The organism is Ramlibacter sp. (assembly GCF_035627355.1).
Lineage (GTDB): Bacteria > Pseudomonadota > Gammaproteobacteria > Burkholderiales > Burkholderiaceae_C > Ramlibacter.
In genome coordinates this window covers 1-55,915 of record NZ_DASPLW010000014.1, presented here as the reverse complement: position 1 = coordinate 55,915, position 55,915 = coordinate 1, and the positions used below count along the sequence as shown (strand labels likewise).

Genomic DNA, 55,915 nt, shown 5'->3' with positions numbered 1-55,915 from the left:
GGCGCCGGCCTGAGCATGGCCGTCACCCCGCGGCTGTCGGCCACCCTCGGGCTGGACAGCCATGAACTGCGCCTGGGCGCCGGCGGGCGCGAGGCCGTGCGGGCGGTGGGACTGGGCTTGCAGTACCGGTACTGATCGCGCCACGTCCGCCTGAGCGGCGGACGGGCGGCGGCGTTCACTCGCCCAGGTAGGCGGCGCGCACCTTGGGGTCGCTGAGCATCTCGCGGGCGTTGCCGCTCATGGTGATGATTCCGGACTCCATCACGTAGGCCCGGTCGGCGGTCTGCAGCGCGCGGCTGGCGTTCTGCTCCACCAGCAGCATGGTGACGCCCTGGGCGTACACCTCGCGCACTACCTCGAAGATCTTGTCCACCATGATGGGCGACAGGCCCATCGAGGGCTCGTCCAGCAGCAGCAGGCTGGGCCGGCTCATGAGCGCGCGGCCCATGGCCAGCATTTGCTGCTCGCCGCCGGACATGGTGCCCGCCAGCTGGTCCTTGCGTTCCTTCAGCCGCGGGAAGATGGTGAAGACCTTGTCGATGTCGCTGGCGATGCCCGCCTTGTCGTTGCGGATGTGGGCACCCATCATCAGGTTCTCGGTGATGGTCATGCGCATGAAGACGCCGCGGCCTTCCGGCACCATCGCCAGCCCCTGCTTGACCAGGTCCCAGGGCCCGCGGCCGCGGACGCTCTGGCCCTGGTACTCGATGTCGCCGTCGCTGATCGGCTGCAGGCCGGTGATGGCCTTCATCGTCGTGGTCTTGCCCGCGCCGTTGGAGCCGATCAGCGTGACCAGCTCGCCCTGGCGCACTTCGAAGTCCACGCCCTTGACGGCCTGGATGCCGCCGTATGCGACCTTCAGGCCGCTGACCTTGAGAACAACATCCGCCATCAGTGGCCTCCCGTGCCGAGGTAGGCCTCGATCACCTTCTCGTTCTTCTGCACGTCGGCGGGCGTGCCCTCAGCGATCTGCTTGCCGTAGTCCAGCACCGTCACCCGGTCGCACAGGCCCATCACCAGCTTCACGTCGTGCTCGATCAGCAGGATGGTGCGGTCGTCGTTGCGGATGCGGTCGATCAGTTCGCGCAACTGCACCTTCTCGGTGGCGTTCATGCCGGCCGCGGGCTCGTCCAGCGCGATCAGCTGCGGATCGGTCGCCAGCGCCCGCGCGATCTCCAGCCGCCGCTGGTCGCCGTAGGACAGGGTGCGGGCCTTGAAGTCGGCATAGCGGGCGATGCCCACGTACTCGAGCAGTTCATGGCCGCGCTGGGCGATCGCCTTCTCCTCCTCCTTGAACCGGTGGGTGCGGAAGATCGCGCCCAGCAGGCCGGAATGGGTGCGCACGTGGCGGCCCACCATCACGTTCTCCAGCGCCGTCATCTCGGGGAACAGGCGGATGTTCTGGAAGGTGCGGGCGATGCCGGCCTTGGCGACCTCGTGCACGGCCGAGGGCTTGTAGGGCTTGCCGGCCAGCTCGAAGGTGCCGCTGTCCGGCGTGTAGAGCCCGGTGATCACGTTGAAGAACGTGGTCTTGCCGGCGCCGTTGGGGCCGATCAGGCCGTAGACCTGGCCGCGCTGGATGGTCAGGCCCACGTCCGACAGGGCCTGCAGCCCGCCGAAGCGCTTGGAGATGCCCGCAACCTTGAGAACCGTATCCGTCGTCATGTTCAACGCCCCGCCTGCTGGAGCGACTTGCCGTGTTCCGGCGCCGGCCACAGCCCGCGCGGCCGCAGCAGCATCACGATGATCATCGCCAGCGCGATCAGCAGCTGGCGCAGGATGGCCGGGTCCAGGCGCCCGCCGGAGACGGACTGCAGGTCGAACACGCCCGAGACCCAGCGCAGCACCTCGGGCAGCGCCGACAGCAGCACGGCCCCCAGGATCACGCCGGGCAGGTAGCCGATGCCGCCCAGCACCACCATGGCGACGATCATCACCGACTCCATGAGGCTGAACGACTCGGGCGAGACGAAGCCCTGGAAGGCCGCGAACATCACGCCGGACACGCCACCGAAGGTGGCGCCCATGCCGAAGGCGGCCAGCTTCATGTTGCGGGTGTTGATGCCCATCGCCTTGGCGGCGATCTCGTCCTCGCGCACCGCCATCCAGGCGCGGCCGATGCGCGACAGCTCGAGCCGGTGGCAGATGATCACGCTGACCACGCACAGCACCAGGAACAGGTAGTAGTACAGCGTCACGCTGCTGACGCGGAACTCGCCGATGTCCAGGAAGCGGCCGAGGTTCAGCCCCGGGATGCCGAGCGCCTCGAAGTGGAACAGGGTGATGGAGTCGATCTGCCCCAGCCCCTTGGGCCCGTTGGTCAGGTTGACCGGGTGGTCCAGGTTGTTCAGGAAGACGCGGATGATCTCCCCGAAGCCGAGCGTCACGATGGCGAGGTAGTCGCCGCGCAATTTCAGTGTCGGCGCCCCGAGCAGGATGCCCATGATGCCGGCCAGGAACGCCCCCAGCGGGATGACCAGCCACACCGAGGTGTGCAGGCCCTCCGGGAACATCTGCGCGAACCACTCGAAGGTGTTGGACAGGTGGGGCGACGCCATCAGGCCGTACATGTAGGCGCCGATGGCGAAGAAGGCGACGAAGCCGAGGTCCAGCAGGCCGGCATAGCCGACCACGATGTTCAGGCCCAGCGCCAGCAGCACGTACAGCAGCGCGAAGTCGGCGATGCGCACCCAGAAGTTGCCCATCATCTGCAGCAGCAGGGGCAGCACCAGCAACGCGATGCCGCCGGCGATCCAGAGCAGTTTCTTCTTGTGTTGTTCCATGGCGGCTCCTTAGGCGCGGTCCGCCACGCGCTCGCCCAGCAGGCCCGACGGCCTCAGGGTCAGCACCGCGATCAGCACGATGAACGCGAAGATGTCGGCGTAGTGGCTGCCCAGCACGCCGCCGGTGAGCATGCCGATGTAGCCGGAGCCGATCGCCTCGATCAGCCCGAGCAGGATGCCCCCGACGACCGCACCGGCCAGGTTGCCGATGCCGCCGAACACCGCGGCGGTGAAGGCCTTGAGGCCCGGCAGGAAGCCCATGGTGTGCTGCACCGTGCCGTAGTTGGATGCGTACATCACGCCGGCGATGGTGGCCAGGATGGCGCCGATGATGAAGGTGGCGGAGATCACCATGTCGGGCTTGACGCCCATCAGGGCCGCGACCCGCGGGTTCTCCGACGTGGCCCGCATCGCGCGGCCCAGGCGCGTGTAGTTCACCAGGTAGGTGAGCACCGCCAGCGAGACCGCCGTCAGACCGAGGATCATGATCTGCGTGGTGGTGATCACCGCGCCGCCGACCTCGAACGGCTTGACCGGCAGCAGCGTGGGGAACGGCTTGTAGTTCGGCTTGAAGATGATCATCGCCAGCGTCTGCAGCAGCAGCGACATGCCGATGGCGGTGATCAGCGGCGCCAGCTTGGGGCTGTTGCGCAGGGGCCGGTAGGCGATCTTCTCGATCGCGAAGTTCAGGGCGGAGGCGACCACGCAGGCGATCAGCGTGGCGACCAGCAGCATCGCCCAGCCGGGCAGCCCGGGCATGGACTCCTGCATGGCGACGATGATGGTCCAGCTGGTGAGCGCGCCCACCATGAGCACCTCGCCGTGCGCGAAGTTGATCAGGTTGATGATGCCGTACACCATGGTGTAACCCAGGGCGATCAGGGCATACATGCTGCCGAGGACCAGACCGTTGATGATCTGCTGCAGCAGGATTTCCATACGAGGTATCTCCGTTTCTAGGCCGGGCGTGTTGCGCCGGTTGGGCCCTTTTGGCACGGGCTTTCACGTCAGGCGGTGCGGCCTTGTGGGCACGCTCGCCATGTAGCAAAAAACCCGCACGCGCGCGGGTTCAGAGCTCGACAATTTTAGCGATTCGCTCCCTGCCTTCCTGGGCGGATGCGCCCCGGGTTTTCCCGCGTTGATGGGTTGGCGCTGCAGCGATTCATGCCCGATCAGCGGCGCTGATCATTGAGCTCGCGCAACTCGCGCAACTTGTCACCGATGCGGATCTCCAGCCCGCGCGCCACCGGTCGGTAGAAGCGCGGTGGCGGCAGGCCTTCGGGGAAGTAGTTCTCGCCGGCGGCGAAGCCGCCTTCCTCGTCGTGGGCATAGCGATACCCCTTCCCGTAGTCGAGGTCCTTCATCAGTTGCGTCGGCGCGTTGCGCAGGTGCATGGGCACCGGCCGCGTCCCGTCCTTGCGCACCAGGGCCACGGCCTCCTTGTACGCCGTGTACGCCGCGTTCGACTTGGGCGCCGCTGCCAGGTACAGCACGCATTCGGCGAGCGCCAGTTCACCTTCGGGCGAGCCGAGGCGCTCGTAGGTCTCGGTGGCGTCCAGCGCCAGCCGCAGCGCCCGCGGGTCGGCCAGGCCGATGTCCTCCACCGCCATGCGGATCATCCGGCGCGCGACGTAGCGCGGGTCCGCGCCACCATCGAGCATGCGCACCAGCCAGTACAGCGCGGCATCCGGATCGGACCCGCGCACCGACTTGTGCAGCGCGCTGATGGTGTCGTAGAACTGTTCACCGCCCTTGTCGTAGCGGCGCATGCGCTCGCCCAGCACCTTGAGCAGCCAGGCGTCGGTGACCTGCGCCAGTGCTTCCCGGGCCGCCGCCACCGCCAGCGTCTCGAGCGTGTTCAGCAGCCGGCGGGCATCGCCGTCGGCATAAGCGACCAGGCGGTCGCGCGCCGCGTCCTCGAGGGCCGGCACGGCGCCGATCGCCTGCGCCTTGCCGACGATCCGTTGCAGTTCGGCCTCGCCCAGCGGCTGCAGCACGTACACGGCGGCGCGCGACAGCAGCGCGGAGTTGACCTCGAACGACGGGTTCTCGGTGGTGGCGCCGATGAAGGTGAACAGCCCCGACTCCACGTGCGGCAGGAAGGCGTCCTGCTGGCTCTTGTTGAAGCGGTGGACCTCGTCGACGAACACGATGGTGCGCTGCTGCTGCAGGCCGTCGCGTGCCCTCTGCGCGGCCTCCACCGCGTCGCGGATGTCCTTCACGCCGCCCAGTACCGCGCTGATGCTGATGAACTGCGCGTCGAACGCGTCGGCCATCAGCCGCGCGATGGTGGTCTTGCCGGTGCCGGGGGGGCCCCACAGGATGCAGCTGTGCGGCTGTCCCGATTCGAAGGCGATGCGCAGCGGCATGCCTTCCCCCAGCAGGTGCTCCTGGCCGACGACCTCGCCCAGCGACTTCGGTCGCAGGCGCTCGGCGAGGGGAACGTGGTCGGTGGCGCGGGGCTGGGGCACGATGGGAGTGTAGAGGCGAGTTCTTGCTCCCTCCCCCTCTGGGCGAGGGCTGGGGTGGGGGCGCGCACGGCGACAGCCTGCGATCAGCGTTCCCGCGTGCCCCCTCCCAACCTCCCCCCAGAGGGGGGAGGAGCAACATCCCTACTGCCGCAGCACGTCCGCGCCCTTGGGCGGCGTGAACTGGAAGGTGCCGGCGGGAATCGGCACGTTCAACTGCAGCTTGTCGAAGCTCATCACCGACTGCTGTCCGAAGCTGTCCCGGATTTCCAGCACGGCCAGTTTGTCGCCGCGAAAGCCGATGCGCACCGCGGTGAGCTGGCCATCGCGCGAGCGGGGCGCCGCCAGGACCCACTGCAGGCCGTCCTTGTCGGGCGCCGCCTTCAGCTCGAAGTCCTTGCGCAGGGCCGCCAGGTCGGGCGCCGCCGCGATCAGCGCCGCCGGCGTGCTGCCCAGTACCGACTGCTGCTGGCGCGCCGTGACCTGGTTCAGGTCGGCGTCGTAGAGCCACAACGTCTTGCCGTCGGCGACCAGCGCCTGCTGGAACGGCTTGCGGTAGTCGAATCGGAAGCGGCTGGGCCGCGCGAACTCGAAGGTGCCGGTGGAAGTCTTGCTGCGGGCGGCCTGGCCGTCCCTGGGTGGCGAAGTCACCACCTGCGTGAAATCGGCGCGGCCGGTCTGTGCTGTCTTCACGAATCGCTCCAGCGCCTGCAGGCCGTCGGCCTGGGCGGCCGCGGCGGCACATGCGAGGACAAGAGGGGCGAGCAGTTGCTTCATGCGATGGAGTCGAGTGGCGCGAAGGCCGATCCTGCTTGGGTCAGCCCGGCCGCGGGGAAGTTCGCAACCAGCCGTTACTCGGCCCGGGACGGCACCAGGATCTCGCGCTGGCCCTGGCCGTTCATGGCGCTGACCAGGCCGGCCTTCTCCATGTCCTCGACCAGCCGCGCGGCGCGGTTGTACCCGATCTTCAGGTGGCGCTGCACCAGCGAGATGCTGGCCTTGCGGTTCTTCAGCACCACCTCCACGGCCTGGTCGTACATCGGGTCCTTCTCGCCGCCGCCCTCGCCCAGCAGGTCGCCGGCACCGCCCTCGTCGTCGACCGTGCCGCCTTCCAGCACGCCCTCGATGTAGTTGGGCTCGCCACCCTGCTCCTTGAGATAGGCGACGACGCGGTGCACTTCGTCGTCGCTGACGAAGGCGCCGTGCACGCGCACCGGCAGTCCGGTGCCGCTGGCCATGTACAGCATGTCGCCCATGCCCAGCAGCGCCTCGGCGCCCATCTGGTCGAGGATGGTGCGGCTGTCGATCTTGCTGGACACCTGGAAGGCGATCCGGGTCGGGATGTTGGCCTTGATCAGGCCGGTGATCACGTCCACGCTGGGGCGCTGGGTGGCCAGGATCAGGTGGATGCCGGCGGCGCGCGCCTTCTGCGCCAGCCGCGCGATCAGCTCCTCGATCTTCTTGCCGACCACCATCATCAGGTCGGCCAGTTCGTCGATCACCACCACGATGTGCGGCAGCCGCTCGAGCGGCTCGGGGCTGTCGGGGGTCAGGCTGAACGGGTTGTAGATGAACTCGCCCCTGGCCTTGGCGTCCTCGATCTTCTGGTTGTAGCCGCCGAGGTTGCGCACGCCCAGCTTGCTCATCAGCTTGTAGCGGCGCTCCATCTCGGCCACGCACCAGTTCAGGCCGTGGGCGGCCTGCTTCATGTCGGTGACCACCGGCGCCAGCAGGTGCGGGATGCCCTCGTAGACCGACATCTCCAGCATCTTGGGGTCGATCATCAGCAGGCGCACGTCGCGCGCCTCGGCCTTGTACAGCAGCGACAGGATCATCGCGTTGATGCCCACCGACTTGCCCGAGCCGGTGGTGCCGGCCACCAGCACGTGCGGCATCTTGGCGAGGTCGGCCACCACCGGGTTGCCGACGATGTCCTTGCCCAGGCCCAGGGTGAGCATCGACTTGGCCTCGTGGTAGACCTGCGAGCCCAGGATCTCCGAGAGCCGGATCGACTGCCGCTTGGCGTTGGGCAGTTCCAGCGCCATGTAGTTCTTGCCGGGGATGGTCTCGATCACGCGGATGGACACCAGCGACAGCGAGCGCGCCAGGTCCTTGGCCAGGTTCACCACCTGCGAGCCCTTCACGCCGGTGGCCGGCTCGATCTCGTAGCGCGTGATCACCGGGCCGGGCTGGGCCACCACCACCCGCACCTCGACGCCGAAGTCCTTGAGCTTCTTCTCGATCAGGCGCGAGGTCATCTCCAGCGTCTCGGGCGAGACGGTCTCCTGGCGCGCCTGCGCGCCGTCGAGCAGGTCGACCTGCGGCAGCTTGCTGTCGGGCAGCTCGGTGAACAGCGGCTTCTGGCGCTCCTTCACCACGCGTTCGCTGCGCGGCACCTCCACCAGCACGGGCTCGATCAGCACCGGCGTGGGATGGTGCAGCTCGACCTCGGTGCGCTCCTCCTGCACGGTCTCCTGCCGCTCGCGCGCGGCCTGCTGGCCCAGCGCCAGGTCCTGCGCGATCTCGCGCTTCTCGCGGCGCGACTCGATGAAGGTCTCGATGCGCGCGCCTATGCGCTCGGCCACGTGGGCCCAGGAGAAGCGGAACACCAGCGCGGCGCCCAGCACGCCGACGGCCACGAACACCAGGCCGGAGCCCGCGAAGCCCAGCCACTGCACGGCGGCCGGGCCGACCAGGTAGCCCAGCGCGCCACCGGCATGGTCCGGCAGCAGGGTCTCCAGCCGGTACAGGCGCGACCACTCCAGCCCGGTGCTGGCGCACAGCAGGGCCGCTAGCCCCAGCCAGAACGCCAGCCGGCCGCGGACGAATCCCTGCGGCGCGCTGCTGTCGCCCCGCATCCAGCGGGCGAGTGTCGAGAGCCACGCCCGCAGCCCGGCGGCGAGGCACCACCACGCGGAGAAGCCGAGCAGGAAGTAGCTCGCGTCCGCCAGCCAGGCGCCCAGCCGGCCACCCCAGTTGGCGATGGGCGAGCCGGTGCCGGAGGTGGAGAACGCGGGATCCTCGGGGGCGTAGCTGGCCAGGGCGAGCAACCAGAACAGCAGGGCGGCGCCACCGATCACCAGGGCGATCTCGTGGGCGAAGCGGACGGGGGGACGGGCAGTGCCGGCAGCGGCAGAACCGGATTTCGAGAGTGTGTCGAGCGAATACGTCATCCGGCGCGAAGCTTACCGCCGGGCTCAGCGGTACGCCAATTCGCGTGACGGATGTGCAACGCCACCGCGGCGACGCGCCGGCGCGTCAGCCCAGTGTGCTGAGCCGGTCCTTCACCAGCATGGAGCCGTCCTCGCGCGTCTCCACGAAGCCGCGGTCCTCCAGGTCCTTCATCACCCGGCTGACCATCTCGCGCGAGGCGCCGACCATCTTGGCGATGTCCTGGCGCGAGATGCGCTCGCGGATCACGTTGTTGCCCTCGCGGTCGGGCACGGCGAACTCGAGCAGCGCGCGTGCCACCCGGCCATACACGTCCATGAGCGCGAGCGACTCGATCTTGCGGTCGGCCTGGCGCAGGCGTTGCACCAGGCCCTTCATGATGGCGTAGGCCATCGAGCTGTTCTCGGGCAGGCAGCGCGCGAACTCGGAGCGGCCGAGCGCCAGCATGTCGGTCTGCACCTCGGCGCGCACGGTGGCCGAGTGGGCGTCGTTGTCGATCAGGCTCATCTCGCCGATGTAGTCGCCCGGGTTCAGCGTGGCGAGGATCACTTCACGGCCGCGCTTGTCGGAGGTGACCACGCGCACCCGGCCGGTCAGGATGATGAACAGGGTGTTGGACTTCTCGCCCTGCTCGACGATGGTTTCGCCGCGCTTGAAGCGGCGCTTGACGACGGCGTCGGCGACCGACTCGGCCTGGTTGGATGTGAGCAGTGCGAACAGCGGGACGCGGCGGATCAGCTCCAGGTTGGACAGCATCGACATCCGGTTCCCTCCACGAGTGGCAGCGCAATCGGTTCTTACAATCGACGGGATTGAAGCGCCCAGGTGCCCGCTGCGAGAGGGGCGCTTGATAAGGGTGGCTTCGTCCCGAAATGTACACCGGCCTGTGACTTTCCACACAGGCCCAGAAGCACCATGACCACCCGCCACGCCCAAGTCCTGATCCTCGGTTCCGGCCCCGCCGGCTACACCGCCGCCGTCTATGCCGCGCGCGCCAACCTCCAGCCTCTGCTGATCACCGGCATCGCCCAGGGCGGCCAGCTGATGACCACCACCGACGTCGACAACTGGCCGGCCGACGTCAACGGCGTGCAGGGTCCCGAACTGATGCAGCGCTTCCTGGAGCACGCCGAGCGCTTCAAGACGGAAATCGTGTTCGACCACATCAATGCCGTGGACCTGTCCAAGCGGCCGTTCACGCTCAAGGGCGACAGCGGCGAGTACACCTGCGACGCGCTGATCATCGCCACGGGGGCCTCGGCCAAGTACCTGGGCCTGCCCTCCGAGCAGCACTTCATGGGCAAGGGCGTGAGCGCCTGCGCCACCTGCGACGGCTTCTTCTACCGCGAGCAGGTCACCAGCGTGGTCGGCGGCGGCAACACGGCCGTGGAAGAGGCGCTGTACCTGTCCAACATCGCCAGCAAGGTGTACCTGATCCACCGCCGCGACAAGTTCCGGGCCGAGCCCATCCTGGTCGACAAGCTGATGGAGAAGGTCGCCGCCGGCAAGATCGAGCTCAGGCTCTTCAAGACCGTGGACGAGGTGCTGGGCGACGACAGCGGCGTCACCGGCGTGCGCCTGAAGGACACGCAGACCGGCGCGACCGAGGACCTGAAGACCCAGGGCTTCTTCGTGGCGATCGGCCACCAGCCCAACACCGAGATCTTCAAGGGCCAGCTGGAGATGAAGGACGGCTACATCCTCACCCGCTCCGGGCTGAACGGCTTCGCCACCATGACCAGCGTGCCCGGCGTGTTCGCCGCCGGCGACGTGCAGGACCATGTCTACCGGCAGGCCATCACCAGTGCCGGCACGGGCTGCATGGCGGCGCTGGACGCCCAGCGGTTCCTGGAGCAGGAGGCCTGACCCGGGCGCAGGCTATAATCTGCGGCTTTGCCGGATCTGCGGCCTGGGAAGGTCGCACCGGCGGATGGGTTACCGCCACCCGACTGGCGAGGTGAGGCAGGCCGCGAGGCTGGTGCGCGATGCGCAGCAGCCGCCAGTGGCCGCCGTTATGCGAATGGAGTGCTCATGGCACGCGTCTGCGAAGTGACGGGCAAGGGCCCGATGGTGGGGAACAACGTTTCCCACGCCAACAACAAGACCAAGCGCCGGTTCGAAGTGAACCTGCAATACCGCCGTTTCTGGGTCGAGAGCGAGAACCGCTGGGTGCGCCTGCGCATTTCCAATGCCGGCCTGCGCCTCATCGACAAGAAGGGCATCGAAACCGTGCTGGCGGACCTGCGGGCCCGCGGCCAAGCCTGATAGGAGCACGACATGGCCAGCAAAGGCGGACGCGAAAAGATCAAGCTGGAGTCCACGGCGGGCACCGGCCACTTCTACACGACCAGCAAGAACAAGAAGACGATGCCCGAGAAGATGTCGATCATGAAGTTCGACCCGAAGGCTCGCAAGCACGTCGAGTACAAGGAAACCAAGCTGAAGTAAGCCGCTTCGGCTTGTCCCCGCGAAGTCGGGGAACCAGAAAAAAGCCCCGCATTGCGGGGCTTTTTCGTTTCCGGGTGGGGCCCCGCGGGGCGCGGGTCCCCAGGCTCAGGCGTTGACCGCCCGCAGCTTCAGCGAGAACTGGCGCAGCGCCTCGATCCCGCTCTCCTCGGCGCGGCGGCACCAGGCCTGCAGGTCGGCGGCAAGCTGCTCGCGCGACTGCGAGGTGTTGAGCCAGAGCTGGCGCAGTTCCTCGCGCATGGTGACCATCTGGTCCAGCACGGGATGGTTGGCGCGGGCCAGTTCCAGCTTGGCGCGGGCCGACGCGGGCACGCGCTCGGCGTCGCGGTGCAGCCAGCGCTTGGCGGCCTTGAGCGGCGACAGGTCGGCCTTCTTCTGCTTGAGCAGCGCGATCTCGGCCTTGCAGGCGCGGCGCATCTCGCGCCCGTAGCCCGCCATCACCTCGTAGCGGTGGGCGATCACCGCCTCCAGTGTCTTCTCGTCGGCCACCGGCCTGATGGCGCCCAGGCGCAGCTTGGGCGGGACCTTCTTGACCCGGGCCCAGCCCAGCTTCTGCATCAGCTGGATGTAGACCCAGCCGATGTCGAATTCATAGGGCTTGACCGAGAACCGCGCCGAGGTCGGGTAGGTGTGGTGGTTGTTGTGCAGTTCCTCACCGCCGATCAGCACGCCCCAGGGCGAGATGTTGGTGCTGGCGTCGGGCGCCTCGAAGTTGCGGTAGCCCCAGTAGTGGCCGATGCCGTTGATCACGCCGGCGGCGGTGATCGGGATCCAGAGCATCTGGACCGCCCACACCGTCAGGCCGGCCGCGCCGAACAGGGCGACGTCCAGCAGCAGCATCAGGCTCACGCCGAGCACGCTGTGGCGCGTGTAGACGTTGCGCTCCATCCAGTCATCGGGCGTGCCGTGGCCGTACTTCGCCAGCGTCTCCTGGTTCTTCGCCTCTTCGCGATACAGCTCGGAGCCGCGCCACAGCACGGTGTCGATGCCGCGCGTCTGCGGGCTGTGCGGATCGTCCGGCGTCTCGCACTTGGCGTGGTGCTTGCGGTGGATGGCGACCCATTCCTTGGTCACCATGCCGGTGCCCAGCCACAGCCAGAAGCGGAAGAAGTGCGAGGGAATCGGCCCCAGGTCCATGGCGCGGTGCGCCTGGGTCCGGTGCAGGAAGATGGTGACGGCGGCGATCGTCACGTGGGTGGTGGCCAGCGTGTACAGCACGATCTGCCACCACGACAGGTTCCACAGGCCGTGGGCCAGCCAGTCGATGGCCGCGTCCAGGACGGCCCACTCGGGAAGCAACATGTTTCGGGGATCTCTTTCAGGCAAGGGGCGGCGGGGCGCCGCAACCCATCCGATTGATTTTAGGCAAGACAGTTCCTCCCGGAGCGCAATTTCCCTGCTGACGGCGTCATTGCCCGCCCGGCGTCCACTTTTTGCAGGGCGCCCGGTGCCCCGCCGCGGCTCAGTTCCTCTGCCAGGCGGCGGCGAAGAAGCCGTCGGTGCGATGCCGGTGCGGCCACAGTCGCAGGTACCGCTCGCCGCCCTCCCCGCCACTGGTCAGGCCCTGGGCCGCGATGCCCAGGTGCTGGAGGATGCCGCCCACCGGCACGGGGGCGAAGGCAGCGTTCTCGGCGCTGAAGGCTTCGGCGATCGCCTCGTTCTCCGCCGGCAGCACGCTGCAGGTGGCATAGACCAGCCGCCCGCCGGGCTTGAGCAGCCGGGCCGCGCTGCGCAGGATGGCGGCCTGACGGGTTGCCATCTCCTGCACCACCTCCGGGCCCTGGCGCCACTTGAGGTCCGGGTTGCGGCGCAGCGTGCCCAGGCCCGAGCAGGGCGCGTCGACGATCACCCGGTCGATCTTGCCGGCCAGCCGCTTGATGCGTTCGTCGCGCTCGTGCGCGATCGCCGCCGGGTGCACATTGCTGAGCCGGCTGCGCGCCAGCCGCGGCTTGAGGGCGTCCAGCCGGTGCGCCGAGGTGTCGAAGGCATAGAGCCGGCCGGTGTTGCGCATGGCCGCGCCCAGCGCCAGCGTCTTGCCACCGGCGCCGGCGCAGAAATCCACCACCATCTCGCCGCGGCGCGCCTCCAGCAGCAGGGCCAGCAGTTGCGAGCCCTCGTCCTGCACCTCGATGGCACCGCGGGCAAAGGCGTCCAGCCGGCCCAGCGCCGGCTTGCCCGCCAGCCGCAGGCCCCAGGGCGAATACGGCGTGGGCTCGCTCTCGATGCCGGCCAGCCCGAGTTCGTGGCGCACGTCCTCGCGCTTGTCGGTCAGGACGTTGACCCGCAGGTCCAGCGGCGCCGGCTCGAACAGGCTGTCGGCCAGCGGCCAGAACTCGTCGCCGAGCTGCTCGCGCAGCGGCTGGGCCAGCCAGTCGGGCAGGTTGTGCCGGTGGCGGTCGAGCAGCTCATTCGGGTCGACGGCGTCGCACTGGGCCAGCCAGCGCTTCTCCTGCTCGTCGAGCGCGGCGGCCAGGAAGTCGCGCGGACCGGGGAAGCCGAGGATGGCCAGGCGGCGCGCCCGCGGTCCGCTGCCGGACGGCGCCAGGTGCTCGAACAGCAGCTTCCGGCGCAGCACCGCATAGACCGTGTCGGCCAGCGTGGCCCGCTCGCGCGGACCCAGGTTGCGGTGCTCGCGCATCCAGCGCGCCACCACCGCGTCGGTCGGATGCTCGAACTTCAGGACCTGCTCCAGCAGGTCGCTGCACGCCTGCAGCAGCGCCTTGGGATGCATGGCTCAGAGCCCCGCCCGCAGCAACGACTCGACGGCTCGCGGATAGATCAGGTGTTCCTGCGTCAGTACGCGCGCCGCCAGCGATTGCTCGGTATCGCCGGGCAGCACCGGCACCACTGCCTGCTCGAGGATGGGGCCGAAGTCCAGCTCGGCCGTCACCTGGTGCACGCTGGCACCGGCGACGCGGCAGCCGGCCTCCAGCGCCCGCCTATGGGTGTGCAGGCCCGGGAAGGCCGGCAGCAGCGACGGATGGATGTTGATCAGCCGGCCCTGGTAGCGCGCCACGAAGCCCGGCGTCAGGATCCGCATGAAGCCGGCCAGCACCACCAGCGCCGGCTGGTGGCGGTCGATCACTACGGCCAGCTCGGCGTCGAAGGCCTCGCGCGACTCGAAGCGCTTGTGGTCGACCACGTCGGTGGCGATCTGCTGCTCGCGCGCGAACGCCAGGCCGCCGGCGTCGGGCCGGTTGCTGATCACCGCCGCCACCCGCGCACCGTAGCGCTGCTCCCATTGCCGCTGCCGGGCCGCGCGCACGATGGCCGCCATGTTGGAGCCGCCGCCGGAAATCAGGATCACGATGTTCTTCATGCCGGCGGCGATTATCCCCAGCCGTCCGTCGCGGCCGGGCGCGTTCCGCTTGTCACGCCACGGACAGCCGCAATAGCACGGGCGTGCTAGAAACGAACGCTGGACAGACGCTGGAGACGAGCACGATGGATTTGGCTTTCACCCCCGAGGAACAACGCTTCCGGGACGAGATCCGCGCCTGGGTGCGCGAGAACCTGCCCGCCGACATCTCGCAGAAGGTGCACAACAGCCTCCACCTGACGCGCGACGACATGCAGCGCTGGGCGAAGATCCTGGGCAAGAAGGGCTGGCTCGGCTACGGCTGGCCCAAGGAGTTCGGTGGCCCCGGCTGGACCGCCGTGCAGAAGCACCTGTTCGAGGAAGAGTGCGCGCTGGCCGGCGCGCCGCGCATCGTGCCCTTCGGGCCGGTGATGGTGGCGCCGGTGATCATGGCCTTCGGTTCGCCCGAGCAGCACAAGCGCTTCCTGCCCGGCATCGCCAGCGGCGAGGTGTGGTGGAGCCAGGGCTACAGCGAGCCCGGCGCGGGCTCCGACCTGGCCTCGCTCAAGACCCGTGCCGAGCGCCGCGGCGACAAGTACATCGTCAACGGCCAGAAGACCTGGACCACGCTGGGCCAGTACGGCGAGTGGATCTTCTGCCTGGTGCGCACCAGCACCGAAGGCAAGCCGCAGACCGGCATCTCCTTCCTGCTGATCGACATGAAGGCGCCCGGCATCTCGGTGCGGCCCATCATCATGATGGACGGCGGCCACGAGGTGAACGAGGTGTTCTTCGACAACGTCGAGGTGCCGGCGGAGAACCTGGTGGGCGAGGAGAACAAGGGCTGGACCTACGCCAAGCACCTGCTGTCGCACGAGCGCACCAACATCGCCGACGTCAATCGCGCCAAGCGCGAGCTGGAGCGCCTGAAGCGCATCGCGAAGTCCGAGGGCGTGTACGAGGACACGCGCTTCCGCGACGAGATCGCCAGGCTGGAAGTCGACATCGTGGCCCTGGAGATGCTGGTGCTGCGCGTGCTGTCGGCCGAGAAGTCGGGCAAGAACCCGCTGGACATCGCCGGCCTCCTGAAGATCAAGGGCAGCGAGATCCAGCAGCGCTACACCGAGCTGATGATGCTGGCCGGCGGGCCCTACAGCCTGCCCTTCATCCGCGAGGCCATGGAAGCCGGCTGGCAGGGCGACTTCCCCGGCGGCGCCGTCGGGCTGGCGCCGCTGGCGGCGACCTACCTGAACATGCGCAAGACCACGATCTACGGCGGCAGCAACGAGGTGCAGCGCGAGATCGTTTCCAAGAACGTGCTGGGCTGAGGAGGCAGGAATGGATTTCGACTTTTCCGACGACCAGGAACAACTGCGCGACGCCGTGCGGAAGTGGGTGGACCGCAGCTACGGCTTCGAGCGCCGCCGCGCCTCGGTGCGCGCCGGCGGCTTCGACCGCGACACCTGGAACGAGCTGGCCGGCCTCGGCCTGGCCGGCCTCTACATCCCCGAGGCGCAGGGCGGCATGGGCATGGGCCCGGTCGAGGCCATGGTGGCGATGGAGGAACTGGGCCGCGGCATCGTGCTGGAGCCACTCGCGCAGGCGCTGATCGCCGGCGGGGTGCTGGCCGGCTACGCGCCGGACGCGCTGAAGTCGGCCTGGCTGCCCAAGGTCGCGTCGGGCGAAGCGCTGGTGGTGCTCGCGCACCAGGAGCGCAAGGCCCGCTACCGCCTGGACCTCTGCGAGACGCAGGCCGCGCAGCAGGGCAAGGGGTGGACCGTGACCGGCGCCAAGAGCCTGGTGCCGGCCGGGGACCACGCCGACGCCTGGCTGGTGCCGGCGATGGCCGACGGCCGGATCGCGCTGTTCCTGGTCGAGCGCGCCGGCGGCGGCGTGGACGCCAGCGGCTACGTCACCGTCGACGGCAGCCGCGCCGCCGAAGTGCGCTTCGCGCAGGCGCCCGCCACGCTGGTCACCGCCGACGGCCTCACGGCCCTGGAGCACGCCGCCGACATCGGCATCGCCGCCACCTGCGCCGAAGGCGTGGGCGCGATCGACCGCACCATGGAGCTGACCGCCGAGTACATGAACACGCGCAAGCAGTTCGGCGTGCCGATCGCCAGCTTCCAGGCGCTGCGCCACCGCATGGCCGACATGAAGATGCAGCAGGAGCTGGCCCGCTCGATGAGCTACTACGCCTCGCTCAAGCTCAACGCGCCTACGGCCGAACGCCGGCGCGCCCTGGCGCGGGCCAAGTACCAGCTGAACGTCAGCATGCGCTTCGTCGGCCAGAACTCGGTGCAGCTGCACGGTGGCATCGGCGTGACCGACGAATACGTGGGCAGCCACTACTTCAAGAAGCTCACCCAGCTGGAGATGACCTGGGGCGACACCCTGCACCAGCTGGGCGAGGTGTCGGCCCGCATGCAGGACACCGCCGGAGTCTTCGCGTGACGCGCCCGGCGCGGCCCGCCGCCGGCGCCGGCGCCACGATCCGGCGCCGCGCGCTGCTGGCGGCCGCGGCCTCGGCCGCCCTGCTGTCGGCCTGTGCCGGCCGGCCTGGCGTGCAGGCGGAGCTGCCGCCCATCGTGTTCGTCCACGGCAACGGCGACAGCGCCTCCATCTGGCAGACCGTGCTGTGGCGCTTCGAATCGAACGGCTGGCCGCGCGAGCGCCTGCATGCGATCGACCTGCCCTACCCGCTGGCACGCGACGACGACACCCGGGCACAGCCGGGCCGCACGTCCACGGCGGAGCACATGGCCTTCCTGAAGGCCGAGGTCGACAAGGTGCTAAAGGCCACGGGGGCCCGCCAGGTCGTGCTGGTCGGCAACTCGCGCGGCGGCTACGCGATCCGCAACTTCATCCGCAACGGCGGCGGCGACCGGGTGGTGAGCCATGCCGTGCTGGGCGGCACGCCCAACCACGGCGTCTGGGCCGTCAAGGAGTTCCTGCCGAATAGCGAGTTCAACGGCACCGGGCCTTTCCTCACCGCCCTGAACGCGCCGGTCAACGCCGCGGGCGACGAGGTCGCCGGGCCGGTGAAGTGGATGACCATCCGCTCCGACGGCAACGACAAGTTCGCCCAGCCGGACGGCATGTGGATCGGCCGCCGCGGGCAACCCACCCACGTCACTGCGGCCGGGCCCGAGCTCAAGGGCGCGACCAACGTCGTGCTGCCGCGGGTCGACCACCGCGAGACCTCGTTCTCGCCGGCCGCGTTCGCGGCGACCTTCCAGTTCCTCACGGGGCGCGCGCCGGCCACGCAGGCCATCGTGCCGGAGCCGGTGGCGGTGCTCTCCGGCAAGGTGAGCGGCCTGGGCCTGTCCCCGGTGGATCCGGCCTCCGGCAACTTCGCCAACAACCTCCCGCTGCCCGGCGCGCAGCTGGCGGTGTACGCGGTCGACCCGTCCACCGGCGAACGGCGCGGCGCGGCGCTGCTCGAGCAAGTAGTCGGGGCCGACGGACGCTGGGGCCCCTTGCGGGCCGACCCCAAGGCGCACCTCGAATTCGTAGTCGCGGCCCCCGGCTACGCCACCACGCACATCTACCGCAGCCCGTTCCCGCGCTCCAGCAGCCTGGTCAACCTGCGTCCCGAGCGGATCGCGCAGGCCGACCGCAGCGCACCGGCGCTGGCGATCCTGACCCGCCCGCGCGGCTACTTCGATCCGGCGCGCGACCGCATGTCCTTCGACGGCCAGTCCCCGCCGCCGGGCGCCCTGCCCGGCGCCGGCGTGTCCTCCTCGCGCATCCGCCCGGCCGGCCCGCCGCGCACGCTGGTGGCCGAGTTCAACGGCGAGCGGGTGGTCGGCCGCAGCTGGCCGCTGGCGGACGACCACGTCAGCGTGCTCGAGCTCACCTACTAGGCAGGATGGCGGCCCGCGGTGCGCGGGCGGGCTCGCTACGAGTGGAGCCGGGAGTTCTTGGGCAGGTGCGCCATCAGGAACTCCATCTGGTCCGCCAGGATGCGGCGGTTGCGCAGGATGAAGTCCTCCCACAGGCTAGGCACGTAGGGCGCGTACAGCAAGGGCATGCGGGCCTGTTCGGGCGTGCGGTTGCTCTTGCGGTGGTTACAGGCGCGGCAGGCGGTGACCACGTTCATCCAGTGGTCCTTGCCGTTCTGGGCGAACGGGATGATGTGCTCGCGCGTCAGCTCGTCCTCGCGGTGGCGGGTGCCGCAATAGGCGCAGATGTTGCGGTCGCGCGCGAACAGCTTGGCATTGGTCAGCCCCGGCTTGAGCTCGAAGGGGTTGATGTTGGGCACGCCCTTGGTGCCGATGATGCTGTTGACGGTGATGATCGACTGCTCGCCGGTCAGCGCGTTGTGCCCGCCGCGGAACACGGCCACCTGGGCGCCGACTTCCCAGCGCACCTCATCGGCCGCGTAATGCAGCACGGCCTGCTCCAGCGAGATCCAGGACTGGGGCAGTCCTTGGGCGGACAGCTTCAAGACCTTCAACAGCCACTCCTTTCGACACACGGCCAACAGGGAACCGGACAGCACGCACAATATACCCCCATCACAGCGGCAACAGCGTTACGGGCTTTCGGATCGCGCGCGGGCTGCTATCAAAACGATACCGAACGCAGGATGCAGATCTTCCGAGGCCTCCACCACCCGGGCATTGCGCCGGCCTCTGCCGTGACCATCGGCAACTTCGATGGCGTGCACCGCGGCCACCAGGCCATGCTGGCGCTGCTGAACAACGAGGCGCGCCACCGCGGCGTGCCCAGCTGCGTGCTGACCTTCGAGCCGCACCCGCGCGACTACTTCGCGCGCGTGGCGCGCAAGCCCGAGCTGGCGCCGGCGCGCATCGCCACCCTGCGCGACAAGCTGTCGGAGCTGGCTGCCTGCGGGGTGGACCAGTGCGTGGTGCTGCGCTTCGACGCCCGCCTGTCCAGCCAGGCGTCCGAGGCCTTCATCCAGCAGGTGCTGGTGGACGGGCTGGGCGCGCGCTACGTGCTGGTGGGCGACGACTTCCGATTCGGCGCCAAACGCGCCGGCGACTACGCCATGCTCGACGAGGCCGGCCGCCGCGAGGGCTTCGACGTCGCCCGCATGAACAGCTACGAGGTCCACAACCTGCGCGTGTCCAGCTCGGCCGTGCGGGAAGCGCTGGCCCGCGGCGACATGGACGGGGTGGCCGCCCTGCTCGGCCGGCCCTACAGCATCAGCGGCCACGTGGTGCACGGTCGCAAGCTCGGCCGCGAGCTGGGCTTCCCCACCGTGAACCTGCGCTTCTCGCACTGGAAGCCGGCGGCCAGCGGCATCTTCGCGGTGCTGGTGGACGGGCTGGCGGACCGGCCGCTGGCCGGCGTGGCCAACCTGGGCATCCGGCCGTCCCTCGATCCGAAGGACGTCAACGGCGGGCGCGTGCTGCTGGAGACGCACTGCCTGGAGTGGCCGCAGCAGCTCGGCCTGGAGGGGGGCTACGGTAAAATCATCCGCGTGGAACTGCTGCACAAGCTGCACGACGAACTGCGATACGACAGTCTCGACGACCTCAAGGAAGGCATCGCGCGCGACTGCGAGGAGGCGCGCGCGTTCTTCGCTTCCACGCACGCCGAAACGCGGCGGCAGACCACGCGCGACCGAATTTGAAGCGGTGCCATTGCGGGCCCGGCCCGCAACATGCCACGTCCGGCCGGACGTGGGTGCCGGGGCGGCCCGGCATGACCTCTCTCCCGATGCACCGCCGAGGCTTCCCATGACCGACAAGACCGACTACCGCGCCACCCTCAACCTGCCCGACACGCCGTTCCCGATGCGGGGCGACCTGCCCCGTCGCGAGCCGGGCTGGGTGCAGCAGTGGGAGGAGCAGGGCCTGTACAAGCGCCTGCGCGACGCGCGCAAGGGCCGCCAGAAATTCATCCTGCACGACGGTCCCCCCTATGCGAACGGGCAGATCCACATGGGGCACGCGGTCAACAAGGTCCTGAAGGACATGATCGTCAAGTCGCGCCAGCTCAAGGGGCTGGACGCCGCCTACATTCCCGGCTGGGACTGCCACGGGCTGCCGATCGAGAACGCGATCGAGAAGAAATACGGCCGCAACCTGCCGCGCGACGAGATGCAGGCCAAGAGCCGCGCGTTCGCGACCGAGCAGATCGCCATCCAGATGGCCGACTTCAAGCGGCTGGGCGTGCTGGGCGATTGGGACCATCCCTACCGCACCATGGACTTCCGCAACGAGGCCGACGAGATCCGCGCCTTCAAGCGGGTGATCGAGCGCGGCTTCGTCTACCGCGGCCTGAAGCCGGTCTACTGGTGCTTCGACTGCGGCTCCTCGCTGGCCGAGTTCGAGATCGAGTACGCCGACAAGCAGAGCCAGACGCTGGACGTGGGCTTCCTGGCGAACGAGCCTGCCAAGGTCTTTGCGGCCTTCGGCCTGCCGGCGGCGGCGGACAAGCCCGTCTTCGCCGTCATCTGGACCACCACCGCCTGGACCATCCCGGCCAACCAGGCGCTGAACCTGAACCCCGAGCTGGACTACTCGCTGGTGGACACCGCCCGCGGCTGCCTGGTGCTGGCCAGCTCGCTGGTCGAGCAATGCCTGGAGCGCTTCCACCTGCAGGGTGGCACCGTGCTCGCCACCGTCAAGGGCGAGCGGCTCGCCGACCTGGCCTTCCGGCATCCGCTGTACGAGGTCGATCCGGCCTACCGCCGCCTGTCGCCGGTCTACCTGGCCGACTACGCGACCGCGGACGACGGCACCGGCATCGTCCACTCCTCGCCGGCCTACGGCGTGGACGACTTCAACAGCTGCGTGGCGCACGGGCTGGCCTACGACGACATCCTCAACCCGGTGCAGGGCAACGGCAGCTACGCGGCCGACCTCGCCCTGTTCGGCGGCCAGAACATCTGGAAGGCGGTGCCGGCGATCATCGACGCGCTGGACAAGGCCGGCCGGCTGTTCGCCACCGCGCCGCTGTCGCACAGCTACCCGCACTGCTGGCGCCACAAGTCGCCGGTGATCTACCGCGCCGCTGCCCAGTGGTTCGTGCGCATGGACGAGGGCGAAGGCGTCTTCACCAAGGACAAGGCGCCGGCCACGCTGCGCCAGATGGCGCTGGCCGCGATCGAGGAGACCAGCTTCTACCCCGAGAACGGCAAGGCCCGGCTGCGCGACATGATCGCCGGCCGGCCCGACTGGTGCATCAGCCGCCAGCGCAGCTGGGGCGTGCCCCTGCCCTTCTTCCTGCACAAGGACACGGGCGAGCTGCATCCCAGGACGATGGAGATCCTGGACATCGCCGCCGACATGGTGCAGGCCGGCGGCATCGAGGCCTGGAGCAAGGCCTCGCCCGAGGACGTGCTGGCCCGGGTGGGCGCCGCGGCCGACGCGACCGCCTACACCCGCAGCAGCGACATCCTGGAGGTCTGGTTCGACTCCGGCACCACCCACACCACGGTGCTCAAGGGCTCGCACGCCGGCGCCGCCCACGAGCACGGCCCCGAGGCCGACCTGTACCTGGAAGGCCACGACCAGCACCGCGGCTGGTTCCACTCCGCCCTCCTGACGGCCTGCGCCATGTACGGCCGCGCGCCCTACCGCGGCCTGCTCACGCACGGCTTCACGGTGGACGCCCAGGGCCGCAAGATGAGCAAGTCGCTGGGCAACGGGGTGGATCCGCAGGCGACCTGGAAGAAGCTGGGCGCCGAGATCATCCGGCTGTGGGTGGCCGCCTCCGACTACTCGGGCGACATCGCCGGCGACGACAAGATCCTGGCACGGGTGGTGGACGCCTACCGGCGCATCCGCAACACCCTGCGCTTCCTGCTGGCCAACGTCAGCGACTTCGACCCGGCCAAGGACGCGGTGCCCTTCTCCGAGATGTTGGAGATCGACCGCTACGCCATGAGCCGCGCCTCGCAGTTCCAGGCCGAGGTGCTGGCCCACTACGAGGTGTACGAGTTCCACCCGGTGGTGGCCAAGCTGCAGGTCTACTGCTCGGAGGACCTGGGCGCGTTCTACCTGGATGTGCTCAAGGACCGGCTCTACACCACCGCGCCCAAGTCGCACGCCCGCCGCAGCGCCCAGACCGCGCTGTGGAACATCACCCACGCCATGCTGCGCTGGATGGCACCCTTCCTCAGCTTCACGGCGGAAGAGGCCTGGCAGGTGTTCGGCCATTCCGATTCGATCTTCATCGAGGAGTACGCCGAGATCGGCTCGCCCGACCCCGGGCTGCTGGCGCGCTGGGACCGCATCCGGGCCATCCGCGACCTGGCCAACAAGGAGATCGAGGCGGTGCGCGCCACCGGCCAGCTCGGCTCCTCGCTGCAGGCCAACCTGGTGGTCACCGCGCCGCCGGCCGACCTGCAGCTGCTGCAAAGCCTGGGCGAGGACCTGAAGTTCGTCTTCATCGCCTCGGCCGTGGCGCTGCAACCGGGCGACGAGCTGTCGGTCCGGGCCACGCCCTCGCCCGACACCAAGTGCGAGCGCTGCTGGCACTGGCGCGCCGACGTCGGCAGCGACCCGGCGCACCCGCAGATCTGCGGCCGCTGCACGAGCAACCTGTTCGGCGCCGGCGAAGACCGGCAGCACGCCTGATGGCGTCCCGCGGCTTCGCCCGCAGCACCGCGGGCGGCGGGATGCTGCCCTGGCTGGGGCTGGCGCTGATCCTGTTCATCGCCGACCAGTTCACCAAGGTGCTGATCCTGGGCTGGTACCAGCCGGGCGACTCCACCTACGTGGCGCCCTTCTTCAACATCGTGCGGGTGCACAACACCGGTGCCGCCTTCTCCTTCCTGGCGGCCGCGTCCGGCTGGCAGCGCTGGCTGTTCACCGGCATCGGGGTGGCGGCCACGCTGTTCATCCTCTGGATGCTGCGCACCCACCCGGGGCAGCGGCTGTTCTCCTTCGCGCTGGCCTGCATCCTGGGCGGGGCGGTCGGCAACGTGGTCGACCGGCTGCTGCACGGCTACGTGGTGGACTTCCTGCAGCTGCACTGGCGCGGCTGGTACTTCCCGGCCTTCAACGTGGCCGACGCCGCCATCACCGTGGGGGCCGCCAGCCTGATCCTGGACGAACTGTTGCGCGTGCGCCGAAGCCGCTGAGCCCGCGCCGCAAACAGGAACCTGCGTCGTATCATCCGATGCTTCAGGCATGAAGCATCTGTTGAATCTGCTGGCGGCGGTCGCGCTGCTGGTCTGGGGCACCCATCTCGTCCGGACCGGCATCCTGCGCGTCTTCGGCGCCAACCTCCGCCAAATCCTCGCGCGCAGCATCAGCAACCGCTACACGGCGGCCGTGGCCGGCGTCGGGGTCACGGCGCTGCTGCAATCGAGCACCGCCACCGCGCTGATCGTGTCCGCGTTCGTCGGCCAGGGCCTGATCACGCTGCCGCTGGCGCTGGCCGTGATGCTGGGGGCCGACGTCGGCACCAGCCTGGTCACGGTGGTGTTCTCATTCGACCTGTCCTGGCTGTCGCCGCTGCTGATCTTCGTCGGCGTGGTGCTGTTCATCTCGCGCACCGACACCAACGTGGGCCGCTTCGGCCGGGTGCTGATCGGCCTGGGGCTGATGCTGCTGGCGCTGCGGCTGGTGTCCGAGTCCACCCAGATCATGGTGCAGTCGCCGGTGGTCAAGGCGCTGCTGGAGTCGGTCAGCAGCGACCTGCTGCTGGAGATCACCGTGGGCGCCGTGCTGGCGGTGCTGTCCTATTCCAGCCTGGCCACCGTGCTGCTGGTGGCAGCGCTGGCGTCCACCGGCTTCGTGCCGATCGACATGGCGCTGGGCCTGGTGCTGGGCGCCAACCTGGGCAGCGGCCTGCTGGGGGTGCTGACCACGGCTCGCTCGCCGGTGCAGGTGCGGCACGTGCCGCTGGGCAACCTGATCTTCAAGTGCATCGGCGTGCTGCTGGCCGCGCCCGTGATCGGCCTGTGGCTGCGCTACCTGCGCCCCTTCCTGGGCGACCTCGCCACCACGGTGGTGCTGTTCCACCTGAGCTTCAACATCGTGATGGGGGTACTGCTGATCGCCTTCATCCACCCGGTGGCGCGCCTGGTGGTGCGCTGGCTGCCGCAGCCCCAGCGGCCGCCCAGCGGCCGCCCGCACCACCTGGACCCCTCCGCGCTGGGCACGCCGTCGCTGGCCATCTCCTGCGCGGCGCGCGAGGCGCTGCACCAGGCCGACGTGGTCGAGACCATGCTGCAGGGCATGCTGACCGTGGTGAAGACCGACGACATGCGGCTGTCGCAGGACCTGCGCAAGCTCGACGACACGGTGGACGAGCTGTATTCGGCCATCAAGTACTACCTGACCAAGATCTCGCGCGAGGAACTGGGCGAGGAGGAAAGCCGGCGCTGGACCGACATCGTCAGCTTCACCATCAACATGGAGCAGATCGGCGACACGGTCGAGCGGGTGCTGATAGACATCGAGGACAAGAAGATCCGCAAGGGCCGGAGCTTCTCCGACGCCGGCATGGCCGAGATCTGCGAGTTGCACGCGCGCCTGATCGACAACCTGCGCCTGGGCATGAGCGTGTTCCTCAACGGCTCGGTGCGCGACGCCCAGAAACTGCTGGAGGAGAAGGCGCGCTTCCGCGACCTGGAGCACGCCTTCGCCTCCACCCACCTGTCGCGGCTGGCGGACAACAGCGTGCAGAGCATAGAAACCAGCTCGCTGCACATCGACCTGATCAGCGACCTCAAGCGGATCAACTCGCACATCTGCTCGATCGCCTACCCGATCCTGGAATCGGCCGGCGCGCTGGCGCCCAGCCGCCTGCGCAGCGACGTGCTGGCGACCCAGCGCGAAACGGCGGCCTGAGCGCCGCACTCACCCCAGCCGCAGCGACACCACGCCGGCCAGCACCAGCGCCGTGCCCACGGCGCGGCGCGGGGTGAAGGCTTCCTTCAGCAGCCAGGTCCCCAGCAGCGCCGCGAACAGCACCGAGGTCTCGCGCAGGGCTGCCACGGTGGCCACCGGGGCCCGGGTCATCGCCCACAGCGCGATGCCGTAGGAACCCATGGACGCCGCGGCGCCGCCCGCAGCCAGCACCGCGCGGGCGCGTGCATGCGGCCAGGCCGCCGCCCAGCCCCGGCGGCGCCACACCAGCGCGGTGTAGAGCCAGCCGTCCAGCGCGAACAGCGCCGCGACGTACTGCCAGGCGGTGCCGCCGCCGCGCGTGGCGGCCCGCACGCCCAGCGCATCGACCACCGTGTACAGGGCGATGATCACCGCGTTGGCCAGCGCGAAACCGACTGCCCGGCGGCTGTGCAGCCCGGCCGTTGACAAGCCCAGCACCAGCACGCCGATGCACACCCCCAGCACCCCGGCCCAGCTGGCGAGCGACGGCGTCTCGCCCAGCGCCAGCGCCGAGGCCATCGCCACCAGCACCGGCGCCGAGCCGCGCATCAGGGGATAGGCCAACCCGAGCTCGCCGTGCTCGTAGGCCCCGGCGAGGGCGACGTAGTAGCCGATGTGGATGGCCACCGAGGCCAGCAGCCACGGCCAGGCGGCGGCCGGCGGCCAGCCCGCCAGCGCGACCAGCGGCAGCCCCAGCACCGAGCCGAGCAGCTGCAGCAGCGCCATGTCCAGCGCCTTGTCGCGGCCCGACTTGACCAGCGCGTTCCAGCCGGCGTGCAGCAGCGCGCCGAACAGCACCGCGCCCGCGACGCCCCAGCTCAGGCCCGCGGAGGACATGGGACGGGGCGGGACCGCGGCATGGACCGATTAGAGCAGCCCGGAATCGGCAAGGGCGCAACTCGACCATTGCGCGCCGCCCCGGCCGGGCGCGATCCGTGCCAGCATTGATCCGACACCGTCCACCTGCACCCGATGCCGAATGCCCGCCTCCACCCGGCGCTCGCTGCCCTGAAGAAGGAAGGCGCCACCCAGGTCAAGGTGGCGGTCAGCGACATCGATGGCGTGCTGCGCGGCAAGTACCTGCACATCGACAAGTTCATGGCCGCCTGTGAGGGCGGCTTCGGCTTCTGCGACGTGGTGTTCGGCTGGGACATGCTGGACAACCCGTACGACAACACCACGGCGACCGGCTGGCAGCACGGCTTCCCGGATGCGCAGGTGCGCATCGACCTGGACACCGCACGCCACGTGCCCTGGGACCAGGGCGTGCCTTTCTTCCTGGGCGAGTTCGTCAACGCCGACGGCTCGCCGCACGCCCTGTGCCCGCGCCAGGCGCTCAAGCGGGTGCTGGCCCGCGCCGAAAAGCTCGGCTACACCGTGATGGCGGGCATGGAGTTCGAGTGGTTCAACTTCCGCGAGACGCCGCAATCCTGGGCCGCCAAGCGCGGGCAACCGCCGGAGCCGATCACGCCCGGCATGTTCGGCTACTCCATCCTGCGCATGGCCGACAACCCCGGCTTCTTCCATGCGCTCATGGACGAGATGCAGGCCTTCCGCGTGCCGATCGAGGGCCTGCACACCGAGACCGGGCCCGGCGTCTACGAAGCCGCGCTCGTGTTCTCGGAGGCGCTGGAGCAGGCCGACCGCTCCATCCTGTTCAAGACCGGCGCGCGCGAGATCGGCAAGCGCTTCGGCATCATGCCCAGCTTCATGGCCAAGTGGAGCCAGCAGTACCCAGGCTGCAGCGGCCACATCCACCAGAGCCTGTCGGACGGCAGCACCAACCTGTTCTTCGATGCCAACGCACCGCGCCGCATGAGCCGGCTGTTCGAGCACTGGCTGGCAGGCCAGCTGCAATGCCTGCTGGAGTTCGCGCCCCTGTTCTGGCCCACCATCAACAGCTACAAGCGGCTGGTCGAGGGCTTCTGGGCGCCGGTCAAGCCGACCTGGGGCGTCGACAACCGCACGGCCAGCTTCCGTGTGATCGCCGGCTCGCCCAAGTCCACCCGGCTGGAGACGCGCTGCCCCGGCGCCGACATCAATCCCTACCTGGCGATGGCGGCGGTGATCGCGGCCGGCCTGCACGGCGTCGAACAGGAACTGGAACTCGGCACGCCCCCGATCACCGGCACCAACCAGGGCGCCGAGGACATCCCCGCGGCGCCGCGCTCGTTGATCGAGACCACCCGCATCTTCCGCCAGTCGGCGATCGCCCGCGACTGGCTGGGCGATGCCTTCGTCGACCATTTCGCCGCCACGCGCGAATGGGAATGGCGGCAATGGCAGGATGCGGTGACCGACTGGGAACTGAAACGCTACTTCGAAGTGATCTGAATGCCGGTCGCCCACTTCGCCTTCCCGACCGCGATCCGCTTCGGCCCCGGCGTGCGCCGCGAGGTCGCGGGCCATCTGCGCGAGCGCGGGCTGGGCCGGCCGCTGCTGGTCACCGACAGCGCCCTGGCGGCGCTGCCGCTGCTGGCCGAGTTCCGTTCGCACCTGCAGGGGCTGTCGGTGTCGGTGTACGCCGGCGTGGCGGGCAACCCGACGGCGCGGCAGGTGATGGACGGCGCAGCGGCCTTCCGCGCGCACGGCGCCGACTGCGTGATCGGCTTCGGCGGCGGCGCGGCACTGGACGTGGCCAAGGTGGTCGGGCTGGCCGCCACCCGCGCGGGCCACGTCCTCGAGTACGCCTGGGACCACCCGCGGGTGCGCCCCATCGAGGGCGACCTGCCCTGGTTCGTGGCGCTGCCCACCACCGCCGGCACCGGCTCGGAAGTGGGCCGCTCCGCCGTGATCGCGGAGGACGACACCCACCTGAAGCGCGTGATCTTCGGCCCGGCCCTGCTGGCCCGGCAGGTGTTCGCCGACCCGGAACTGACGCTGGACCTGCCGCCGGCGGTGACCGCCGCCACCGGCATGGACGCCCTGACGCACGCCATCGAGAGCTACCTGTCGCCTGTCTACCACCCCCTGTGCGACGGCATCGCGCTGGAGGGCGCCCGGATCGCGGCCCGGGCCCTGCCGCAGGCCGTGCACGAACCGCACGATCTGCAGGCGCGCGGCGACATGCTGGTGGCGGCCATGATGGGCGCCGTCGCCTTCCAGAAGGACCTGGGCGCCGTCCATGCCTGCGCCCACGCGCTGGGCGCCGTCTGCCACCTGCACCATGGCCTGGCCAATGCCCTCATGATCGACACCGTGCTGGACTGGAATCGCGAGGCCGTGCCCGCGAAATTCGACGAGCTGGCGCACGCCTGCGGCGTGGCCGGCGGCGGCCCGGCCCTGGTGGACTGGCTGCGCGCGCTCAAGGATGACATCGGCATCCGCGGGCGCCTGGCGGCGCACGGCGTGCAGGCGGAGCAGCTGCCGCGGCTGGTGGAGGTCGCCAGCGGCGACATCTGCCACCGCACCAACCCGCGGCCGTGCACGCCGGCCGATTTCAGGCGATTCTTCGAGGAGGCGATGTGAGCAGAGGCAGGACGGGCGACAGGCTCAAGATCGGGATCAGCGCCTGCTTCTTCCACCCGGACCCGCAGCGCACCGCGGCGTCCAGCAAGACGCTGCAGTGGATCGAGCAGTCCACCGCGCACTGGCTGATGTCGCAGGGCGCGCTGCCGGTGATGGTGCCCTCGCCCTTCGGCGAGACGGCCCGGGGCGACGTGGGGCTGGACGACTACGCGGGCTGGCTCGACGGCCTGCTGCTGCACGGCGGCGCCGACATCTGGCCCGGCAGCTACGGCGAGGAGCCGCTGCGCCCCGAGTGGAGCGGCGACCGCCTGCGCGACGAATACGACCTCGCGCTGGTGCGCGCCTTCGTCGCCGCCGGCAAGCCGGTGTTCGGCATCTGCCGGGGGCTGCAGCTGGTCAACGTGGCGCATGGCGGCACGCTCTACCAGGACATCGTGACCCAGAAGCCGGGCGCCCGCGTGCACCGCGACGCCAAGGCCTACGACCTGCATTTCCACGAGGTCGACGTGCTGCCCGGCACCCGGCTGGCGCAGCTGCTGGGCGCGCGGCGGCACCGCACCAACAGCGTCCACCACCAGGGCATCAAGGACCTGGCCCCGGGCTTCGCCGTCGAGGCCCTCTCGCCCGACGATGGCGTGATCGAGGCCATCCGCCACACGGGCGAGGCCTGGATCGCGGCGGTCCAGTGGCATCCGGAGCTGCACCGCCCCGACCTGGACGTGGTGGACGACACCCCGCTGCTGCAGGACTTCCTCGCCGCCGCGCGCAGCCGGCACGGCTGAGCACAGCGCCCGCGCGGGCCGCGGCAATAACCATCCCGTAATAGGCCCGCGCCCGAATTGTCAATGGACGTCATCGCTGGCCCGGCCGACCATAGGCCGTGCCGCGACTGTGGTCGCTGCGCGCACCCCTTGCTGGACCCCCACCTGGAGCCCGCCATGAACGCCCGGACGAAGCCCGAAACCTTGATTCCCTTCACTGGCCAGGAGTACCTCGAGAGTTTGAACGATGGCCGCGAGGTCTGGATCTACGGCCAGCGGGTCAAGAACATCGCCGAGCACCCGGCCTTCCGCAACTCGGCCCGCATGATCGCGCGCATGTATGACGCGCTGCACGACCCGGCGCGGCGCGAGGTGCTGACGGCGCCCACCGAATGGGGCGGCTTCACGCACCGCTTCTTCCAGGCGCCGCGCACGGTGCAGGAGCAGGTCGCCTCGCGCGACGCGATCGCCGAGTTCCAGCGCATCGCCTACGGGTGGATGGGCCGCTCGCCCGACTACAAGGGCAGCTTCCTCGGCACGCTGGGCGCCAACTCGGCCTTCTACAAGGGCTACGAGGCGAACGCGCTGCGCTGGTACCGCAAGGCCCAGGAGCGCACCTGGTACATCAACCACGCGATCATGAACCCGCCGGTGGACCGTGCCCGCGCCAGCGCCGACGGCTCCGACGTGTTCATCCGGGTGGTCAAGGAGAACGACGCCGGCATCTTCGTCAGCGGCGCCAAGGTGGTGGCCACCGGCTCCATGCTGACGCACTACACCTTCGTCGCGCACGCCGGCCAGATCCCGATCAAGGACCCGGCCTACGCGCCGGTGTTCATGGTGCCCACCGGCGCCCCCGGCGTGCGGATGATCTCGCGCGTGTCCAACGAGCAGCGCGCGGCCGTGCTGGGCAGCCCGTTCGATTACCCGCTGTCCTCGCGGCTGGACGAGAACGACGCCATCCTGGTGCTGGACAACGTGTTCATCCCCTGGGAGGACGTCTTCCTGCACGGCAACGTCGAGCAGGCCAACCGGTTCGCGCCGGATTCCGGCTTCAACAGCCGGGCCTCCATGCACGGCTGCACCCGGCTGGCCGTCAAGCTGGACTTCGTCTGCGGCATCCTGGCCAAGGCGCTGGACATCACCGGTGCCGCCGGCTTCCACGGCGTGCAGTCCAAATTCGGCGAGGTGCTGGCCTGGCGCAACACCATGTGGGGCCTGTCGGACGCCATGGCCAAGAGCGACATCCCCTGGCAGGGCATGGTGCAGCCGGATGCGCGCTACGCGGCGGCCTACCGCACCGTCTCGCAGATCGCCTATCCCTCGATCAAGAACATCATCGAGACGGTGATCGCCAGCGGGCTGATCTACCTGAACTCCAGCGCCGACGACTTCCAGGTGCCGGAGCTGCGCAGCTGCCTGGACACCTACCTGCGCGGCAGCAACGGGATCGACGCCGAGACCCGCGTCAAGACCATGAAGCTGCTGTGGGACTGCATAGGCACCGAGTTCGGCGCCCGCCACGAGCTGTACGAGATCAACTACCTCGGCTCCAACGACGTCACCCGCTTCGCCAACCTGTTCGAGGCCCAGGGCAGCGGCGAGCTCGAGCGGATGAAGGCCATGGTCGATGCCTGCATGGCCGAGTACGACACGCGCGGCTGGACCGCGCCCGACATGGTCGGCAACGCCGACGTCAGCGTGCTGCGCCCGCAGTGAAACAGGAGGTCACCGCCATGCCCAAGGCCCTCGACGTCGCCCACGTCCTCTACCAGGTGCCCGACCTGGACCGCATGGAAGCCTTCATGAACGACTTCGGCCTGGCCACCGCGGCCCGGACCGAGGACGTGCTGTACCTGCGCGGCGCCGGCCCGCAGCCCTACATCCACGTCACCCGGCGCGGCCCCGAGCCGCGTTTCCTCGGCGGCGCGCTGCGCATGGCCAGCCGCGCCGACCTGGACGCGCTGGCCGAGATGCCGGGCTCCTCGCCGGTGCAGCAGGTCAGCGACGCGCCGGGCGGCGGCTACCGGGTCCAGATGCATACGCCCGACGGCATCCTCATCGAGGCCGTGTGGGGGCAGCGCGAGGCCGAGCCGCTGCCGCACCGCGGCCCCAACCCCTTCAATGCCGGCGAGCGCAAGGAACGCCTCAACGCCTCGCTGCGGCCCAGGCGCGAGCCCGGGCTGGTGCTGCGGCTGGGCCACTTCGTCATCCGGGTGAGCGACCACGACCAGACCCTGGCCTGGTTCCAGCAGCGCTTCGGCCTGCTGCCCAGCGACGTGATGGGCGTGCCGGGCGACCCCGAGCGGGTGATCGGCACCTTCCTGCGCTGCGACCGCGGCAGCGAGGCGGTGGACCACCACAGCATGCTGCTGGTGCAGGCGGCCGACATCGGCGCCCACCACTGCAGCTTCGAGATGCAGGACGTCGACGCCGTCATGGGCGCGCACGACTACCTGGAGCAGAAGGGCTACCGGCTCGACTGTGGCGTCGGCCGGCACCTGATCGGCAGCCAGATCTTCGACTACTGGCGTGACCCGCACGGCTTCCGCGTGGAACACTACACGGACGGCGACGTGGTGAACCACGAACACCGGCCGCAGCGCTATTCGGTGCGCGCCGAGGAAACCACCCAGTGGGGCATGCAGCCGCCACCGGACTTTTTCGAGTGAGCGTCACGGCCGCCCGGCCCGGGCGGCCTTCGCGAGGAGATCGACCATGAGCCAGTCCGAAGCCGTCCCCTTCACCGGACGGGAGTACCTCGACAGCCTCGACGACGGCCGCGAGGTCTGGATCTACGGCGAGCGCGTAGCCAAGGTGGCCGAGCACCCGGCCTTCCGCAACGCCGCCCGCATGGTCGCGCGCATGTACGACGCGCTGCACGACCCGGCGCGCCAGCCGGTGCTGACCACGGCCAACGACGACGGCGGCTTCACCCACCGCTTCTACCGGGCGCCGCGCGACGGGGCCGAGCAGCTCGCCCAGCGCGACGCCATCGCCGACTGGCAGAAGTGCGCCTGGGGCTGGATGGGCCGCTCGCCCGACTACAAGGGCTCGTTCCTCGGCACGCTGGGCGCCAACGCCGGCTTCTACAAGGGGTACGAGGAGAACGCCCGCCGCTGGTACCGCAAGGCACAGCAGCGCACCTGGTACGTGAACCACGCCATCATGCATCCGCCGGTGGACCGCGACCTGCCCACCGCCGACGGCTCGGACGTCTACGTCAAGGTGGTCAAGGAGACCGACGCCGGCCTGTACGTCAGCGGCGCCAAGGTGGTGGCCACCAACTCCGCGCTGACCCACTTCACCTTCGTGGCCCACATCGCGCAGGTCCCGATCGCCGACCCGAAGTTCGCGCCCGTCTTCATCGTGCCCACCGGCGCGCCGGGCGTGAAGCTGCTGTGCCGCGTGTCCAACGAGTTCCGCGCCGCCGCCACCGGCAGCCCGTTCGACTACCCGCTGTCGTCCCGGCTGGACGAGAACGACGCCATCCTGGTGCTGGACAACGTGTTCGTGCCCTGGGAGGACGTGTTCATGCACGGCGACCTGGAGCAGGCCAACAAGTTCAACGTCGGCTCCGGCTTCCTGGAGCGCGCGTCGCTGCACGGCTGCACCCGCTTCGCCGTCAAGATGGACTTCATCTGCGGCCTGCTCACGCGCGCGCTGGAGATCACCGGCGCCAAGGGCTTCCACGGCGTGCAGGCGCAGCTGGGTGAGGTGATCGCCTGGCGCAACGCCTTCTGGGCCCTGTCGGATGCCATGGCCAAGAGCGCCGTGCCCTGGAACGACATGGTGCGCCCGGACGCCCACTTCGCCGGCGCCTACCGCGTGCTCAACCAGGAGGCGATGCCCAAGGTCAAGAACATCATCGAACAGGTGGTGGCCAGCGGGCTGATCTACCTGAACTCGCACACGGCCGACTTCAAGACGCCCGAGATCCGCGCCTACCTCGACAAGTACCTGCGCGGCTCCGGCGGCACGCCGGCCACCGAGCGGGTGCGCGTGATGAAGATGCTGTGGGACGCGATCGGCACCGAGTTCGGCGCCCGCCACGAGCTGTACGAGATCAACTACATCGGCAGCAACGACATCACCCGGCTGACCAACCTGTGGGCTGCCCAGGGCTCGGGCAACCTGGACCGCTTCAAGGCCTTCGCCCAGTCGGCCATGGACGAGTACGACCTGGACGGCTGGACCGCGCCGGACCTGGTCAACCCGGACGACATCAACCTGATAGCCCGCGGCCGGCGTTGAAGGACGACAGCACCATGCCCCCCGTCGAGCAAGCCAGCATCGCGGCGCAGGACGAAGCCGCGCGCGTGTTCACCCAGCGCCAGTTCCGCGACGCCATGGGCCAGTTCGCCACCGGGGTGGTGGTGATCTCCACCGAGCGCGACGGCGAGGCGCACGCCATGACCGCCAATGCCTTCATGTCCGGCTCGCTGCAGCCGCCGCTGGTGATGGTGTCGGTCGCCTGCAGCGCCCGCGCCTGCGAGCGCATCCGCGCCGCCGGCACCTTCGGCGTCAGCATCCTGGCCTGCACCCAGCAGCTGGTCAGCAACCACTTTGCCGGCAAGCCCAGCCCCGACCACGTGCCGGCCTTCGAGCGCCTGGACGGCCTGCCGGTGGTGGCCGGCGCCTCGGTGCAGATCGCCGCCGACCTGCGGCACGACTACGCCTGCGGCGACCACGCGCTGTTCGTCGGCGAAGTGCGGGCCCTGCGCCAGGCGCCGTCGCCCGCGCGGCCGCTGCTGTTCCATGGCGGCCGCTACGGCCGCATGGCCGCGCCCGACTGGAGCGCCGACGCGCTGCCGGAAGGGTTCTGGGCCAACCACGAATACCGCTGGTGACACGCGCACCGGCTTCGAGCACGGGGCGGCCGCCGGCTGCCCGCCTTTTGGAGTGACGACAATGAACATGCCCCATCCCCAGCAAGCGGTTGCGCAGTCGCTGGAACAGCTGATCCGCAAGGAAGACCTGGACCCGGCGAAGTGGATCGACTATCCCGAGTACGGCTTCCGCCAGTACTTCCTGTGGAAGAACCAGGAGACGGGGGCGAGCATCGCGCTGCTGGAGTACCAGAAGGGCGGCCGCATCCCGGTCAAGCACTCGCACGCCTCCAACCAGTTCATGTACTGCCTGGAAGGCGACTACGAGTACGTGGACGTGGGCCTGCGGCTCAAGCCGGGCTCGTTCTACATCAACCCCAAGGACAACCCGCACGGCCCGACCATCGCGCACGAGCGCAGCCTGCTGATCGAGATCTACGACGGCCCGCACTACTACGAGAAGCCGGTGTTCCACACCGACGAGACCATTGGCGACTTCCTGGCGAAGAAGGACTGAGGTCGCCTTCGAGGCCAGTGTGCGCCCGCTGACGCGGACTGCCTCAATGCCCTGGATCCCCGCCTTCGCGGGGATGACCGCCACTTCGTCATTCCCGCGAAGGCGGGAATCCAGTGCGCCCGCCTTTGGCGTCCTGCCTGAGTACCCTGAGTCGCCGCTCGGGGACCACCGTCTCTTACCGCCGCGCCCTCAGCGCCCGCCCAGCTGCGCCAGCATCCCGGCCCGGTCCTCGCGCAGCCGGCGCGCGATGTGCTCGGCCGGCGCACCCACCAGCAGGTAGTCCTGCCCGGACTCGATGCCGTCGCAGATCGCCCGCGCCACCTCGGCCGGCTGCAGCTTGGGCAGGCCGTCCAGGTGGCGCGTCATCGCGGTGTCCACCGCCGAGGGCAGCGCGGCCATCACCTGCGTGCCCTGGCCCGCCAGCTCGGCCCGCAGGCACTCGGTCATCCGCAGCGCCGCCGCCTTGGAGGCGCAAAGCGAGCCCATGGGCGGCATGCCGGCCTCGGCCGCGATCGACAGCACGTTGACGATGCAGCCCCCGCCGTTGCCCGCCAGCACGGGAGCGAAGGCACGGCACATGGCCAGGGTGCCGAAGTAGTTGGTCTCCATCTCGGCGCGCGCGGCGTCCAGGTCCGGCGCCCGCAGCAGCGAGGCGTTGCGGTTGACGCCGGCGTTGTTGACCAGCAGCTGCACGCCGGTGCAGCGCGCCGCCGCCTCGCGCACCGCGGCGGCGTCGGTGATGTCCAGCACCAGCGGCGACACGCGCGCATCGGCCCACGGGCCAACGTCGCGGCGCGCCGCCGCATGGACGCGGGCGGCGCCGCGCGCCAGCAGTTCGTCGACCAGCGCGCGGCCGATGCCGCCGGCTGCGCCGGTCACCAGGGCCGTCACGCCGGCCAGGGGAAGTCCACGTCCGCTCATCGCATCATCGACGGCAGCCACAGCGACAGCTGCGGCAGCCAGATCACCAGCAGCAGGCAGATCGTCGCCGCCACCACGAACCCGCCGATGCTGGCGAACATGCGCCAGGTGCCCACCTCGGGCAGCAGGCCCTTGACCACGAACACGTTCATGCCCATGGGCGGCGTGATCAGGCCCATCTCGACCACGATCACCACGATCACGCCGAACCAGATCGGGTCCAGCCCCAGCCCGACCACGATGGGGAAGAACACCGGGATGGTCAGGAAGATCATCGCCAGCCCGTCGAACACGCAGCCCAGCGCGATGTAGACGCCGCACATCAGCAGCACCACGCCGACCGGCGACATGTGCAGCGACTGCACCCAGTCGGCCGCCTGCTGGGTCAGGCCGGTCATGGTCAGGAAGTTGGTGAAGATGGCGGCGCCAATGGTCACGGGCAGCAGGATGGCGGTGATGTCGACCGACTCCTGCAGCGCCTCGCGCATGGCCTTCAGCGTGGCGCGGCGGCGCAGCGCCATGATCAGCAGCGCGCCGACCGAGCCCACGCCGGCGCTTTCGGTGGGCGTGAAGACGCCCACGTACAGGCCGCCGAACACGAACAGGAACAGCAGCAGCGTGGGCAGGATGCCGCGCAGCGCGACCAGCCGCTCGCCCCAGCTGGCGCTGGTGCGCGTGCCCATGAGCGCGGGCTGGAAGCGCGCCTTCACCCACACGTTGGCCATGTAGAGGGCGGTCAGCAGCAGGCCCGGGATCACGCCCGCGGCGAAAAGCTTGCCGATGTCGGTCTCGGTCAGGATGCCGTAGATCACCATGGGCACGCTGGGCGGGATCAGGATCCCGATGGTGCCGCCGGCGGCGATGGTGGCGCCGGCGAAGGCCGGGTCGTAGCCGTGGCGGCGCATCTCCGGCACCGCCACCCGCGTCATGGTGGCGGCGGTCGCCAGCGAACTGCCGCAGACCGCGCCGAAGCCGGCGCAGGCGCCCAGCGACGCATGGGCCAGGCCGCCGCGCAGGCCGCCGAACCAGCGCTGCGCGGTGCCGAACAGCTCGTCGGCCACGCCGGCCTTGAAGATGAAGGATCCCATCAGCACGAACAGCGGGATCACGGACAGCCCGTAGTTCATGCCCAGGTCCACCACCTGCTGGGCCGCCATGGCGAGCGCGGGCTCGAAGCCGCGGAACCAGGCGAAGCCCAGCAGGCCGACGGCGGCCATGGCGAAACCCAGCGGCAGGCCGGCCAGCGCCAGCAGGAACAGGACCGCGAACCCGATCGAGGCTATCAGCATGCGATCCGTCCCTCAGGCCGTCTTCGGCGCCGGAGGCGCCCGGAACGCTTCGCGCAGGACCAGCAGCGCCGCCACCAGCGACAGCGCGCACATGAAGTAGCCGGCCGGATGCACCGGGATGTTCAGGTAGCCGATCACGTCCTGGTTCTCGCGCATGGTCTCCGACCGGCGCCACAGCAGCCAGGCCTGCACGCCCAGCACGCTGGCCGAGGCGCCGCACACCAGTACCCACTGCAGCCGCCGCGCGGCGCCGCGCAGGCGCTCGTGCACGATGTCCAGCGAGATGTGCTGGCGCCGCAGCGTCACCGAGGGCAGGGCCGCGAAGACGACCACCACCATGGTGTACTGGACCAGTTCGATGGCGCCGGGCAGGGGCCGCGCCAGCAGGTAGCGACCGGTCACGTCGGCGGCGACGATCACCATCATGCCCAGCAGCGCCAGGCAGGCCAGGACTTCGAGCCAGCCCAGCCCGCGCGGGCTGCGCGGCATCTCCGTCGTCGGGGCGCCGGCCACTTACTTGCGCAACTGGCTGCGGTAGAACTGCAGCGCGGCCTTGCCGTCGATGCCGCGGGTGCCGGCTTCCTTGACCCACTCGTCCTCGAGGAAGGCGTAGGCCTTGCGCAGGTCCGCCAGCAGCGCCGGGTTGGCTTCGGAGATCTTGATGCCGCCGGCCGCCATCTTCTTCAGGGCTTCCTCGTCGGCCTTGTCCATCTCGGCCAGCCGGGCGGTGAACGCGGCACCGCTGAGCTTGGAGATGGCCTCGCGGTCGGCCGCCGACAGCGATTTCCACTTGCCCTCGTTCATCAGCAGCGCGAACGAGCCGGCGGTGCCCAGCTCCTTGAGCTCCAGCATGCCCTTGGTGCTGGGGGCGAGGTTGAAGGAGTAGATGTCCGGCGCGGTGATCGCCCCGTAGCCGTCGACGATGCCCTTGGACACCACTTCGAAGTAGCGCACCGCCGGCCCGGCCACGATGCCCGAGGTCAGGGCGCCGTACTGGCGCGCCGCCGTCCCCGGCGTGGTCGCGATCTTGGCCGAGCGGAACTGGTCGATGGTGGTGAAGCACTCGTTCAGGCAGAAGAAGTGCTGGGTCGGGAACACGAACAGCGACAGCAGCTCGGTGCCTTTGTAGCGGTTGTCCTTGGCGAAGTACTTCTGGTGCGTCTCCCAGAGCGCGCGCGACATGGCGGCGGACGTTCCGGTGGTGCCCGGCAGTTCGGTCAGCAGCTCGGGCTGCAGCCGCTTGGGCACCACGCCGGTGTACTGCAGCGCGACGTCGGCGATGCCCTTCTGCACCATGTCCATCTGGCCGGGCGGCGGCGCCAGGCTGGCACTGGCCATCTCGATCTTCACCCGGCCCTGGGTGGCCGCCTCGACGTCCTTCATCCAGGGCACCATCACCTTCGAGATGATCGGATGCGTCTGCGGGAAGAAGGTGCTGAACAGCAGCTTGGTCTCGGCCATGGCCGAGCCGGCGCCCACCAGTGCTGCCACGGTGAGCGCACCGCGAATCCAATGCTTGATCATGTGAAAGTCTCCTGCGTCGTTCTGGAGTCAACCGGGGCATTCACCTTTTGGGGCGGCCGCCTCACCATACACCGATGAACAGGCCGTTGCCGCGCCAGTCCTCGGTCCTGCGCACCACCGTCGCTTCGTCGACGGTGGTGCGCACCTTGCGGGCCGAATGCCACTCGAGCAGCCGGTCCTTCATCTCCGCGCGCACCGCGTCCAGGCCGCGCCCCGGCGCATCGCCGAGGTCGACCAGTTCGTCCGGGTCGTGCTGCAGGTCGAACAGCTGCGGGCGCAGCCCCTGCCAGTGCACGTACTTCCAGCGCCGGGTGCGCACCATCCAGCCGCGGCACTGGTCCACCGGCCGGCCCAGCACGTGGCGTGCGTCGCGGAACGCATAGTCGAGCTCGCTGAACACGGCATCGCGCCAGCCGGCGACGCCCTCGCCATGCAGCAGCGGCTGCAGCGAGCGGCCTTCCACCACGTGGCGCGCCGCATCGAGCCCGAGCGCGTCCAGCACGGTGGGCACGACGTCGATGCCTTCCACAAATGCGTCGCTGGCGCTGCCGCGGGTGCGGTCGGCCGAAGCGCGCGGATCGACCACGATCATGGGCACGCGCACCGCCTGCTCGTAGAACAGCTCCTTCTCGCCCAGGCCGTGGTCGCCCAGGTGGTCGCCGTGGTCGGCGGTGAACACCACCAGCGTGTCCTTGGCGCGGCCGCTCTCGTCCAGGTAGTCGATCACCCGGCGCAGGTGGTCGTCGACCTGCTTGACCAGGCCCATGTAGGTCGGGCGCACGTGGCGCACCACGTCCTCGCGCGCGTAGCTGCGGCAGTCGTCGTGGGCCTTGCGGTAGGCCTGCAGCACGGGGTGCGCGTTCTCGGTCGCGGGGTCGGCCTTCACGATGCGGCCGGTGTCCGCATCGCGGTACATCGCGTGGTAGGGCGCCGGCGCCATCAGCGGCCAGTGCGGCTTGATGTACGACAGGTGCAGCACCCAGGGACGGTCGCCCTGCTCGCGCATGAACGCGAGCGCGCGGTCGGTCATGTACGCGGTTTCCGAATGGGCCTCGGCCACGCGCGCCGGCAGGTGGGCGTTGCGCAGCAGCCAGCCTTCGGCGCGGCCGCCGGCCGGGTCGACGCCGCCGACCACGAACTCGGTCCAGGGATCGCGGCTGTCGTAGCCGTGCCGGCGCAGGTAGTCGGCATAGCCGGACTCGGTGCCCGGGGGCGAGTGCCCGTCGTAGCGGTCGAGCTCGCCGAAGCCGCCGTCCAGCCGCATGCGGGCCTCGCGCGAGTCGCGCGGCAGGCCCAGCCGCTCCAGGCTGGCCACGTCGGGGATCACGTGCGTCTTGCCGGCCAGGATGGCCTCGCGTCCGGCGCGCGCCAGGTGGTCGCCGAGGGTGAGCTGGCCGACCGGGAACGGCACGTGGTTCCAGGTGGCGCCGTGGCTGCTGACGTAGCGTCCGGAATAGAAGCTCATGCGCGAAGGCACGCACACCGGCGACTGCACGTAGGCGGCGTCGAAGCGCACGCCGCGCCTGGCCAGCTCATCGACCGCCGGGGTCTGCAGAACGGGATGGCCGTAGCAGGACAGGTAGTCCCAGCGCAGCTGGTCGCACATGATGAACAGCACGTTGCGGATCGGACGGTCGTCGGCGCTCATGGACAGTGTGGGGGCTCGTCAGGCGGACCACTGTCGCACGGGTCGGCTGCCTCGATCCAATGAAACGTCCGGCAGGCGCTATAACCGGCTGGTAATCTTGGGACGATCACCATGGCACGACTCGATTGGTACATCCGCGCGAACCTCAAGCCCCGCCACATGCAGCTGCTGGTCGGACTGGACAACCTGCGGCACGTGGGCCGCGTCGCGGAGATGATGAACGTGAGCCAGCCGGCGGTGTCCAAGGCGCTGGCGGAAATCGAACGCGGCGTCGGCGTCAGCCTGTTCGAGCGCGGCAAGAACGGGCTGGTGCCCACCGTGTATGGCGCCTGCATGATCCGGCTGTGCCGCACCATGCTGCACAGCCTGGACGAGGCCGGCGAGGAACTGCGCCACCTGCAAAGCGGTGCCACCGGCCACGTGCGCGTGGGCGTGCTGCCGGTCGCGGCCCCGGTGCTGGTGCCGCGCGCCGTGATCCAGTTGCAGCGCGAGTCGCCGCGCGCCGTGGTGGTGCTGCACGAGGCCACGGCGGACCGGCTGCTGCCGATGCTGCGCGAAGGCGAGATCGACCTGCTGGTGGGCACCCTGCCGCCGGCGTCGCTGTCGGCCGGCCTGCACGTGGAAGTACTGCACCGGGGCGAAGGCGTCGCCGTGGTCAGCGGCTCGCACCATCCCTTGGCCCGGCGGGCGCGCATCAAGCCGGCCGACCTCGCGCGCCACACGCTGATCATCCCGCCACCCGGGACGCTGTTCCGCTACGCGGTGCAGCAGGTGATGGAGTCACTGCAGATCCCCATGGCCGGCGCGCTGGTCGAGTCCGGCTCCATGACCGCCAGCAACACGCTGCTGCGCGAGACCGACGCCATCAGCTTCTATTCGCCGCACCTGGCGCACCACTACCAGCGGATGAACTGGCTCAAGATCCTGCCGCTGCCGGTGCCCAACACCCCGGTGCCGATCGGCTGCGCCTGGATGCGGCACTCGGAGCCGTCGACCACCACGCAGGCGCTGGTGGCCCGGCTGCGGCAGGTCGCGGCGCAGTCGATGGAGCCGGTCGAGCCCGAGGAGGACGTGCGCGTGGCCGCGGCCGGCGGCCAGCGCTGACGCCCTCGCCTACCAGACGCCGGCCGGCCGCTTGCGCACCTTCGCCGATTGCGGCGACGGCAGCACGTCGGGGGCCACGCGCGGCAGCAGTTCCGCGGTGTCGCGCAGCATCTCGCGCACCACGCGCTGCGCCGTGCCCATGCGCCGGTCCACCATCCACACCAGCCCGACCCGGATCGACAGGTTGGGGATCTCGAGCGGCAGCACCTGCAGCGAGCCCTGGGCGGCGAAGTGCCGCGCAAGGTCGCGCGAGAGGAAGCCGATCGAGTCGGTGAGTTGCAGCACGCCGATGTTGGTCAGCGTGGAGATCGACTCCACGTGCCGGCGCGGCACGTTCACGCCCTGCTCGGCGATGAAGATGTCGATCGGTGTCCGGGTCGAGGCCGTCGGCGGCGGCAGCACCAGCGGGAAGTCCGACAGCATCGGCCACTCGAGCTTGGACAGCGAGGTGAGCGGGTGGTCGCGCCGCACCACCACGGCCACCGGGTCCTCGTAGAGCTCCTCGCTGTCGAATTCCGAGGGCAGCCGGCGGTCCGGCAGCGTGCCCACCACCAGGTCCACGTCGCCGGCCCGCAGCGCCGGAAGCAGCGTGTTCATGGTGCCTTCGCGCACGTTGACCGCGACGTCGGTGGCAGCGGCCTCCAGCCGGGCGATGAAGCGCGGCACCAGCACGCAGGCGGTGGCCGGCAGCACGCCCATGGACACGCGGGTGATGCGCCCCTCGCTGATGTCGCGCAGCTCGTCGCGGGCGGTGGCCAGCCGGGTGAGGATCTCGCGCGCATGCCGGATCAGGCAGGTGCCGTGCTCGGTCGGCTCCATCCCGCGCGGGGTGCGCTCGAACAGCCGCGCGTCCAGGCTGTCCTCGATCTGGGACAGCGTCTTGGAGACCGCCGGCTGGGTCACGTTCAGGTAGGCGGCCACGCGATTGACGCTGCCCAGGTCGTCCATCGCCACCAGCAGTTGCAGGTGCCGCAGTTTCAGGTTGGCACGGATATACCAATCGAGTTTGGGCATGAGAAACACCTAGGGTTAATACCGATCAGCCATAACCATATGGCAATCCGATTTGGCCTGAACTTTCAATAGACCTCATAAGTGCTTCCACCTAGCATGAGTCCAAGTCGCGCTGGAGGAAGACGTACAGGGCGTGACGGGAGCGCAGGCGGTGCAGCCGTCCTGCGATGCACCAAAACCCATTGTTTCAAGAGGTCACTCGATGCTGAAATCCCCCCGTCTGGCGCAAGTCGCCGCCATCGCCGCCCTGGCCTGCGCCAGCGCTGCAGCCCACGCCGCCAACTGGTACCCGCTGAAGGTCGAAGCCGGCCAGTCCGGACAGGCCACCGTGGTCGACTACAGCCCGCTGGCCAAGGCCAGCAAGCCCTGGTCGATCTGCGTGTCCGTCCCGCACATGAAGGACCCGTTCTTCCTGGCCACCAACTACGGCATGGTGGAAGAAGCCAAGCGCCTGGGCGTGCGCATGCAGACGATGGACGCCGGCGGCTATGCCGGGCTGAACACCCAGATCTCGCAGATCGAGAACTGCGTGGCCGGCGGCGCCGACGCCGTGGTGATGGTGGGCATCGCCCGCGACGGCATGAACAACCTGCTGGAGCAGCTCAAGGCCAAGAACATCCCGGTGGTCGACGCGATCAACGGCGTCTCTTCCAAGGACACCGGCGCGCGCGTGCTCACCAGCCCACGTGACGAAGGCCTGCGCGCCGGCCAGTACCTGGCCAAGAAGCATCCCAAGGGCAGCAAGCCGGTGAAGGTGGCGTGGCTGCCGGGCCCCGCCGGCGCCGGCTTCGTGACCGCCTTCACCTCCGGCTTCGAGGAAGGCATCAAGGACAGCGCCGTCGTCATCGCCGAGACCAAGCACGGCGACGTCGGCAAGGAAGTCCAGGCCCGCCTGGCCGAGGACATCCTGCAGACCCACAAGGACCTGGACTACATCGTCGGCACCGCCGTGATGGCCGAGGCCGTGGTGCCGCTGCTGAAGGCGCGCAAGCTGCAGGACAAGGTCAAGCTGGTGTCGGTCTACATGACGCCGGGGGTCTATCAGCACGTCAAGGCCGGGAACATCGAGGCCGCCGGCGCCACGCCCATCGCCCTGACCGGCCGCATCATGCTGGACACCGCGGTGCGCCTGCTGGAGAAGAAGGTGCAGTACGCCGACGTGAACACGATCGGCCACACCTACACCCGCGACAGCATCGGCAAGCTCGACATCCAGACCGTGCTGGCCCCGGCCAGCTACCGGCCGGTGTTCAAGCTGGGCGACTGATTCCGGAGCCGCAGGCCGTGAGCGTCGCCGTCCCGCACGTCGAGTCCAGCGCTGCCCGCAGCGGCGTCCCCGCCCTGCGGGTGCGCGGGCTGTCGCGCCGCTATGGCCAGCACCTGGCGCTGCAGGACGTGACGCTGGACCTGCACGCCGGCGAGGTGCACGTGCTGTTCGGCGAGAACGGCGCGGGCAAGTCGACGCTGATCTCCATGCTGGCCGGCGCGCGCGAACCCAGCGCCGGCGAGATCGAGATCGGCAGCCACCGCGGCATCTTCGGCTCCGTGGGACAGGCGCGCGCGCATGGCGTGCGGGCCGTGTTCCAGGAGTTCTCGCTGGTGCCCACGCTCACGGTGGCGGAGAACATCACGCTGGGCGAGGAGCCGGTGCGCCGCGGCCTGCTGTCGCGCGCCGCTGCCCGCGCCGAAGCGGCCGCGCTGGTCGAGCGCCTCGGCTTCGCGCTCGACGTGGACGCCAAGGTGGCCGACCTGCCGCGCGGCAAGCAGCAGATGGTGGAAATCTGCAAGGCCCTGCGCCAGGCGCCGCGCGTGCTGATCCTGGACGAGCCCACGGCCTCGCTGTCCGAGCACGATGCCCAGGCGCTGTTCGGCCTGGTGCGCCGGCTCAAGGCCGACGGCACCGCCATCGTCTACATCACCCACCGCCTGCACGAGATCCCGGCCCTCGGCGACCGGGTGACCGTGCTGCGCGACGGCCAACAGGTCGCCACCGTGCCGGCCGACACGCCCGAGCACCGGCTGATCGAGCTGATGACCGGCCGCACGCTGGCCAACATCTATCCCGCACCGGGCCCGGTGGGCGAACGCGTGCGGCTCTCGCTCGAGGACGTGAGCCTGGCCCTGCGGCCGGGCACCGTCACCGTGCGCGACGCGCGGCTGCAGGTGCGCGCCGGCGAGATCGTCGGCATCGCGGGCCTGGTCGGCTGCGGCAAGAGCGAACTGGCGCAGGCCTGCTTCGGGCTGCGCCCGCTGGCCGCCGGCCGCATCGAGCTGGACGGCCGGGCGGTGCGCTTCGGCCACCCGGCGGATGCGATCGCCGCCGGCCTCTGGTACAGCCCGGCCGACCGCAAGCACGACGGGCTCGCGCTGGGCCTGCCCGCCGGCGACAACATGTCGCTGTCCGGCCTGCGCTTCGGCCCGGTGCGCGGCCGCTGGCTGCGGCCCCGGCGCGAACGCGCTCAGCTGCGCGAGCTGTCGCAGCAGGTGGATTTCGCGGCGCCGCGGCTGCGCGAGCCGGCCGCCAACTTCTCCGGCGGCAACCAGCAGAAGGTGATGCTGGCCAAGGGACTGGCGCAGGACATCGGCGTGTACGTGTTCGACGAACCCACCGTCGGCGTGGACGTCGGCGCGCGCCAGGCGATCTACCGCTGCCTGGCACAGCTGAGCGCCGCCGGCGCCGCCATCCTGCTGGTCTCGTCCGACCTGCCCGAGCTGCTGGGCATGACGCACCGCCTGCTGGTGATGAACGACGGCCGCATCACCGGCGAATTCCGGCGCGACGAGTACGACGAGCACCGCATCCTCGCGAAGTTCTTCTGACCCGACCATGAACACCACCACCGCCACTGGCACCCTCGACGCCCCCCCGACGCCGGCCGTGCCGGACGCGATGCCCGCCGCCATGCCGGCTGCCGCGCAGGACGCCGCCCGCCGCTTCGACCCGATCGGCTGGCTGCGCCGCAACCGCCAGGACCTGGCGCTGCCGCTGATGTTCGTCGGCGCGCTGCTGGTGTTCAGCCTGCAGGCGCCCGGCTTCCTGACGGCCGACAACCTGACCAACATGGCGCGCCAGTCGGTGTACCTGCTGATCGTGGCGCTCGGGCAGCTGATCGTGCTGATCGGCGGCGGGCTGGACCTGTCGATCGGCATGGTGGTCTCGCTCACCTCGGTCACCAGCGCCACCGTGATGGCCGCCGTCTATGCGGCACAGCCGGAAGCCCCCTGGCTGGCCATTGCCGCCGGCACCGCCGTCGGCCTGGCGATCGGCTGCATCGTCGGCCTGGTCAACGGGCTCGGCAGCACGCTGCTGAAGATCCCGCCGTTCATGATGACGCTGGGCATGTCGTCGGTGCTGTTCGGCATCACGCTGCTGGTGTCGGGCGGCGTGCCGATCTACGGCCTGCCGCCGGAACTGGGCGAGGTGTTCGGCTTCGGCGAATTCCTCGGCATTCCGGTGCCGGCCCTCGTCGCGGTGGCGCTGGTCGCAGCGACCTACGTGCTGCTCGAGTGGTCGCGCTTCGGCCGCCACCTGTACGCCACCGGCGGCAACCTGCGCGCGGCCGAGTTGTCCGGCGTGCGCACCGGCCGCGTGCTGGTGGTCTCCTTCATGCTGTCCGGCGTGATGGGCGTGATCACCGGGCTGCTGCTGACGGCGCGCCTGGACACCGGCGAAGCCAACATCGGCACCAACCTGCCGCTCGAATCCATCGCCGCCTGCGTGATCGCCGGCGTCAGCCTGGCCGGTGGCCAGGGCCGCACGCTCAAGGTGCTGCTGGGCACCCTGCTGATCATGCTGGTGGGCAACGGCCTGAACCTGATGCAGGTCGGCGCGTACGCCCAGACCATGTCGATCGGCGCCATCCTCATCTTCGCCATGGCGCTCGCGCGCCACTGACCCTTCCTTTCCCACCGACGGAGACACACCCCCCATGAATGCCCCCATGCAGCACACCGCGCTGATCCCCCTGACCGGTAAGGAATACCTGGAGAGCCTGCAGGACGACCGCGAGGTCTGGATCTACGGCGAGCGCGTGAAGAACATCGTCGAGCACCCGGCGTTCCGCAATTCGGCGCGCATGGTCGCCCGCTTCTACGACGCCCTGCACGACCCGGCCCGCCGCGAGGTGCTGACCGCGCCGACCGAGTGGGGCGGCTACACGCACAAGTTCTTCCAGGCGCCCAGGACGGTGGCCGACCAGGTCGCCTCGCGTGACGCGATCGCCGAGTCGCAGCGCATCTCGTACGGCTGGATGGGCCGCTCGCCCGACTACAAGGGCAGCTTCCTGGCCACGCTGGGCGCCAACGCCTCCTACTACCGCGGCTACGAGGCCAATGCCACCGCCTGGTACCGCAAGGCCCAGGAGCGCACCTGGTACATCAACCACGCGATCATGAACCCGCCGGTGGACCGCAACAAGCCGAGCGCCGACACCTCCGACGTGTTCGTGCGGGTGGTCAAGGAGAACGACGCCGGCATCTTCGTCAGCGGCGCCAAGGTGGTTGCCACCGCGTCCGCCCTGACCCACTACACCTTCGTGGCCCACGCCGGCCAGATCCCGATCAAGGACCCGGCCTACGCGCCCGTGTTCATCGTCCCGACCGGCGCCCCCGGCGTGAAGATGATCTCGCGCTACTCCAACGAGCAGCGCGCCGCCGTGCTGGGCAGCCCGTTCGACTACCCGCTGTCCTCGCGCATGGACGAGAACGACGCCATCCTGGTGCTGGACAACGTGTTCGTGCCCTGGGAGAACGTGTTCATGCACGGCGACGTCGAGCAGGCCAACGACTTCGCCCCCGGCTCCGGCTTCAACGCCCGCGCCGCCATGCACGGCTGCACCCGGCTGGCCGTCAAGCTGGACTTCATCGTCGGCGTGCTGAGCAAGGCGCTGAAGATCACCGGCACCAGCGCCTTCCACGGCGTGCAGTCGCGCTTCGGCGAGGTGGTCGCCTGGCGCAACACCATGTGGGGCCTGTCGGACGCGATGGCCAAGAGCAACATCCCCTGGAACGGCATGGTGCAGCCCGACGCCCGCTTCGGCGCCGCCTACCGCACGATCTCGCAGGTCGCCTTCCCGCAGATCAAGCAGATCATCGAGGCCAGCGTGGCGAGCGGCCTGATCTACCTGCCCTCGCACGCCGACGACTTCAAGGCGCCCGAGATCCGCGGCTACCTGGACCGCTACCTGCGCGGTAGCGGCGGCGTGGACGCGGAAGGCCGGGTCAAGGTGATGAAGCTGCTGTGGGACTGCATCGGCACCGAGTTCGGCGGCCGCAGCGAGCTGTACGAGATCAACTACCTGGGCTCCAACGACGTGACCCGCCTGGCCAACCTGTGGGAATCGCAGGGCAGCGGCGACATGGCGCAGATGGAAGCCATGGTCGACCGCTGCATGGGCGAGTACGACCTGGACGGCTGGACCGCCCCCGACCTGGTCGGCAACGACGACGTCCGCGTCCTGCGGCGCGGCTGACGGAGCGCACGCCATGCCCAAGGCCATCGACACCGCCTACGTCGTCTACCAGGTCCGCGACCTGGACCGCATGGAGTCCTTTATGCACGACTTCGGCCTTGTCACCGCCCAGCGCGGGCCGGACCAGCTCGCGCTGCGCGGCGCCGGCCCGGCGCCGGTGATCCACGTCACCCGCAAGGGGCCGGACGACCGCTTCATCGGCGCGGCGCTGCAGATGGCGTCGCGCGCCGACCTCGACGCCCTGGCGCAACTGCCGGGCTCGTCGCCGGTGGAGCCCATCCTCGACCTGCCCGGCGGCGGCTTCCGGGTGCGCACCACCACGCCCGACGGGATCCCGATCGACGGCGTCTGGGGCCAGGAGCCGGCGCAACCGCTGGGCCTGCGCGACCCCAACCCCTTCAACGCCGGCACGGTCAAGCGCCGCATCAACGCCTCGCTGCGCCCCAAGCGCGAGCCGGGCCTGGTGCTGCGGCTGGGCCACTTCGTGCTGCACGTCAGCGACCACGAGGCAACCAAGGCCTGGTTCGCCGACCGCTTCGGGCTGCTGGACTCGGACTACCTGTGCGTCCCCGAGGACGAGGCCCGCGTGATGGGCACCTTCGTGCGCTTCGACTGCGGCGAGCAGCCGGTGGACCACCACGCGATGCTGATCCTGCAGGCCGACCACCTGGGCGTGCACCACTGCAGCTTCGAGATGCAGGACATCGACGCCGTGTTCGGCGCGCACGACTACCTGATGGAGAAGGGCTACCGGCTGGAGTGCGGCGTCGGCCGCCACCTGGTTGGCAGCCAGATCTTCGACTACTGGCGCGACCCGTTCGACTTCCGGGTCGAGCACTACACCGACGGCGACGTCGCCAACTGCCACTACCAGCCGGTGCGCTACGCGGTCCCCGCCGACGAGACCACGCAGTGGGGCATGCAGCCCCCGCGCACCTTCTTCGAATGAATTTCCCTCAACCGTCACCAACTCAAGGAGAGCTCCGATGACGACCACCCCGCTGAAGCAGCAGCGCTTCATCTCCCCCCACGTGGCCGAGTACCCGCCCGGCCACTGGTCCAACTGCATCCGGGTTGGCGACCAGATCTGGCTGTCGGGCTTCACCGCCCGCTCCAACGACCTCAAGACCATCCACGGCGTGGGCGACGCGTACGAGCAGGCCAAGGTGATCTTCACCAAGGTCAAGCACTGCCTGGAGGCCGCCAACGCCACCATGGCCGACGTGGTCACCATGACGATCTACGTGACCGACATGGCCGACAACAAGGCCATCTGGAAGGCTCGCCAGGAGTTCTTCAGCGGCGACTTCCCCTGCTCCACGCTGGTGCAGGTGGCTTCGCTGGCCAACCCCGAGATCAAGCTCGAGATCACCTGCCAGGCGATGGCAGGCTCCGGCAAGGCCTGAGCTAGGAGTCGCGATGCCCCCGATAGCTTCCGCATCGCTCGCGAGCGCCGTCGAGGGCGTCGCGCCCGGATTCACCGCGCGCGAGTTCCGCGACGCGATGGGCCAGTTCGCCACCGGCGTGGTCGTCATCTCCACCGAGGTGGACGGTGACGCCCACGCGATGACCGCCAATGCCTTCATGTCCGGCTCGCTCGAGCCGCCGCTGGTGCTGGTGTCGGTGGCGTGCACGGCCCGCATGCACGACAAGATCCGCAACGCCGGCCAGTTCGGCGTCAGCGTGCTCGGCCAGCACCAGCTGCCGGTCAGCAGCCACTTCGCCGGCCGGCCGGTGGAGGGCTTCGCGCCCGAGTTCGACCGTCTGCACGACCTGCCGGTGATCCGTGGCGCGGCCGTGCACGTGGCGGCCCGCCTGGAGCATGCTTATCCCTGCGGCGACCACACGCTCTACGTGGGGCGGGTGATGGCGCTGCGCGGCGAGGCCGGGAAGCCGCCGCCGCTGCTGTATCACGGCGGCCGCTATGCCGCCGCCCAACCGATGGCCGCCTGACGGCCACGAAAGAACATGAAGGCTGAACCGATCGAGCGGGCCCTGCACGGCATCGGCGCGCCCCTGCCCCGGCTGGAGGACCCGCGCCTGCTCACCGGGCTGGGCCGCTACGCCGACGACGAGGTGCGGCCGGACCTGCTGCGCGGTTACGTGCTGCGCTCGCCGGTCGCCCATGCCCGCATCCGCTCCATCGACGTGAGCGGCGCCCTGGAAGTGCCCGGCCTGGTGGCCGTGCTGACGGGCGAGGACTACGCGGCCGACGGCCTGGGCCTGATGCCCTGCGTCAGCATCCCGCCCACCATCACCGGCCGCACCTACCACAAGACCCCGTTCCCGCCGCTGGAGAGCGAGCGCGTGCTCGCCGTGGGCAGCGGGGTCGCCTTCGTGGTGGCCGAGACGCTGGCCGCCGCGATGGACGCGGCCGAGCGCATCGTCGTCGACTACGAGCCGCTGCCGGCGGCGCCCACCGTGGAGGCGGCCATCGAACCCGGCGCGCCGCTGGTGTGGCCCGAGGCCGAGGGCAACCGCTGCTTCCAGCACGAGATGGGCGACGCCGCGCAGACCGCGGCCGCCTTCGAGGGCGCGGCCCACGTGGTGCGCGCCCGGGTGCGCAGCCAGCGCGTGGCCGGCAACCCGCTGGAGCCGCGTGCCGCGCTGGGCGTGTTCGACGAAGGCGAAGGCCGCTGGCACCTGACCAGCTCGGCGTCCAACCCGCACCGCATCCGGCTGCTGCTGGCCGAACACATCTTCCGCGTCCCGGCCCACCGCATCCACGTGGTGGCCGGCGACGTCGGCGGCGGCTTCGGCACCAAGGGCGGCCTGTACCCGGAGGAGATCCTGGTGCTGTGGGCCGCCCAGCGCATCGGCCGCCCCGTCAAGTGGGTGAGCGACCGCAGCGAGGCCTTCCTGTCCGACTTCAACGGCCGCGACCAGCTGGCCGATGCCGAGATGGCGCTGGACGCCGACGGCAAGGTGCGCGCGCTGCGCGTGGTCGTCAACCACAACCTCGGCTGCCAGCTCGGCCCGTCGACGGCGCACCCCCCGCTGGTGGGCTGCCGCATGCTGTCGGGGGTGTACGCGATCCCGGCGATGCACGTCGAGATCAACGGCATCTTCACCCACAGCCGCACGCTGACCACCTACCGCGGCGCCGGCCGGCCCGAGGCCACGCTGGTGGTCGAGCGCATGATGGACCTGGCGGCCGCGCAGCTGGGCATGGATCCGGTGGCGATCCGCCGCCGCAACTTCATCCAGCCCGCGCAGATGCCCTACCGCACGGCCATCGGCGAGACCTACGACAGCGGCGAGTTCGAGGCCTGCATGGACGCTGCGCTCGAGCTGGCCGACTGGAACGGCTTCGAGGCGCGCCGCGCCGAGAGCGCCCGCCGCGGCAAGCTGCGCGGGCGCGGCCTGTCCTGCTACATCGAGGTGTGCGCCACCATCAGCGACCGCATGGAGGTGCGCTTCGACGCGACCGGCGGCCTGACCATCCTGGCCGGCACCTTCAGCTACGGCCAGGGCCACCACACCAGCTACGCGCAGATGGTGCACGAGTGGCTGGGCGTGCCGCTGGACCGGATCCGCTTCGTGCAGGGCGACACCGACAAGATCGCCAACGGCCGCGGCAGCTTCGGCTCGCGCAGCATGACCGTGGGCGGCTCGGCGCTCAAGGCGGCCTGCAACCAGGTGATCGAGCGCGGCCGCCAGGTCGCCGCCATCCTGCTGGGCCGGTCGCCGGAAAGCCTGGCCTTCGCCGACGGGCACTACCGCGACACGGCCGATCCGGCCACCAGCATCAGCCTGGACAAGGTGGCCCGCGCCACCTACGCCTGGGGTTCGCCCAAGCCGCTGCCGGCCGAGCTGTGGTCCGGGCTGGAAGGCGTGGGCCACTTCAGCGCCAACCCGCAGAACTACCCCAACGGCTGCTACATCGCGGAGGTGGAGGTGGAGCCCGACACCGGCGAGGTGAAGCTGGTGGACGTGAGCGCGGTGGACGACGTCGGCACCGTGGTCAACCCGCTGCTGCTGGAAGGCCAGATCATGGGCGGCATCGCCCAGGCGGCCGGCCAGGTGCTCAAGGAGGCGGTGGTGCACGCGCCCGACGGCCAGCTGCTCACCGGCGCCTTCACCGACTACGCCATGCCGCATGCGGCCGACTTCCCGCGCTTCCGGCTCGCCCTGCGGCCGGTCCCGACCCAGACCAACCCGCTGGGGGTCAAGGGCGGCGGCGAGGCCGGCACGGTCGGCCTGCCGCCGGCGATCGTCGGCGCCATCGTCGACGCGCTGCGCCCGCTGGGCGTGCGCGACATCCGCTGCCCCGCCACCCCGCTGGCGGTGTGGAACGCCATCCAGGAAGCCCACCCATGAATCTCTACATGGTCTACCGCATCGATCGCGACGACGGCCAGGCCGCGGCGATCCGCGCGGCCACCCGCCCCGCCCACCGGGCCTACATGGACCAGTTCGCCGCGCGCGTGCGCCTGGGCGGCCCCATCCTGGACGCCGACGGCCAGGGCTGCGGCGGCCTGATGCTGATCGAGGCCGAGAGCGAACAGGCCGTGCGCGAGATGGTGGCGAACGATCCGTTCGAGCTCGCCGGCCTGTCTTCGCGCATCGACATCCATCCCTTCCGCTGGCAGACCAACCGGCCGGCGGACCTGCCGCCTCTGTGAGCGGCGACCCGAGAGGAACACCATGGAACTGACAGGCGAGCAGCGGTTGCCGGTGGCGCGCGAACGCGTCTGGGCCGCCCTGCTGGACACCGAAACCCTGCGCGCGGCCATCCCCGGCTGCGAGGCCGTGACCCACGAGGGCGACGGCCGCTACAGCGTCAGCGTCGTGGCCGCGGTCGGCCCGGTCAAGGCCCGCTTCAAGGGCCGGCTGCAGCAGCAGGACCTGCAGCCGCCACGGCGCTACACGCTGAGCTTCGACGGCGACGGCGGCATGGCCGGCTTCGCCAAGGGCAGTGCCGACGTCGAACTGACCGAGGCCGACGGCAACAGCACCGTGCTCGCCTACCGGGCCCAGGCCCAGATCGGCGGCCGGCTGGCGCAGATCGGCTCGCGGCTGGTGGACGCCACGGCAGCGCGCATGTCGCAGCAATTCTTCGAGCGGCTCACCGCCGTGATCACCGCGCCGCCGCAAGAGGCCGCGCCGCAGGAAGCGGCGCCGCAAGCCGCCGTGGCGCAGCCCCGTCCGGTCGCGCCGGCACCGGTGGCCACCGGCGCCGCCGTCCCGGCCGCCGGCTGGAGCGGCAGCGTCACCATCAGCATGCCGGGCTGGGCCTGGGCCTTCACCGTCGCTGCGGCCACCCTGCTGGCCGGCTGGATCGCCGCGCACTGAGGCCCGCCATGACCACCCGCGAGATCACCCTCACCGTCAACGGCATCCGCCGCACGCATGCGGTGGAGCCGCGCACGCTGCTCGTGCAGTTCCTGCGCGAGCACTGCGGGCTGACCGGCACCCACGTGGGCTGCGACACCACCCAGTGCGGCTGCTGCACCGTGCACCTGGACGGGCGCTCGGTGAAGTCCTGCACCTTCCTGGCGGTCCAGGCCGATGGCCGCGAGGTCACCACCATCGAAGGCATCGGCAATCCACGCGAGCTGCACCCGCTGCAGGAGGCCTTCCGCGAGCACCATGCGCTGCAGTGCGGCTTCTGCACGCCGGGCATGGTCATGCAGGGCATCGACATCATCCGCCGCGGGCGCGCTGGCGACGAGGCCGCCGTGCGCCAGGACCTGGAGGGCAACCTCTGTCGCTGCACTGGCTACCAGAACATCGTCGACGCGATCCAGGACTGCGCCAGGCGGTGCGGACCGGAAGGAGTCTGAGGTGGTCGACTTCGACTACGCCCGCCCGCGCAGCCTGCAGGAGGCGCTGGATCTGCTCGCATCCAATCCCGAGGCGCGGCCGCTGGCCGGCGGCCAGACGCTGATTCCCACGCTGAAGCAGCGCCTCGCGCGGCCGGCCCTGCTGGTCGACCTGCAGGACGTGCCCGGCCTGCGCGGCATCACCGTCGGGGACGGCTTCGTGACCGTCGGGGCCATGACGCCGCATGCGCAGACCGCGTCCGATCCGGGCGTGCGCGCGGCCATCCCGGCGCTCGCGCACCTGGCCTCGGGGATCGCCCATCCGCAGGTGCGCCACGTCGGCACCATGGGCGGATCGATCAGCAACAACGACCCGGCCGCCGACTACCCCGGCGCCCTGCTGGGACTGGGCGCGGAAGTGCAGACCAGCCGCCGCCGCATCGCCGCCGACGACTTCTTCACCGGCCTGTTCAGCACCGCGCTGGAGCCGGTCGAGCTGGTGCTGCAGGTGCGCTTCCCGGTGCCGGTGCGCGCCGGCTACTGCAAGATCGCCAACCCCGCCTCGGGCTACGTCACCACCGGCTGCTTCATCGCCGACTTCGGCCAGGGCCGGGTGCGCGTCGCTGTCAACGGCGCCGGCCCCTGTGTGTTCCGCCAGGCGGCGCTGGAGCGTGCGCTGGCGGCCGACTTCTCCCCTGCGGCACTGTCGGGCTTCCGGCAGGACCCGCAGGGCCTCAACGCCGACCTGCATGCCAGCGCGGCCTACCGCGCGCAACTGGTCGGCGTGGCCGCGCGGCGCGCGCTCGAAATGGCGCTGGCCGCCCCTTCCCAACTGGAGACCCATTCCGCATGAAACTGATGTCCTATGTCACGCCCCAGCGCGCCAGCTTCGGAGTGGTGCGCGGCGACGAGGTGGTCGACATGGGCCTGCGCCTCGGCGCCGGCTGCCCGGACCTGAAGGCCGCGATCGCCCAGGGCCTGCTGCCGCGCATCGCGCAACTGGCCGACCGGGCCCCGGCCGACTTCCACTTGGACCAGGTGGTGCCGCTGCCGGTGATCCCCAACCCGGCCCGCATCCTGTGCGTGGGCCTGAACTACTTGGCGCACCGCGCCGAGGGCCAGCACAAGACCGAGGCCGCGGCGCCGACCATCTTCCTGCGCCTGCCCGAGTCGCAGGTGGGCCACGGCCGCCCCCTGGTGTGCCCGCGCGAGTCGGAGCAGTTCGACTACGAGGCCGAGCTCGCGGTGGTGATCGGCAAGGCCGGCCGCCGCATCGCCAAGGCCGACGCGCTCGGCCACGTGGCCGGCATCAGCGCCTACAACGACGGCTCGGTGCGCGACTGGCAGCTGCTGATGGGCCAGTGGTCGCCGGGCAAGAACTTCCCCGCCACCGGCGCCTTCGGCCCCTGGCTGGTGACAAGCGACGAACTGCCGGCCGATCGCGTGCTGTCGCTGGTGTGCCGCCTGAACGGCCAGGAGATGCAGCGCACCACCACCGACCTGATGATGTTCAGCATCCCCGAGCTGATCGCCTTCGTGTCCACCTTCACCACGCTGGAGCCGGGCGACGTGCTGGTCACCGGCACCCCCGGCGGGGTGGGCCTGCGGCGCAACCCGCAGGTGTGGATGAAGCACGGCGACGTGGTCGAGATCGAGCTGGAAGGCGTGGGCGTCCTGCGCAACCCGGTGGTCAAGGAAGGAGCGCCCGCGTGAGCGCCGCCCTGTCCGAGAAGGTCCGCGCGCAGCTGGCGCGCAGCGGCGCGGCCAACATCGCCAACTGCCTGCTCAAGCGCGGGCTGCGCAACACCTTCCTGCTCGGCCTGCAGCCGATGTCGCCCGAGCAGCCGGTGCTGGTCGGCCCCGCCTGGACCGTGCGCTTCATCCCGGCGCGCGAGGACCTGGACACGATGGCGCTGTATGCCACGGACGCCAGCCTGCACCGCCGCGCGATCGAGGAATGCCCGCCCGGCTCGGTGCTGGTGCTGGCCCCCGGCGGCGATGCCCGGGCCTCCGTGATGGGCGACATGATGGCGCTGCGCCTCAAGGTGCGCGGCGTGCGCGGCGTGGTCACCGACGGCGGCTACCGCGACGCGCCCGGCATCCGCGCCACCGGCCTGCCCTGCTTCCAGGTCCGCGACTCCGGCCCGGCCACGCCGATCGCGCTCAGCCCGGTCGAATTCGACGTGCCGGTGGGCGTTGCCGGCGTGGCGATCTATCCCGGCGACGTCATCGTCGGCGACGGCGAGGGCGTGGTGTGCATCCCGCGCCACCTGGTGGAGGAAGTGGCCGCCGAGGCAGCCAGCAATGCCGACTACGAGGTGTTCGTGGCCGCCCACCTGCGCCTGGGCCGCTCGATCTTCGGCCTGTTCCCGGCCACGCCGCAGAGCCGGGCCGAGTTCGACGAGTGGGTGGCGGCCGGGCGTCCGCCGCTGGAACGCAAAGGCTGACTGAGCGCTGGCGGCCTTGTATCTTCAGGCCTCGGACCAGCTCGGGTAGCCCGAGCGGCCTCTGGGCCAGTTGTTGAAGCCCGTGCCTGAGCACTGGGCGCCCGAGTTGGACCGTCCTTTCTTGCAGCCCGAACGGTTGTAGGAATCTGCAGTT

The 55,915-nt window shown here is 70.0% G+C and carries 53 protein-coding genes (1 of these 53 cut by a window edge); 34 read left to right on the top strand and 19 right to left on the bottom strand.

What is annotated here, in order from left to right; genetic code table 11:
* Positions 1 to 135, top strand: the final stretch of a protein-coding gene (locus tag VEC03_RS05300; RefSeq protein ID WP_324913260.1) for a hypothetical protein. It extends 471 nt beyond the left edge of the window; the window shows 135 of its 606 coding nt (coding positions 472-606); its start codon lies off the left edge, out of view; it ends in the stop codon at positions 133 to 135.
* 40 nt (positions 136 to 175) lie between these two features.
* On the opposite strand, the gene VEC03_RS05295 is transcribed toward VEC03_RS05300, so the two are convergent.
* From VEC03_RS05295 to VEC03_RS05260, 8 genes are all read right to left on the bottom strand, one after another.
* Positions 176 to 892, bottom strand: a complete 717-nt coding sequence (locus VEC03_RS05295; protein WP_324913258.1) for an ABC transporter ATP-binding protein — start codon at positions 890 to 892, stop codon at positions 176 to 178.
* Positions 892 to 1,665 carry an ABC transporter ATP-binding protein gene (locus VEC03_RS05290; RefSeq protein ID WP_324913256.1) on the bottom strand — a complete coding sequence of 258 codons (774 nt, stop codon included), beginning with the start codon at positions 1,663 to 1,665 and terminating at the stop codon, positions 892 to 894. Before VEC03_RS05290 ends, VEC03_RS05295 begins: the two co-directional genes overlap by 1 nt.
* Positions 1,666 to 1,667: 2 nt before the next feature.
* Positions 1,668 to 2,783 (bottom strand): branched-chain amino acid ABC transporter permease, encoded by a 1,116-nt coding sequence (locus tag VEC03_RS05285; RefSeq protein WP_324913255.1) that lies wholly within the window; start codon positions 2,781 to 2,783, stop codon positions 1,668 to 1,670.
* A gap of 9 nt (positions 2,784 to 2,792) precedes the next feature.
* The gene (locus VEC03_RS05280) at positions 2,793 to 3,722 is read right to left on the bottom strand and encodes a branched-chain amino acid ABC transporter permease (protein ID WP_324913254.1); all 930 of its coding nucleotides are present in this window, start codon (positions 3,720 to 3,722) and stop codon (positions 2,793 to 2,795) included.
* 233 nt (positions 3,723 to 3,955) lie between these two features.
* Entirely contained in the window at positions 3,956 to 5,257 is a 1,302-nt protein-coding gene (locus VEC03_RS05275; RefSeq protein WP_414708458.1) for a replication-associated recombination protein A, read from the bottom strand.
* A 138-nt stretch (positions 5,258 to 5,395) separates the two neighbouring features.
* Positions 5,396 to 6,028, bottom strand: a complete 633-nt coding sequence (gene lolA / locus VEC03_RS05270) for an outer membrane lipoprotein chaperone LolA (RefSeq protein ID WP_324913251.1) — start codon at positions 6,026 to 6,028, stop codon at positions 5,396 to 5,398.
* A 74-nt stretch (positions 6,029 to 6,102) separates the two neighbouring features.
* Complete coding sequence (locus VEC03_RS05265) at positions 6,103 to 8,424, bottom strand: DNA translocase FtsK (RefSeq protein ID WP_324913249.1); 2,322 nt, start codon at positions 8,422 to 8,424, stop codon at positions 6,103 to 6,105.
* Between the two features lie 85 nt (positions 8,425 to 8,509).
* Positions 8,510 to 9,184 carry a Crp/Fnr family transcriptional regulator gene (locus VEC03_RS05260; RefSeq protein WP_324913247.1) on the bottom strand — a complete coding sequence of 225 codons (675 nt, stop codon included), beginning with the start codon at positions 9,182 to 9,184 and terminating at the stop codon, positions 8,510 to 8,512.
* Positions 9,185 to 9,337: 153 nt separating this feature from the next.
* On the opposite strand from VEC03_RS05260, the gene trxB reads away from it, so the two are divergent.
* From trxB to rpmG, 3 genes are all read left to right on the top strand, one after another.
* Complete coding sequence (gene trxB / locus VEC03_RS05255; protein ID WP_324913245.1) at positions 9,338 to 10,288, top strand: thioredoxin-disulfide reductase; 951 nt, start codon at positions 9,338 to 9,340, stop codon at positions 10,286 to 10,288.
* A gap of 165 nt (positions 10,289 to 10,453) precedes the next feature.
* Positions 10,454 to 10,687, top strand: coding sequence for a 50S ribosomal protein L28 (rpmB, locus tag VEC03_RS05250; protein ID WP_135250611.1), 234 nt, complete (start codon positions 10,454 to 10,456; stop codon positions 10,685 to 10,687).
* A 12-nt stretch (positions 10,688 to 10,699) separates the two neighbouring features.
* Positions 10,700 to 10,870 carry a 50S ribosomal protein L33 gene (gene rpmG / locus VEC03_RS05245; RefSeq protein WP_055899695.1) on the top strand — a complete coding sequence of 57 codons (171 nt, stop codon included), beginning with the start codon at positions 10,700 to 10,702 and terminating at the stop codon, positions 10,868 to 10,870.
* 105 nt (positions 10,871 to 10,975) lie between these two features.
* Here rpmG and VEC03_RS05240 read toward each other — a convergent pair whose 3' ends face one another.
* The 3 genes from VEC03_RS05240 to purN all read right to left on the bottom strand — a co-directional run bounded on the left by VEC03_RS05240 (position 10,976) and on the right by purN (position 14,207).
* Complete coding sequence (locus tag VEC03_RS05240; RefSeq protein ID WP_324913240.1) at positions 10,976 to 12,190, bottom strand: DesA family fatty acid desaturase; 1,215 nt, start codon at positions 12,188 to 12,190, stop codon at positions 10,976 to 10,978.
* A gap of 160 nt (positions 12,191 to 12,350) precedes the next feature.
* Positions 12,351 to 13,619 (bottom strand): RsmB/NOP family class I SAM-dependent RNA methyltransferase, encoded by a 1,269-nt coding sequence (locus tag VEC03_RS05235; protein ID WP_324913238.1) that lies wholly within the window; start codon positions 13,617 to 13,619, stop codon positions 12,351 to 12,353.
* 3 nt (positions 13,620 to 13,622) lie between these two features.
* Complete coding sequence (purN, locus tag VEC03_RS05230; protein ID WP_324913236.1) at positions 13,623 to 14,207, bottom strand: phosphoribosylglycinamide formyltransferase; 585 nt, start codon at positions 14,205 to 14,207, stop codon at positions 13,623 to 13,625.
* A gap of 125 nt (positions 14,208 to 14,332) precedes the next feature.
* On the opposite strand from purN, the gene VEC03_RS05225 reads away from it, so the two are divergent.
* The 3 genes from VEC03_RS05225 to VEC03_RS05215 are packed head-to-tail and all read left to right on the top strand — an operon-like array spanning position 14,333 to position 18,052.
* Entirely contained in the window at positions 14,333 to 15,514 is a 1,182-nt protein-coding gene (locus VEC03_RS05225; protein ID WP_324913234.1) for an acyl-CoA dehydrogenase family protein, read from the top strand.
* A 10-nt stretch (positions 15,515 to 15,524) separates the two neighbouring features.
* Positions 15,525 to 16,640 (top strand): acyl-CoA dehydrogenase family protein, encoded by a 1,116-nt coding sequence (locus tag VEC03_RS05220; RefSeq protein ID WP_324913232.1) that lies wholly within the window; start codon positions 15,525 to 15,527, stop codon positions 16,638 to 16,640.
* Positions 16,637 to 18,052, top strand: coding sequence for an alpha/beta fold hydrolase (locus VEC03_RS05215; RefSeq protein WP_414708457.1), 1,416 nt, complete (start codon positions 16,637 to 16,639; stop codon positions 18,050 to 18,052). Before VEC03_RS05220 ends, VEC03_RS05215 begins: the two co-directional genes overlap by 4 nt.
* A 35-nt stretch (positions 18,053 to 18,087) precedes the next feature.
* On the opposite strand, the gene VEC03_RS05210 is transcribed toward VEC03_RS05215, so the two are convergent.
* Positions 18,088 to 18,645 carry an HNH endonuclease gene (locus VEC03_RS05210; protein WP_324913229.1) on the bottom strand — a complete coding sequence of 186 codons (558 nt, stop codon included), beginning with the start codon at positions 18,643 to 18,645 and terminating at the stop codon, positions 18,088 to 18,090.
* Positions 18,646 to 18,777: 132 nt separating this feature from the next.
* Between VEC03_RS05210 and VEC03_RS05205 the strand changes: the two genes are divergently transcribed.
* The 4 genes from VEC03_RS05205 to VEC03_RS05190 all read left to right on the top strand — a co-directional run bounded on the left by VEC03_RS05205 (position 18,778) and on the right by VEC03_RS05190 (position 24,964).
* Positions 18,778 to 19,788, top strand: coding sequence for a bifunctional riboflavin kinase/FAD synthetase (locus VEC03_RS05205; protein ID WP_324913227.1), 1,011 nt, complete (start codon positions 18,778 to 18,780; stop codon positions 19,786 to 19,788).
* Positions 19,789 to 19,894: 106 nt separating this feature from the next.
* Entirely contained in the window at positions 19,895 to 22,741 is a 2,847-nt protein-coding gene (ileS, locus tag VEC03_RS05200; protein WP_324913225.1) for an isoleucine--tRNA ligase, read from the top strand.
* On the top strand, positions 22,741 to 23,247 hold the full coding sequence (gene lspA, locus VEC03_RS05195; protein WP_324913223.1) for a signal peptidase II: 507 nt from the start codon (positions 22,741 to 22,743) through the stop codon (positions 23,245 to 23,247). Before ileS ends, lspA begins: the two co-directional genes overlap by 1 nt.
* A gap of 49 nt (positions 23,248 to 23,296) precedes the next feature.
* Entirely contained in the window at positions 23,297 to 24,964 is a 1,668-nt protein-coding gene (locus tag VEC03_RS05190; RefSeq protein WP_324913221.1) for a Na/Pi cotransporter family protein, read from the top strand.
* 9 nt (positions 24,965 to 24,973) lie between these two features.
* Here the strand turns inward: VEC03_RS05190 and VEC03_RS05185 are convergent, their stop codons facing one another.
* Positions 24,974 to 25,840 (bottom strand): EamA family transporter, encoded by an 867-nt coding sequence (locus VEC03_RS05185; protein ID WP_324913220.1) that lies wholly within the window; start codon positions 25,838 to 25,840, stop codon positions 24,974 to 24,976.
* A gap of 135 nt (positions 25,841 to 25,975) precedes the next feature.
* On the opposite strand from VEC03_RS05185, the gene VEC03_RS05180 reads away from it, so the two are divergent.
* The 8 genes from VEC03_RS05180 to VEC03_RS05145 all read left to right on the top strand — a co-directional run bounded on the left by VEC03_RS05180 (position 25,976) and on the right by VEC03_RS05145 (position 34,578).
* Entirely contained in the window at positions 25,976 to 27,337 is a 1,362-nt protein-coding gene (locus VEC03_RS05180; protein WP_324913218.1) for a glutamine synthetase family protein, read from the top strand.
* Positions 27,338 to 28,471, top strand: a complete 1,134-nt coding sequence (locus VEC03_RS05175) for an iron-containing alcohol dehydrogenase (RefSeq protein WP_324913216.1) — start codon at positions 27,338 to 27,340, stop codon at positions 28,469 to 28,471.
* A complete protein-coding gene (locus VEC03_RS05170; RefSeq protein ID WP_324913214.1) occupies positions 28,468 to 29,253 on the top strand; it encodes a type 1 glutamine amidotransferase in 786 nt (261 codons plus the stop codon). Before VEC03_RS05175 ends, VEC03_RS05170 begins: the two co-directional genes overlap by 4 nt.
* Before the next feature lie 156 nt (positions 29,254 to 29,409).
* Positions 29,410 to 30,951 (top strand): 4-hydroxyphenylacetate 3-hydroxylase N-terminal domain-containing protein, encoded by a 1,542-nt coding sequence (locus VEC03_RS05165; protein ID WP_324913212.1) that lies wholly within the window; start codon positions 29,410 to 29,412, stop codon positions 30,949 to 30,951.
* A 17-nt stretch (positions 30,952 to 30,968) separates the two neighbouring features.
* The gene (locus VEC03_RS05160) at positions 30,969 to 31,904 is read left to right on the top strand and encodes a VOC family protein (RefSeq protein WP_324913210.1); all 936 of its coding nucleotides are present in this window, start codon (positions 30,969 to 30,971) and stop codon (positions 31,902 to 31,904) included.
* Positions 31,905 to 31,950: 46 nt separating this feature from the next.
* Positions 31,951 to 33,486 carry a 4-hydroxyphenylacetate 3-hydroxylase N-terminal domain-containing protein gene (locus VEC03_RS05155; RefSeq protein ID WP_324913208.1) on the top strand — a complete coding sequence of 512 codons (1,536 nt, stop codon included), beginning with the start codon at positions 31,951 to 31,953 and terminating at the stop codon, positions 33,484 to 33,486.
* Positions 33,487 to 33,500: 14 nt separating this feature from the next.
* Complete coding sequence (locus VEC03_RS05150) at positions 33,501 to 34,082, top strand: flavin reductase family protein (protein ID WP_324913206.1); 582 nt, start codon at positions 33,501 to 33,503, stop codon at positions 34,080 to 34,082.
* 61 nt (positions 34,083 to 34,143) lie between these two features.
* On the top strand, positions 34,144 to 34,578 hold the full coding sequence (locus VEC03_RS05145) for a cupin domain-containing protein (protein WP_324913204.1): 435 nt from the start codon (positions 34,144 to 34,146) through the stop codon (positions 34,576 to 34,578).
* Positions 34,579 to 34,767: 189 nt separating this feature from the next.
* Here the strand turns inward: VEC03_RS05145 and VEC03_RS05140 are convergent, their stop codons facing one another.
* From VEC03_RS05140 to VEC03_RS05120, 5 genes are all read right to left on the bottom strand, one after another.
* Positions 34,768 to 35,499, bottom strand: coding sequence for an SDR family NAD(P)-dependent oxidoreductase (locus VEC03_RS05140; protein WP_324913202.1), 732 nt, complete (start codon positions 35,497 to 35,499; stop codon positions 34,768 to 34,770).
* On the bottom strand, positions 35,496 to 36,788 hold the full coding sequence (locus VEC03_RS05135) for a TRAP transporter large permease (protein WP_324913200.1): 1,293 nt from the start codon (positions 36,786 to 36,788) through the stop codon (positions 35,496 to 35,498). The genes VEC03_RS05140 and VEC03_RS05135 overlap by 4 nt, the downstream gene beginning before the upstream one ends.
* Positions 36,789 to 36,800: 12 nt before the next feature.
* Positions 36,801 to 37,277: a TRAP transporter small permease gene (locus VEC03_RS05130; protein ID WP_324913198.1), complete on the bottom strand. Its 477-nt coding sequence runs from the start codon at positions 37,275 to 37,277 to the stop codon at positions 36,801 to 36,803.
* 24 nt (positions 37,278 to 37,301) lie between these two features.
* Positions 37,302 to 38,312, bottom strand: a complete 1,011-nt coding sequence (gene dctP, locus VEC03_RS05125; RefSeq protein ID WP_324913196.1) for a TRAP transporter substrate-binding protein DctP — start codon at positions 38,310 to 38,312, stop codon at positions 37,302 to 37,304.
* Positions 38,313 to 38,373: 61 nt separating this feature from the next.
* Complete coding sequence (locus VEC03_RS05120; RefSeq protein ID WP_324913194.1) at positions 38,374 to 39,960, bottom strand: sulfatase-like hydrolase/transferase; 1,587 nt, start codon at positions 39,958 to 39,960, stop codon at positions 38,374 to 38,376.
* Between the two features lie 111 nt (positions 39,961 to 40,071).
* Here VEC03_RS05120 and VEC03_RS05115 point away from each other — a divergent pair, with 111 nt between their 5' ends.
* Positions 40,072 to 41,064, top strand: coding sequence for a LysR family transcriptional regulator (locus VEC03_RS05115; protein WP_324913192.1), 993 nt, complete (start codon positions 40,072 to 40,074; stop codon positions 41,062 to 41,064).
* A 9-nt stretch (positions 41,065 to 41,073) separates the two neighbouring features.
* On the opposite strand, the gene VEC03_RS05110 is transcribed toward VEC03_RS05115, so the two are convergent.
* Positions 41,074 to 42,078 (bottom strand): LysR substrate-binding domain-containing protein, encoded by a 1,005-nt coding sequence (locus tag VEC03_RS05110; protein WP_324913191.1) that lies wholly within the window; start codon positions 42,076 to 42,078, stop codon positions 41,074 to 41,076.
* 202 nt (positions 42,079 to 42,280) lie between these two features.
* On the opposite strand from VEC03_RS05110, the gene torT reads away from it, so the two are divergent.
* Genes torT through VEC03_RS05040 form a run of 14 tightly spaced genes read left to right on the top strand, consistent with a single transcriptional unit; the run spans position 42,281 to position 55,761 of the window.
* A complete protein-coding gene (gene torT, locus VEC03_RS05105) occupies positions 42,281 to 43,345 on the top strand; it encodes a TMAO reductase system periplasmic protein TorT (protein WP_324913189.1) in 1,065 nt (354 codons plus the stop codon).
* Between the two features lie 17 nt (positions 43,346 to 43,362).
* Entirely contained in the window at positions 43,363 to 44,898 is a 1,536-nt protein-coding gene (locus VEC03_RS05100; RefSeq protein ID WP_324913187.1) for a sugar ABC transporter ATP-binding protein, read from the top strand.
* 7 nt (positions 44,899 to 44,905) lie between these two features.
* Positions 44,906 to 45,973 carry an ABC transporter permease gene (locus VEC03_RS05095; RefSeq protein WP_324913185.1) on the top strand — a complete coding sequence of 356 codons (1,068 nt, stop codon included), beginning with the start codon at positions 44,906 to 44,908 and terminating at the stop codon, positions 45,971 to 45,973.
* A 34-nt stretch (positions 45,974 to 46,007) separates the two neighbouring features.
* Positions 46,008 to 47,549 (top strand): 4-hydroxyphenylacetate 3-hydroxylase N-terminal domain-containing protein, encoded by a 1,542-nt coding sequence (locus tag VEC03_RS05090; protein ID WP_324913183.1) that lies wholly within the window; start codon positions 46,008 to 46,010, stop codon positions 47,547 to 47,549.
* A 13-nt stretch (positions 47,550 to 47,562) separates the two neighbouring features.
* On the top strand, positions 47,563 to 48,498 hold the full coding sequence (locus VEC03_RS05085; RefSeq protein ID WP_324913181.1) for a VOC family protein: 936 nt from the start codon (positions 47,563 to 47,565) through the stop codon (positions 48,496 to 48,498).
* Between the two features lie 37 nt (positions 48,499 to 48,535).
* Entirely contained in the window at positions 48,536 to 48,955 is a 420-nt protein-coding gene (locus tag VEC03_RS05080) for a RidA family protein (RefSeq protein ID WP_324913179.1), read from the top strand.
* A gap of 13 nt (positions 48,956 to 48,968) precedes the next feature.
* Positions 48,969 to 49,502: a flavin reductase family protein gene (locus tag VEC03_RS05075; protein WP_324913177.1), complete on the top strand. Its 534-nt coding sequence runs from the start codon at positions 48,969 to 48,971 to the stop codon at positions 49,500 to 49,502.
* Positions 49,503 to 49,517: 15 nt separating this feature from the next.
* Positions 49,518 to 51,869, top strand: coding sequence for a xanthine dehydrogenase family protein molybdopterin-binding subunit (locus VEC03_RS05070; protein WP_324913174.1), 2,352 nt, complete (start codon positions 49,518 to 49,520; stop codon positions 51,867 to 51,869).
* A complete protein-coding gene (locus VEC03_RS05065; RefSeq protein WP_324913173.1) occupies positions 51,866 to 52,174 on the top strand; it encodes a YciI family protein in 309 nt (102 codons plus the stop codon). The genes VEC03_RS05070 and VEC03_RS05065 overlap by 4 nt, the downstream gene beginning before the upstream one ends.
* A gap of 22 nt (positions 52,175 to 52,196) precedes the next feature.
* Positions 52,197 to 52,844, top strand: coding sequence for a carbon monoxide dehydrogenase subunit G (locus VEC03_RS05060; RefSeq protein WP_324913171.1), 648 nt, complete (start codon positions 52,197 to 52,199; stop codon positions 52,842 to 52,844).
* 8 nt (positions 52,845 to 52,852) lie between these two features.
* Positions 52,853 to 53,335: a (2Fe-2S)-binding protein gene (locus VEC03_RS05055; RefSeq protein ID WP_324913169.1), complete on the top strand. Its 483-nt coding sequence runs from the start codon at positions 52,853 to 52,855 to the stop codon at positions 53,333 to 53,335.
* Position 53,336: 1 nt separating this feature from the next.
* Complete coding sequence (locus tag VEC03_RS05050; RefSeq protein WP_324913167.1) at positions 53,337 to 54,167, top strand: xanthine dehydrogenase family protein subunit M; 831 nt, start codon at positions 53,337 to 53,339, stop codon at positions 54,165 to 54,167.
* On the top strand, positions 54,164 to 55,027 hold the full coding sequence (locus VEC03_RS05045; RefSeq protein ID WP_324913165.1) for a fumarylacetoacetate hydrolase family protein: 864 nt from the start codon (positions 54,164 to 54,166) through the stop codon (positions 55,025 to 55,027). Before VEC03_RS05050 ends, VEC03_RS05045 begins: the two co-directional genes overlap by 4 nt.
* Positions 55,024 to 55,761 (top strand): ribonuclease activity regulator RraA, encoded by a 738-nt coding sequence (locus VEC03_RS05040; RefSeq protein WP_324913163.1) that lies wholly within the window; start codon positions 55,024 to 55,026, stop codon positions 55,759 to 55,761. The genes VEC03_RS05045 and VEC03_RS05040 overlap by 4 nt, the downstream gene beginning before the upstream one ends.
* The last annotated feature ends 154 nt before the right edge of the window (positions 55,762 to 55,915 follow it).

Bases quoted from the DNA above. Each gene is read 5' to 3' on its own strand.
- VEC03_RS05225 (WP_324913234.1), top strand. From the start codon at position 14,333: ATGGATTTGGCTTTCACCCCCGAGGAACAACGCTTCCGGGACGAGATC.
- VEC03_RS05205 (WP_324913227.1), top strand. From the start codon at position 18,778: ATGCAGATCTTCCGAGGCCTCCACCACCCGGGCATTGCGCCGGCCTCT.
- VEC03_RS05075 (WP_324913177.1), top strand. From the start codon at position 48,969: ATGCCCCCGATAGCTTCCGCATCGCTCGCGAGCGCCGTCGAGGGCGTC.
- VEC03_RS05260 (WP_324913247.1), bottom strand. From the start codon at position 9,184: ATGTCGATGCTGTCCAACCTGGAGCTGATCCGCCGCGTCCCGCTGTTC.
- VEC03_RS05065 (WP_324913173.1), top strand. From the start codon at position 51,866: ATGAATCTCTACATGGTCTACCGCATCGATCGCGACGACGGCCAGGCC.
- torT (WP_324913189.1), top strand. From the start codon at position 42,281: ATGCTGAAATCCCCCCGTCTGGCGCAAGTCGCCGCCATCGCCGCCCTG.
- rpmG (WP_055899695.1), top strand. From the start codon at position 10,700: ATGGCCAGCAAAGGCGGACGCGAAAAGATCAAGCTGGAGTCCACGGCG.
- VEC03_RS05185 (WP_324913220.1), bottom strand. From the start codon at position 25,840: ATGTCCTCCGCGGGCCTGAGCTGGGGCGTCGCGGGCGCGGTGCTGTTC.
- VEC03_RS05280 (WP_324913254.1), bottom strand. From the start codon at position 3,722: ATGGAAATCCTGCTGCAGCAGATCATCAACGGTCTGGTCCTCGGCAGC.
- VEC03_RS05055 (WP_324913169.1), top strand. From the start codon at position 52,853: ATGACCACCCGCGAGATCACCCTCACCGTCAACGGCATCCGCCGCACG.
- VEC03_RS05235 (WP_324913238.1), bottom strand. From the start codon at position 13,619: ATGCATCCCAAGGCGCTGCTGCAGGCGTGCAGCGACCTGCTGGAGCAG.
- VEC03_RS05145 (WP_324913204.1), top strand. From the start codon at position 34,144: ATGAACATGCCCCATCCCCAGCAAGCGGTTGCGCAGTCGCTGGAACAG.
- VEC03_RS05120 (WP_324913194.1), bottom strand. From the start codon at position 39,960: ATGAGCGCCGACGACCGTCCGATCCGCAACGTGCTGTTCATCATGTGC.
- ileS (WP_324913225.1), top strand. From the start codon at position 19,895: ATGACCGACAAGACCGACTACCGCGCCACCCTCAACCTGCCCGACACG.
- VEC03_RS05155 (WP_324913208.1), top strand. From the start codon at position 31,951: ATGAGCCAGTCCGAAGCCGTCCCCTTCACCGGACGGGAGTACCTCGAC.
- VEC03_RS05150 (WP_324913206.1), top strand. From the start codon at position 33,501: ATGCCCCCCGTCGAGCAAGCCAGCATCGCGGCGCAGGACGAAGCCGCG.
- VEC03_RS05160 (WP_324913210.1), top strand. From the start codon at position 30,969: ATGCCCAAGGCCCTCGACGTCGCCCACGTCCTCTACCAGGTGCCCGAC.
- VEC03_RS05115 (WP_324913192.1), top strand. From the start codon at position 40,072: ATGGCACGACTCGATTGGTACATCCGCGCGAACCTCAAGCCCCGCCAC.
- VEC03_RS05175 (WP_324913216.1), top strand. From the start codon at position 27,338: ATGCCGGTCGCCCACTTCGCCTTCCCGACCGCGATCCGCTTCGGCCCC.
- VEC03_RS05090 (WP_324913183.1), top strand. From the start codon at position 46,008: ATGAATGCCCCCATGCAGCACACCGCGCTGATCCCCCTGACCGGTAAG.
- VEC03_RS05295 (WP_324913258.1), bottom strand. From the start codon at position 892: ATGGCGGATGTTGTTCTCAAGGTCAGCGGCCTGAAGGTCGCATACGGC.
- VEC03_RS05285 (WP_324913255.1), bottom strand. From the start codon at position 2,783: ATGGAACAACACAAGAAGAAACTGCTCTGGATCGCCGGCGGCATCGCG.
- VEC03_RS05265 (WP_324913249.1), bottom strand. From the start codon at position 8,424: ATGACGTATTCGCTCGACACACTCTCGAAATCCGGTTCTGCCGCTGCC.
- VEC03_RS05110 (WP_324913191.1), bottom strand. From the start codon at position 42,078: ATGCCCAAACTCGATTGGTATATCCGTGCCAACCTGAAACTGCGGCAC.
- purN (WP_324913236.1), bottom strand. From the start codon at position 14,207: ATGAAGAACATCGTGATCCTGATTTCCGGCGGCGGCTCCAACATGGCG.
- VEC03_RS05140 (WP_324913202.1), bottom strand. From the start codon at position 35,499: ATGAGCGGACGTGGACTTCCCCTGGCCGGCGTGACGGCCCTGGTGACC.
- trxB (WP_324913245.1), top strand. From the start codon at position 9,338: ATGACCACCCGCCACGCCCAAGTCCTGATCCTCGGTTCCGGCCCCGCC.
- VEC03_RS05290 (WP_324913256.1), bottom strand. From the start codon at position 1,665: ATGACGACGGATACGGTTCTCAAGGTTGCGGGCATCTCCAAGCGCTTC.
- lolA (WP_324913251.1), bottom strand. From the start codon at position 6,028: ATGAAGCAACTGCTCGCCCCTCTTGTCCTCGCATGTGCCGCCGCGGCC.
- VEC03_RS05085 (WP_324913181.1), top strand. From the start codon at position 47,563: ATGCCCAAGGCCATCGACACCGCCTACGTCGTCTACCAGGTCCGCGAC.
- VEC03_RS05180 (WP_324913218.1), top strand. From the start codon at position 25,976: ATGCCGAATGCCCGCCTCCACCCGGCGCTCGCTGCCCTGAAGAAGGAA.
- VEC03_RS05165 (WP_324913212.1), top strand. From the start codon at position 29,410: ATGAACGCCCGGACGAAGCCCGAAACCTTGATTCCCTTCACTGGCCAG.
- VEC03_RS05240 (WP_324913240.1), bottom strand. From the start codon at position 12,190: ATGTTGCTTCCCGAGTGGGCCGTCCTGGACGCGGCCATCGACTGGCTG.
- lspA (WP_324913223.1), top strand. From the start codon at position 22,741: ATGGCGTCCCGCGGCTTCGCCCGCAGCACCGCGGGCGGCGGGATGCTG.
- VEC03_RS05045 (WP_324913165.1), top strand. From the start codon at position 54,164: ATGAAACTGATGTCCTATGTCACGCCCCAGCGCGCCAGCTTCGGAGTG.
- VEC03_RS05070 (WP_324913174.1), top strand. From the start codon at position 49,518: ATGAAGGCTGAACCGATCGAGCGGGCCCTGCACGGCATCGGCGCGCCC.
- VEC03_RS05060 (WP_324913171.1), top strand. From the start codon at position 52,197: ATGGAACTGACAGGCGAGCAGCGGTTGCCGGTGGCGCGCGAACGCGTC.
- VEC03_RS05220 (WP_324913232.1), top strand. From the start codon at position 15,525: ATGGATTTCGACTTTTCCGACGACCAGGAACAACTGCGCGACGCCGTG.
- rpmB (WP_135250611.1), top strand. From the start codon at position 10,454: ATGGCACGCGTCTGCGAAGTGACGGGCAAGGGCCCGATGGTGGGGAAC.
- VEC03_RS05190 (WP_324913221.1), top strand. From the start codon at position 23,297: ATGAAGCATCTGTTGAATCTGCTGGCGGCGGTCGCGCTGCTGGTCTGG.
- VEC03_RS05135 (WP_324913200.1), bottom strand. From the start codon at position 36,788: ATGCTGATAGCCTCGATCGGGTTCGCGGTCCTGTTCCTGCTGGCGCTG.
- dctP (WP_324913196.1), bottom strand. From the start codon at position 38,312: ATGATCAAGCATTGGATTCGCGGTGCGCTCACCGTGGCAGCACTGGTG.
- VEC03_RS05130 (WP_324913198.1), bottom strand. From the start codon at position 37,277: ATGCCGCGCAGCCCGCGCGGGCTGGGCTGGCTCGAAGTCCTGGCCTGC.
- VEC03_RS05095 (WP_324913185.1), top strand. From the start codon at position 44,906: ATGAACACCACCACCGCCACTGGCACCCTCGACGCCCCCCCGACGCCG.
- VEC03_RS05080 (WP_324913179.1), top strand. From the start codon at position 48,536: ATGACGACCACCCCGCTGAAGCAGCAGCGCTTCATCTCCCCCCACGTG.